The sequence below is a fragment of the Spirosoma profusum genome (assembly GCF_014699005.1).
In the GTDB taxonomy this organism is placed as follows: domain Bacteria; phylum Bacteroidota; class Bacteroidia; order Cytophagales; family Spirosomataceae; genus Spirosoma; species Spirosoma profusum.
Genome location: NZ_JACWZY010000015.1, coordinates 115,343 through 173,013, shown reverse-complemented (window position 1 = coordinate 173,013; position 57,671 = coordinate 115,343). Strand labels below are relative to the sequence as shown.

52 protein-coding genes (2 of these 52 running past the window's edge) are annotated in these 57,671 nt (G+C 47.4%); 29 read left to right on the top strand and 23 right to left on the bottom strand.

Annotated elements, in window-relative coordinates; translation table 11 throughout:
* From IC229_RS18190 to IC229_RS18155, 8 genes are all read left to right on the top strand, one after another.
* Window positions 1-933, top strand: partial view of a hypothetical protein gene (locus tag IC229_RS18190; RefSeq protein WP_190888431.1) — the final stretch only. The gene continues 4,107 nt to the left of window position 1, outside the view; 933 of the gene's 5,040 nt are visible here — the last part of the coding sequence; its start codon lies off the left edge, out of view; the stop codon is at window positions 931-933.
* Between the two features lie 63 nt (window positions 934-996).
* Window positions 997-1,923, top strand: a complete 927-nt coding sequence (locus IC229_RS18185; RefSeq protein WP_190888430.1) for a CPBP family intramembrane glutamic endopeptidase — start codon at window positions 997-999, stop codon at window positions 1,921-1,923.
* A gap of 84 nt (window positions 1,924-2,007) precedes the next feature.
* The gene (locus tag IC229_RS18180; protein WP_190888429.1) at window positions 2,008-3,738 is read left to right on the top strand and encodes a GMC oxidoreductase; all 1,731 of its coding nucleotides are present in this window, start codon (window positions 2,008-2,010) and stop codon (window positions 3,736-3,738) included.
* Window positions 3,739-3,798: 60 nt separating this feature from the next.
* A complete protein-coding gene (locus tag IC229_RS18175) occupies window positions 3,799-4,983 on the top strand; it encodes an alpha/beta hydrolase (protein ID WP_190888428.1) in 1,185 nt (394 codons plus the stop codon).
* A gap of 36 nt (window positions 4,984-5,019) precedes the next feature.
* The gene (locus IC229_RS18170) at window positions 5,020-6,399 is read left to right on the top strand and encodes a Gfo/Idh/MocA family protein (protein WP_190888427.1); all 1,380 of its coding nucleotides are present in this window, start codon (window positions 5,020-5,022) and stop codon (window positions 6,397-6,399) included.
* Window positions 6,400-6,702: 303 nt separating this feature from the next.
* A complete protein-coding gene (locus IC229_RS18165) occupies window positions 6,703-7,686 on the top strand; it encodes a hypothetical protein (protein ID WP_190888426.1) in 984 nt (327 codons plus the stop codon).
* Window positions 7,687-7,833: 147 nt separating this feature from the next.
* Window positions 7,834-8,295, top strand: a complete 462-nt coding sequence (locus IC229_RS18160) for a hypothetical protein (protein WP_190888425.1) — start codon at window positions 7,834-7,836, stop codon at window positions 8,293-8,295.
* Between the two features lie 203 nt (window positions 8,296-8,498).
* A complete protein-coding gene (locus IC229_RS18155) occupies window positions 8,499-9,305 on the top strand; it encodes an SMP-30/gluconolactonase/LRE family protein (protein ID WP_190888424.1) in 807 nt (268 codons plus the stop codon).
* Between the two features lie 130 nt (window positions 9,306-9,435).
* Here the strand turns inward: IC229_RS18155 and IC229_RS18150 are convergent, their stop codons facing one another.
* Window positions 9,436-10,104, bottom strand: a complete 669-nt coding sequence (locus IC229_RS18150; protein ID WP_190888423.1) for a phosphatidylserine decarboxylase family protein — start codon at window positions 10,102-10,104, stop codon at window positions 9,436-9,438.
* Between the two features lie 93 nt (window positions 10,105-10,197).
* The gene (locus IC229_RS18145; protein ID WP_190888422.1) at window positions 10,198-11,472 is read right to left on the bottom strand and encodes a Glu/Leu/Phe/Val family dehydrogenase; all 1,275 of its coding nucleotides are present in this window, start codon (window positions 11,470-11,472) and stop codon (window positions 10,198-10,200) included.
* A gap of 333 nt (window positions 11,473-11,805) precedes the next feature.
* On the opposite strand from IC229_RS18145, the gene IC229_RS18140 reads away from it, so the two are divergent.
* From IC229_RS18140 to IC229_RS18120, 5 genes are all read left to right on the top strand, one after another.
* Entirely contained in the window at window positions 11,806-12,192 is a 387-nt protein-coding gene (locus tag IC229_RS18140) for a TraR/DksA family transcriptional regulator (protein ID WP_190888421.1), read from the top strand.
* Between the two features lie 282 nt (window positions 12,193-12,474).
* Entirely contained in the window at window positions 12,475-12,900 is a 426-nt protein-coding gene (locus tag IC229_RS18135) for a phage holin family protein (RefSeq protein WP_190888420.1), read from the top strand.
* Between the two features lie 76 nt (window positions 12,901-12,976).
* A complete protein-coding gene (locus tag IC229_RS18130; RefSeq protein ID WP_190888419.1) occupies window positions 12,977-13,495 on the top strand; it encodes a hypothetical protein in 519 nt (172 codons plus the stop codon).
* Complete coding sequence (locus IC229_RS18125; RefSeq protein WP_190888418.1) at window positions 13,419-14,228, top strand: geranylgeranylglyceryl/heptaprenylglyceryl phosphate synthase; 810 nt, start codon at window positions 13,419-13,421, stop codon at window positions 14,226-14,228. The genes IC229_RS18130 and IC229_RS18125 overlap by 77 nt, the downstream gene beginning before the upstream one ends.
* 3 nt (window positions 14,229-14,231) lie before the next feature.
* Entirely contained in the window at window positions 14,232-14,669 is a 438-nt protein-coding gene (locus IC229_RS18120) for an energy transducer TonB (protein WP_190888417.1), read from the top strand.
* Window positions 14,670-14,767: 98 nt separating this feature from the next.
* Here the strand turns inward: IC229_RS18120 and IC229_RS18115 are convergent, their stop codons facing one another.
* Together IC229_RS18115 and IC229_RS18110 are read right to left on the bottom strand one after the other, a co-directional pair.
* On the bottom strand, window positions 14,768-15,694 hold the full coding sequence (locus IC229_RS18115; protein ID WP_190888416.1) for an AraC family transcriptional regulator: 927 nt from the start codon (window positions 15,692-15,694) through the stop codon (window positions 14,768-14,770).
* A gap of 173 nt (window positions 15,695-15,867) precedes the next feature.
* Window positions 15,868-17,037 (bottom strand): acyl-CoA dehydrogenase, encoded by a 1,170-nt coding sequence (locus IC229_RS18110; protein WP_317171595.1) that lies wholly within the window; start codon window positions 17,035-17,037, stop codon window positions 15,868-15,870.
* A 120-nt stretch (window positions 17,038-17,157) separates the two neighbouring features.
* On the opposite strand from IC229_RS18110, the gene IC229_RS18105 reads away from it, so the two are divergent.
* Window positions 17,158-17,955, top strand: a complete 798-nt coding sequence (locus tag IC229_RS18105) for an alpha/beta fold hydrolase (RefSeq protein ID WP_190888415.1) — start codon at window positions 17,158-17,160, stop codon at window positions 17,953-17,955.
* A 6-nt stretch (window positions 17,956-17,961) separates the two neighbouring features.
* Here the strand turns inward: IC229_RS18105 and IC229_RS18100 are convergent, their stop codons facing one another.
* Window positions 17,962-18,633 (bottom strand): TVP38/TMEM64 family protein, encoded by a 672-nt coding sequence (locus IC229_RS18100; protein WP_190888414.1) that lies wholly within the window; start codon window positions 18,631-18,633, stop codon window positions 17,962-17,964.
* 74 nt (window positions 18,634-18,707) lie between these two features.
* Between IC229_RS18100 and IC229_RS18095 the strand changes: the two genes are divergently transcribed.
* The 3 genes from IC229_RS18095 (at window position 18,708) to IC229_RS18085 (ending at window position 23,066) form a co-directional block, all read left to right on the top strand.
* On the top strand, window positions 18,708-19,847 hold the full coding sequence (locus IC229_RS18095) for a cystathionine gamma-synthase (protein WP_190888413.1): 1,140 nt from the start codon (window positions 18,708-18,710) through the stop codon (window positions 19,845-19,847).
* Window positions 19,848-19,951: 104 nt separating this feature from the next.
* Window positions 19,952-22,618: a PQQ-dependent sugar dehydrogenase gene (locus IC229_RS18090; RefSeq protein WP_190888412.1), complete on the top strand. Its 2,667-nt coding sequence runs from the start codon at window positions 19,952-19,954 to the stop codon at window positions 22,616-22,618.
* Window positions 22,619-22,682: 64 nt separating this feature from the next.
* On the top strand, window positions 22,683-23,066 hold the full coding sequence (locus IC229_RS18085; RefSeq protein WP_190888443.1) for a hypothetical protein: 384 nt from the start codon (window positions 22,683-22,685) through the stop codon (window positions 23,064-23,066).
* Between the two features lie 104 nt (window positions 23,067-23,170).
* Here the strand turns inward: IC229_RS18085 and ettA are convergent, their stop codons facing one another.
* Window positions 23,171-24,838: an energy-dependent translational throttle protein EttA gene (gene ettA / locus IC229_RS18080; RefSeq protein ID WP_190888411.1), complete on the bottom strand. Its 1,668-nt coding sequence runs from the start codon at window positions 24,836-24,838 to the stop codon at window positions 23,171-23,173.
* 74 nt (window positions 24,839-24,912) lie between these two features.
* Between ettA and IC229_RS18075 the strand changes: the two genes are divergently transcribed.
* Together IC229_RS18075 and IC229_RS18070 are read left to right on the top strand one after the other, a co-directional pair.
* Window positions 24,913-26,190 (top strand): DUF349 domain-containing protein, encoded by a 1,278-nt coding sequence (locus tag IC229_RS18075; protein ID WP_190888410.1) that lies wholly within the window; start codon window positions 24,913-24,915, stop codon window positions 26,188-26,190.
* A 78-nt stretch (window positions 26,191-26,268) separates the two neighbouring features.
* Window positions 26,269-26,544 (top strand): hypothetical protein, encoded by a 276-nt coding sequence (locus IC229_RS18070; protein WP_190888409.1) that lies wholly within the window; start codon window positions 26,269-26,271, stop codon window positions 26,542-26,544.
* Here IC229_RS18070 and serS read toward each other — a convergent pair.
* The 5 genes from serS to IC229_RS18045 form a co-directional block, all read right to left on the bottom strand.
* Complete coding sequence (serS, locus tag IC229_RS18065) at window positions 26,541-27,842, bottom strand: serine--tRNA ligase (RefSeq protein ID WP_190888408.1); 1,302 nt, start codon at window positions 27,840-27,842, stop codon at window positions 26,541-26,543. The two genes, IC229_RS18070 and serS, sit on opposite strands and share 4 nt — an antisense overlap.
* 66 nt (window positions 27,843-27,908) lie before the next feature.
* Entirely contained in the window at window positions 27,909-29,249 is a 1,341-nt protein-coding gene (locus tag IC229_RS18060) for an aspartate kinase (protein ID WP_190888407.1), read from the bottom strand.
* Window positions 29,250-29,337: 88 nt separating this feature from the next.
* On the bottom strand, window positions 29,338-29,838 hold the full coding sequence (ribH, locus tag IC229_RS18055) for a 6,7-dimethyl-8-ribityllumazine synthase (protein ID WP_190888406.1): 501 nt from the start codon (window positions 29,836-29,838) through the stop codon (window positions 29,338-29,340).
* Window positions 29,839-30,030: 192 nt separating this feature from the next.
* Window positions 30,031-30,726 (bottom strand): tetratricopeptide repeat protein, encoded by a 696-nt coding sequence (locus IC229_RS18050; protein ID WP_190888405.1) that lies wholly within the window; start codon window positions 30,724-30,726, stop codon window positions 30,031-30,033.
* A 76-nt stretch (window positions 30,727-30,802) separates the two neighbouring features.
* Entirely contained in the window at window positions 30,803-31,036 is a 234-nt protein-coding gene (locus IC229_RS18045) for a DUF4926 domain-containing protein (protein WP_190888404.1), read from the bottom strand.
* A 251-nt stretch (window positions 31,037-31,287) separates the two neighbouring features.
* Here IC229_RS18045 and IC229_RS18040 point away from each other — a divergent pair, with 251 nt between their 5' ends.
* A complete protein-coding gene (locus tag IC229_RS18040) occupies window positions 31,288-33,681 on the top strand; it encodes a TonB-dependent receptor (protein WP_394355959.1) in 2,394 nt (797 codons plus the stop codon).
* 122 nt (window positions 33,682-33,803) lie between these two features.
* Window positions 33,804-34,637 (top strand): aminotransferase class IV, encoded by an 834-nt coding sequence (locus tag IC229_RS18035; protein WP_190888402.1) that lies wholly within the window; start codon window positions 33,804-33,806, stop codon window positions 34,635-34,637.
* Window positions 34,638-34,717: 80 nt separating this feature from the next.
* On the opposite strand, the gene bioD is transcribed toward IC229_RS18035, so the two are convergent.
* From bioD to IC229_RS18020, 3 genes are all read right to left on the bottom strand, one after another.
* Window positions 34,718-35,374 carry a dethiobiotin synthase gene (bioD, locus tag IC229_RS18030; RefSeq protein ID WP_190888401.1) on the bottom strand — a complete coding sequence of 219 codons (657 nt, stop codon included), beginning with the start codon at window positions 35,372-35,374 and terminating at the stop codon, window positions 34,718-34,720.
* Window positions 35,361-36,545, bottom strand: coding sequence for an aminotransferase class I/II-fold pyridoxal phosphate-dependent enzyme (locus IC229_RS18025; protein ID WP_190888400.1), 1,185 nt, complete (start codon window positions 36,543-36,545; stop codon window positions 35,361-35,363). The genes bioD and IC229_RS18025 overlap by 14 nt, the downstream gene beginning before the upstream one ends.
* Before the next feature lie 184 nt (window positions 36,546-36,729).
* Window positions 36,730-37,758 (bottom strand): zinc-binding dehydrogenase, encoded by a 1,029-nt coding sequence (locus IC229_RS18020; RefSeq protein ID WP_190888399.1) that lies wholly within the window; start codon window positions 37,756-37,758, stop codon window positions 36,730-36,732.
* 77 nt (window positions 37,759-37,835) lie between these two features.
* Between IC229_RS18020 and IC229_RS18015 the strand changes: the two genes are divergently transcribed.
* From IC229_RS18015 to IC229_RS18005, 3 genes are read left to right on the top strand one after another with little or no spacing between them, the layout of a single operon-like run.
* Window positions 37,836-38,357 carry a GNAT family N-acetyltransferase gene (locus tag IC229_RS18015; RefSeq protein WP_190888398.1) on the top strand — a complete coding sequence of 174 codons (522 nt, stop codon included), beginning with the start codon at window positions 37,836-37,838 and terminating at the stop codon, window positions 38,355-38,357.
* Window positions 38,354-38,776, top strand: coding sequence for an rRNA maturation RNase YbeY (gene ybeY / locus IC229_RS18010; protein ID WP_190888397.1), 423 nt, complete (start codon window positions 38,354-38,356; stop codon window positions 38,774-38,776). The genes IC229_RS18015 and ybeY overlap by 4 nt, the downstream gene beginning before the upstream one ends.
* 2 nt (window positions 38,777-38,778) lie before the next feature.
* Window positions 38,779-39,723 (top strand): polysaccharide deacetylase family protein, encoded by a 945-nt coding sequence (locus IC229_RS18005; protein ID WP_190888396.1) that lies wholly within the window; start codon window positions 38,779-38,781, stop codon window positions 39,721-39,723.
* A 24-nt stretch (window positions 39,724-39,747) separates the two neighbouring features.
* Here the strand turns inward: IC229_RS18005 and IC229_RS18000 are convergent, their stop codons facing one another.
* Window positions 39,748-40,152, bottom strand: a complete 405-nt coding sequence (locus IC229_RS18000; protein WP_190888395.1) for a gamma-glutamylcyclotransferase family protein — start codon at window positions 40,150-40,152, stop codon at window positions 39,748-39,750.
* A 77-nt stretch (window positions 40,153-40,229) separates the two neighbouring features.
* On the opposite strand from IC229_RS18000, the gene IC229_RS17995 reads away from it, so the two are divergent.
* Window positions 40,230-40,436, top strand: a complete 207-nt coding sequence (locus IC229_RS17995; protein ID WP_190888394.1) for a hypothetical protein — start codon at window positions 40,230-40,232, stop codon at window positions 40,434-40,436.
* Between the two features lie 227 nt (window positions 40,437-40,663).
* A complete protein-coding gene (gene typA / locus IC229_RS17990; protein ID WP_190888393.1) occupies window positions 40,664-42,478 on the top strand; it encodes a translational GTPase TypA in 1,815 nt (604 codons plus the stop codon).
* A 664-nt stretch (window positions 42,479-43,142) separates the two neighbouring features.
* Here the strand turns inward: typA and IC229_RS17985 are convergent.
* The 8 genes from IC229_RS17985 to IC229_RS17950 form a co-directional block, all read right to left on the bottom strand.
* On the bottom strand, window positions 43,143-43,721 hold the full coding sequence (locus tag IC229_RS17985; protein ID WP_190888392.1) for a hypothetical protein: 579 nt from the start codon (window positions 43,719-43,721) through the stop codon (window positions 43,143-43,145).
* 13 nt (window positions 43,722-43,734) lie between these two features.
* Window positions 43,735-45,021, bottom strand: coding sequence for an LVIVD repeat-containing protein (locus IC229_RS17980; protein ID WP_190888391.1), 1,287 nt, complete (start codon window positions 45,019-45,021; stop codon window positions 43,735-43,737).
* A 131-nt stretch (window positions 45,022-45,152) separates the two neighbouring features.
* The gene (locus IC229_RS17975; RefSeq protein WP_190888390.1) at window positions 45,153-45,578 is read right to left on the bottom strand and encodes a hypothetical protein; all 426 of its coding nucleotides are present in this window, start codon (window positions 45,576-45,578) and stop codon (window positions 45,153-45,155) included.
* Window positions 45,579-45,580: 2 nt separating this feature from the next.
* A complete protein-coding gene (locus tag IC229_RS17970) occupies window positions 45,581-46,036 on the bottom strand; it encodes an META domain-containing protein (RefSeq protein ID WP_190888389.1) in 456 nt (151 codons plus the stop codon).
* A 167-nt stretch (window positions 46,037-46,203) separates the two neighbouring features.
* Window positions 46,204-47,445 carry a serpin family protein gene (locus tag IC229_RS17965; protein ID WP_190888388.1) on the bottom strand — a complete coding sequence of 414 codons (1,242 nt, stop codon included), beginning with the start codon at window positions 47,443-47,445 and terminating at the stop codon, window positions 46,204-46,206.
* 19 nt (window positions 47,446-47,464) lie between these two features.
* A complete protein-coding gene (locus IC229_RS17960) occupies window positions 47,465-47,944 on the bottom strand; it encodes a hypothetical protein (RefSeq protein ID WP_190888387.1) in 480 nt (159 codons plus the stop codon).
* A gap of 13 nt (window positions 47,945-47,957) precedes the next feature.
* Window positions 47,958-49,625 (bottom strand): anti-sigma factor, encoded by a 1,668-nt coding sequence (locus IC229_RS17955; protein WP_223834064.1) that lies wholly within the window; start codon window positions 49,623-49,625, stop codon window positions 47,958-47,960.
* Window positions 49,625-50,176: an RNA polymerase sigma factor gene (locus tag IC229_RS17950; protein WP_190888386.1), complete on the bottom strand. Its 552-nt coding sequence runs from the start codon at window positions 50,174-50,176 to the stop codon at window positions 49,625-49,627. The genes IC229_RS17955 and IC229_RS17950 overlap by 1 nt, the downstream gene beginning before the upstream one ends.
* A 152-nt stretch (window positions 50,177-50,328) precedes the next feature.
* On the opposite strand from IC229_RS17950, the gene IC229_RS17945 reads away from it, so the two are divergent.
* The 3 genes from IC229_RS17945 to IC229_RS17935 form a co-directional block, all read left to right on the top strand.
* Window positions 50,329-51,186 (top strand): sugar phosphate isomerase/epimerase family protein, encoded by an 858-nt coding sequence (locus tag IC229_RS17945; RefSeq protein ID WP_190888385.1) that lies wholly within the window; start codon window positions 50,329-50,331, stop codon window positions 51,184-51,186.
* Between the two features lie 99 nt (window positions 51,187-51,285).
* Window positions 51,286-54,348 (top strand): PVC-type heme-binding CxxCH protein, encoded by a 3,063-nt coding sequence (locus tag IC229_RS17940; RefSeq protein WP_190888384.1) that lies wholly within the window; start codon window positions 51,286-51,288, stop codon window positions 54,346-54,348.
* A gap of 228 nt (window positions 54,349-54,576) precedes the next feature.
* On the top strand, window positions 54,577-57,671 hold the 5' portion of the coding sequence (locus IC229_RS17935) for an alpha-2-macroglobulin family protein (RefSeq protein ID WP_190888383.1). It continues 2,965 nt past the right edge of the window; 3,095 of the gene's 6,060 nt are visible here — the first part of the coding sequence; the start codon lies at window positions 54,577-54,579; its stop codon lies off the right edge, out of view.

Sequence of the window (57,671 nt, the reverse complement as noted above, 5' to 3'; positions counted from 1 at the left end):
ACCGCTTCGACTGATAGCACAGCAAAAGTCGATAGCAGCGATGCCGACGCCGATGTTGAAAATGCCTTTACGTTCAACGATGCTCGTGGCCTGATGACGTTTAAAGGCAAAATGAATCTACTACACGCGGGTGCGAACGAATACCTGATGTCAGCGGGCTCAGCGCGGGTAAACATCGACAGTGCCCAATATCGATTCAATACATTGCTGGCTTTTGCCTTCCCCGTGCCTGACCAGATTTCTGGCCTCATCTCTGATAAAATCGTTAAAACGAATCTTGAGGAGAAAAATGATGAAGCCGCCGACGATGACTTGAATCGCCTTTCGGACAAACTGGTACCGCTGATTGGGCAACAGGCGGTAGATGCGTACCGAACGAAAGCGCAAAATTCGCACGTGGCACTTAATCTGGCTTCGCCGAAACTGAACGCGATGCTGGTGCTGGCAAATGCCAATCTGCGCTGGTCGCCCAAATACAACGCATTCTACAGCACAGGACAACTGGGCGTGTCGAACATGATGGCAACCGATATCAACGCACAGATGGACGGTTTTGTCGAAATTCGGAAAACTGTGAACGGCGATGAGGCTAGTATTTACCTCGAATCGTCACCTGATGTCTGGGTTTTCTACGATTACAAGCCAGGTAATACACCGACTGCTCTTGGTCAGTTAGCCATCATTACGTCGGAGCAGGAAATCAATGATAGATTGCTGGCCAGTTCAAAGAATTCTGGCAAAGCAACACTGGAAGTTTTTGCGGCTACCATCGACGAAAAAACGCTGTTTGTTGACCGCTATCTCGACCAGTATAAAACGAAGGCTAAACCAGTTCCCAAGCCCAAACCGCAGCCGGGTCAGAAGATTGTGAAGGAAGAGAAAAAGAAAGACGAGAAGAAAAAAGACAAGGAAGCCGAGAAAGAAGGGTTTTAATGACGTTTTTTGTTGTCCGGTGAATGTGTTGTTAGGATTCATCGGACAACAACGTAACACAGTATGAAAGCCTTCTGGCGTGAATTGCGCGACCACCTCCGCACTGATTTTCAACTCGACCTTTACGTAGCAACAGCGCTTTGGGCTGCCCTTCTGCTCGTTTTCAACTACACCGTCGATCTCGAAGATTCGTACATCGATATATACCAGGGAAAACCGCTTTGGGGCGTTCTATATTTCGGCTTGTATGCCACCGCCTACTACGTTAGCATTGCCATCTGGACTTACTTCAAGCGTCGTTCCGACATCTGGCGCAGCCGTGAATTCTGGCAACGTAGCGGTATCGCACTGATTTGCTACTCAACCTACGCCGGTTTCTACGCCGATAGTGACTGGGCTCGGCAGCTATTCGATGGGCAAATTTTTGTATTTGCTTATTACTGCCTGCACAATCTCCAATCCATCCTGACCATTGTATTGCCGTTGTATCTGTTTTATAGATTAATAGACCGGCAACGTAGTAACTTTTACGGGATGGCTCCTAAACGGAAAGGATTGACGCTTTACGTTACGTTACTGACTTTGATGATTCCGCTCATTACGTTAGCGTCGTTTCAGCCGGATTTTCTGCAATCGTATCCAACGTATCGCGCAACCAACGCTAACGAATTTTTTGGTGTGCCGGAATGGGTTACTGTGCTGATATATGAACTCTGTTATGGCTGGGATTTCGTTCCGACTGAGCTGCTTTTTCGGGGATTTCTAGTGATTGGTATGAGTCGCGTACTAGGGCCAGGTGCTGTGTTGCCAATGGTGGTCTGGTACTGTTCCATCCATTTTGGCCGACCGCTTGGCGAGGCAGTTTCATCTATTTTTGGCGGTTATCTACTGGGCGTACTAGCGCTGACGACACGTAGCATCTGGGGTGGATTGCTTATTCACATTGGTATCGCCTGGGGAATGGAAATAGCCGCCTTTCTGCAAAAATGATACGCTGCGAACGTAGTGCTACGTTCTAATTTTTTGTCCTGCTGACGAAGGAAGCAGGACAAAATCACTGCCTAATTTATCACTATGAACCATCACAAACACCCAGAACCACCTATTCCACCAGGAAAAAAATTCGATGCCATCGTCGTTGGTTCGGGTATTAGCGGAGGGTGGTCGGCCAAAGAACTGAGCGAGAAAGGATTGAACGTATTGCTTCTGGAACGGGGCCGCATGATTGAGCACGTAACGGATTATCATACAGCTACCAAAGCGCCCTGGGAGTTTCCGCATCATAACCAGCAAATGCCGCTCGAGCTGCTCAAAAAATACCCAGTTCAGAATCGCACGGGTTTTTCTATTACGGAGGCTACACATCATCATTTTGTGAATGATCTGGAGAACCCATACGTAGAAGAAAAGCCTTTCGACTGGATTCGCGGCTATCATGTGGGTGGAAAATCATTGATGTGGGGGCGTTACTCATTTCGTTTTTCTGACCTTGATTTTGAAGCAAATGCCAAAGAGGGTATCGGAACTGATTGGCCGATACGTTACAAAGACCTCGCTCCCTGGTATGATTACGTTGAAAGATTTGCGGGGATCGCTGGCGACCGCGATCGATTGCCGCATTTGCCTGATGGGCAGTTTCAGCCCGCTCTTCCAGACAATTGTGTAGAAAAGCATTTTCGTAAAAGCGTCAATACGTTGTTTCCTGATCGAAAAGTGATTTCGGCGCGGGCGGCTCATTTAACGGCTCCTACGCAGCAGCAAATAAATTTGGGACGAGCTAAGTGTCAGTTTCGAAACCTGTGCATGCGGGGTTGCCCTTACGGCGCGTATTTCAGTACGCAGTCTGCTACGTTGCCGGCCGCCCGACGTACCAAACGGCTGACGGTACGTCCGCATTCGATTGTCAATTCGATTATTTACGATGAGCAGAAAGGACGCGCTACAGGCGTTCGGGTTATTGACGAACAAACACACCAATGGCACGAGTTTCGGGCAAATATCATCTTTCTGAACGCGTCGGCGCTGGGTTCTACGTATATTCTGATGAACTCAAAATCAGGTCGTTTCCCGAATGGAATGGACGATAGTGGGCAACTGGGTCGCAACCTCATGGACCACCATTTTCACGTGGGTGCTACGGCTGAGTATGAGCATGATCTCGACAACTATTACTACGGTCGGCATCCGGCCGGGCTATACGTTCCACGCTTTCGGAACCTGCCGGGTCAGCCTAAACAGGATTTTAAACGCGGTTATGGTTTTGAAGTATACACCAATCGCGAGAATTGGGAGCATGCATTCGGAGAAGAAGGTTTCGGTGCGGATTTTAAGGAGAAAGCAACCCAATTCGGTAAGTGGAAAATTACACTGGACGCGTTTGGCGAGTGTATGCCTTATGAAGATAACCGGGTTTATCTGACCGACGAATTGACCGATAAATGGGGCCAACCGGTGCTAAAAATGGACGTTCATTATCGGGAAAACGAAGCCCTGATGCGGAAGGACGCCCACGACCAGGCCGTTCAGATGCTCGAAAAAGCGGGTTTCTCGGACATTGAGGGTTTCGATGCACAGGCACATCCGGGTCTGAGTATTCACGAAATGGGTACGGCGCGCATGGGCACAAGTCCGAAAAATTCGGTTTTCAACAAGTTCAATCAGCATCAGGTCGTAAAAAACGTGTTCTGCACAGATGGCGCCTGCATGACTTCATCGCCCTGCCAGAATCCATCGCTAACGTATATGGCTTTATCAGCGCGAGCAGCTGATTTTGCTATGAAGGCGCTCAAACGGGGCGATATTTAATTGATATAACAGTAAGAGTTTTAAGAAGCTATCTTTTGGATTTACGCTTAACGTAGTAGTATGAGAAAGTTGAATGTCAGTCGGGTTTTCTTAGTCATCAGTTTTGTAACGGGGGTTTCTGCTACGTTGCTGGGGCAGCCCAATCATTCGGCATCTGGTTTACGTCAGGGCGCTTATTTTACGGAAAAAAAAGGATACAAATCACTCAAAGCGTTTGCGAAGACGTATCAGGATAAAGCTTCCTGGGAAACTCGGGCTGCGCTAATTCGGCAGGGCATTCGCGACGGCATGACACTTCCTGAAAAACCGGATTTTGCCCCACTTGAACCAATCCGACACAGTGTTCGCGAATTAAACGGATATACAGTTGAGAACGTAGCGTTTGAGAGTTTACCTGGCATTTACGTAACAGGCAATCTGTATAAGCCGCTTAACGTAACCTCAAAATCTCCGGGAATTCTTTGTCCGCACGGCCATATGGCTTCTCTGGATGCTCGCTTGAAAGAGTACACTCAACAACGTTGTGCTACGTTGGCCCGTATGGGCGCAGTTGTATTTACATACGATATGCTCGATTACGGCGACTCGAAACAGTGCAGCCATAAACTGCCATCGGCGCTGAAACTGCAAACACTGAATAGCCTTCGCGCGCTGGATTTTCTGACTAGTTTGGCCGAAGTTGATACGTCCCGAATCGGTATGACGGGTGAATCGGGTGGCGGTACGCAGACGTTTCTCCTGACCGCTCTTGATCCACGGATTAAAGTTTCTGTTCCGGTTGTTATGGTTTCCTCCTACTTTTTTGGTGGATGCACCTGCGAAAGTGGAATGCCCATTCACCAACGAGCAACGCACCAGACCAGCAACGTTGAGATTGCCGCGTTAGCCGCTCCCCGCCCTATGCTGCTGGTTTCGGATGGGAAGGACTGGACAAAGCACACGCCCGATGTTGAGTTTCCTTACATACAGAATATTTACAACTACTACGGTGCTAAAGACCAGCTTGAAAACGTCCATCTACCCGACGAAGGCCACGATTATGGCCCAAGTAAACGGATAGCTGCTTATGCCTTTTTAGCTAATAAACTGAATCTGGACATAAACAAAGTGCTCAAAAATGATCAAATCGATGAAACACCGAATAAAATCCTTGAGCCAGCTATGTTACAGGTCTTCAGTGCTGAACACCCGCGTCCCGCAAAAGCTGTTATGGGCGACGGAGCCGTCATGCTACTGCTTAAATAGATAAAACGTTTAAACCTGAACTCTCAACTTTACCTTATGCACAATTTCAATATTAACCGACGACGTTTCTTACAAGGTACCACGGCTTCATTAGCGCTTTCTACGTTTGGGGCTAGAGGTATGGATCTTATCAATCCGCCGAAAGCCTATCGAGTAGCCCTGATTGGTACAGGCTGGTATGGCAAAAGCGATTTATTCCGCCTGATTCAGGTAGCTCCCGTTGAGGTTATAGCCCTTTGCGACGTAGATAAGCGTATGATGGAGGCCGCTGCTAAACTCGTGAGTCAACGCCAGAAGTCAGGAAAGACGCCCAAACTATACGGCGATTATCAGAAAATGCTCGCTGAAAATGAGCTGGATATTGTGCTCATCGGCACTCCCGACCACTGGCACGCGCTGCAAATGATTGATGCGGTAAAGGCTGGTGCAAACGTCTACGTCCAGAAACCGATCAGCGTCGACGTAATGGAAGGTGAAGCGATGGTAGCCGCTGCCCGGAAATACAACAAAGTCGTGCAGGTAGGAACGCAGCGTAAAAGCACTCCCCACCTAATTGATGTAAAAAAGAACGTAGTAGATGCAGGGCTTCTGGGTAAAGTCTCACACGTAGAGATGTGCTGTTATCTGCACATGCGAAACAACGGCAATCCACCCGTGCAAGCTGTTCCTGACTTCCTGGATTATAATATGTGGACTGGTCCCGCTCCGCTACGTCCCTATGACGGTTTGCCGCACGTTCGCTGGTGGCGTACATTCAAAGAGTATGGAAACGGCATTACAGGCGATATGTGCGTACACATGCTCGATACGGTTCGCTGGATGTTAAATCTCGGCTGGCCGAAGCGCATTACGTCGGAAGGTGGTATTTATGTCCAGAAGAACGGTAAATCGAACATTTCGGATACGCAATCGGCCGTATTTGAATTTGACGAACTAAATGCGGTCTGGACACACCGCACCTGGGGTACGCCTAACAACCCGGATTATCCCTGGTCATTCACGCTCTATGGCGAAAAAGGTACGTTGTGGGGTAGCACAATGCAGGCCGATTTCATCCCAGATGGCAAAGACGGCAAGAAAATGCACTTTGATGTTCTTTACGAAAAGGAAAAATATCCTGAGGACGTAACTGAGCCTACCGAGCCAAAAATTGAGCTGAATGCGGCCCCAGCAACCCGTCTGCACATGCTCAATTTCCTCGACGCCATCGAAAAAAGCGGACGTCCTATAGCCGACATTGAACAGGGACATATTTCGACGGCTAGTTGCATTCTGGCCAATATGTCGATGGAAACGGGCCGCCCAATGGTTTACGATCCGAAGAAACGGGAGATTGTTGGCGATAAAGAAGCCACAAAACTGCTCACCCGCGCCTACCGCGATCCCTGGAAACACCCGGACCCAAACAAAGTGTAGTAACGCGGCTGGAAAGCCGCAGTCTTAAGCTCAAAACTGCGGCTTTCCAGCCGCGTTACGTCGTGATGCCGCTCAATGGATTCCAGCAATGGTTTTCGTTGAGCGGCTTTATTTTGTATGGTATTTTCTATAAAGTGGTAAGATAGTTTTATACATAAATATAATAATCGTAAAAAAAACTGTTAAAAGAACGGTGCTTTTTATAACATCTACGTCAAAGGATGCAAAAGCCCCACGACAGTTTGACGACCAGACGCGGGGCTTTAAAAAGTCTAATGTTGCACCATTAAACAATTCAAAATTATGACAATTAATTTTAACAAGTTCAAATTAATTGTCGTTTCTATACTAACGCTTGTATCTATCTGCTGGTTTAGCAGTTGTCGCAAAGAAGAGAAGGTTATTACGGAAGAACAGACTGTAACAATAGGTGGAAAAAAAGTAGATAAAATTCTCATAGGCCCTGATACACCAAATCAGGAAATTACCCTTACTCAGGAGTTAACCTTGGACAATGGTCTAATACTTCCTATTGGGACTGTCATTAGCAGAATTGAGAATGACCCTTCTAGTTTAAGGTATAGACTACCTGAGAGTTACCTTGTTACCGGAGTCTCGGCAGGCGGAAGACAATTAGCCAGCTCAGCAGGAACAATTACCTGCTCATGTACGCAAGGAAATGGCTGTACTCCTTTTGTTGCTATGTCAGGGAAAAACTTGGTTGAAGGATGTGCATTAGGTAAGTACTGTTCGTCCTGTAAAACTACTCGTAGTGCAAGACAGGGTATTATCATTGAAGGTAAAGATGAAACTTGGGTTGAAGCATCCGGCTTAGATATCATCAATATAAAAGAAGGCATTCATTTCGTAATTGATAGAAAGGAACTCGACTCATTAAAATGTCCATTTTCTTTTATTATTGGAGCTGGGGAAATTCAGAAAGAAGTGTTTGATTTCATGGATGGATTTCAGAAAGACAAACTGGAGCAGGTAAGGAGCGCCAAAACGATTGCAGACATTCCTGTCGAGTATTCCCTAATTCACGTAAGTGTTTATGGTAGAGTGTTCCTGATGCCCGTACAGCGGTCTTTGGCTGAAAATTCTACAAATCCTCTTCTTAATGAACTTATATTAACCGGGCCTAATGCGAACCCGAGAATGGCCACTGCGAGTTGTAGATGTACCTCAGGCTCAAAAGGGTGCAAACTGGTGGAGAGAAATGCATTAATCGGGAAAGCAATATATTGTGAAGCTGGTGAGTGTGTTACTTGTCAGTTGAAATATTAAGTTTTGCTACTATGGTGGAAATTTCCCACCATAGTAGCAAAAATACTGTTTTCATTCGCCCTACATCCTGAAGCCGTTCAACGGAAACCAGCGCTGGTTTCCGTTGAACGGCTTCAGGATGTAGCCACTATATGAAACAATAACCAAGTGAAAAATTTTCAATTCATCGACGGAGTTATAAACTTCGTTAACAGCGCTAACGACCAGAGTAGCGAAGTGCAAGTAACCTCTATCGATAGTTGGGAGAATTGGATTTCGCGATTCAAAGCGACAAACGAAATTAAGGAACTTGACTTACGAGTCTATGATATTCCTCTTGAGAAATTTACTTTCTTTCGCTCACAGGATAATAATGTTATAGCCATACATCTTTTTATTAAGCCCACTGCCAATTTAGTTGCCCTTGTGGAAGCTGATCTAGGAAATTATGATATGACTGCTAACTGGGGAACGGAAGAAAGTAATGATTTTAAAATTATTAGCTGGAATTATAAACGTTTCATTGTTGACTTGCGCAAAAATGTTAATGAGCTTGATCATAATCTTATGTCTTTACCGACCCATGATGTTATTACGATTAGCAATGATGTTTATAGAAAGTTAAAATAATTGCTTTTCCAGCCGCGTTACGTCTTGATGCCGCTCAATGGAAGCCAGTGATGGTTTCCGTTGAGCGGCATTGTTTTGTGAGGCAATGGCCAACCGTTCCGTAAAAAAGCATGAACAAAATCTCAAGTTCGATTCTTTAAAAAGTAAGTGTGTCTGATAGGTCATATTTTTGACCTATTTCCCGCAACTCAACGGAAAACGTTATGGATACTATACATGTACTGGCAGAAGGATTGAAGTTCCCAGAGGGACCAACATTCGACGCATCAGGGAATCTATGGTGCGTAGAGCAGGAAGGAGAAGGATTATTTTGTCGGATGGCCGACGGAACAATCAAACGAATTCACACGGGCGGACGTCCAAACGGAGCAGTTTACTATCAGGAACACATCTGGTTTTGTGATTCAGGCAACAATAACATCCGGCGTCTAAATCCGACTACAGAAGAAATTGAAATCATCATTAGCCACGTTAGCGGCCAACCCCTCAATAAACCGAACGACCTACTTTTCGATGCGCAAAATAATCTAATCGTTACGTGTCCAGGCTCCCCGGACGATGGACTGCAGGGATACGTAGTAGTTTATTCCCCAGACGCTTCGATTAACATCATTGCAGATGGATTATCGTATCCAAACGGTCTCGCTTTGCTACGCGATAGTCAAACGCTTTTGATCGCTGAAACGCACGAGCAACGTATCTGGGGTGGTTTCTGGGATGCCGAAGGTCTGAGCTGGGAAACCATCAGAGTTTGGACAGACGTAATAGAAGCGCCCGATAAAGCCACAACCCCCGGCCCCGATGGTATGACTCTGGGAAACGACGGAAACCTGTACGTTGCTGTATATGGTGCAGGAATCATCCGGGTTTTTTCGAACGAAGGCAGTTTTATTCGCGATATAAAATTGCCCGGTCAAAACCCCTCAAACTGCACATTCGATCCTTCTGGTAAGCTTGGGCTGATCGTAACAGAGACGGAGCGCGGGGAGTTGCTGAGTGTTACTTTTTGAGTTCTTTTTTGTCATGCTGAGGCACGAAGCATCTTAAAGATTCATTACTCTCAAGTTTGGATACTTTAAGATGTTTCGTGCCTCAGCATGACAAAAATGCTGTTAAAGTAGCATTTGCTACGTTAGTTCATTACGCTTCTGGTAGTTCAGCAATGACCGTCACGCCACCTCGTGTTACGTCGCCAATATTCACGTTGATTTTGGCGTCCAGGGGAAGAAATACGTCGACGCGGGAGCCAAATTTGATGAAACCAAACTCTTCGCCCTGATTGACGGGCTGGCCTTCCTTAACGTACCAGATGATACGTCGGGCAACAGCACCGGCAATCTGACGTAGCAACACCTCTACCCCATTTTTGGTCTGAATAACAACCGTAGTACGTTCGTTTTCGGTACTTGACTTTGGATGCCAGGCAACCAGATATTTACCCGGAAAATACTTGAAATACCGAACAATGCCCGAAATCGGATTCCGGTTGACGTGTACGTTCAGGGGCGACATAAAAATAGAAACCTGCCGACGCCGATCTTTAAAATATTCGTGCTCGGTCGTTTCTTCAATAACCACAACCTTACCGTCGGCTGGCGCGATTACCTGTAGCTCTCCCTGCGTTAACTGGCGGGTCGGTACGCGGAAAAACTGTACAACCAGCCCAAAAAGAATCAGGCTTACGACAAGCAATAGGCCGATGGCAACTGGATTGTCGGAGAATAAATAAAAGTAAGCCAGCAAGTTAAGGGCCAGCAGAACTAGCCCCGTTGTCAGCATGATGGTATTCCCTTCGCGGTGAAAGCGCATAAGTTGATGTATGATATATGAAGTATGATGTATTCTAGATGCATCAAGGATGAACAAAATTATACCTCATACACCATACATCATACACACAGTCTAATATCCTCCCCGGAATTTATAGGTACTGGCAACTTTATCGATAGCTACGATGTAAGCCGCCAGACGCATTGGTACCTGATAACGCTGTGAGGTTTCGAACACACGGTCGAACGCGTCTTTCATCACACGGTCGGCCCGGCGGTTGATACGGTCAAGCGTCCATTTGTAGCCGATGCGGTTTTGGACCCACTCAAAATATGATACGGTTACACCACCTGCGTTAGCCAGAATATCGGGGACTACCAGAATTCCTTTGCTATTGATGATTTCGTCGGCGCTGGCAGAAGTTGGTCCGTTGGCACCTTCTACAATCATTTTGGCCTGGATAGAACCCGCGTTATCGTCGGTTATTACGTCTTCCTTGGCAGCGGGTACAAGTACGTCTACAGCCAACGAAAGCAGTTCTTCGTTCGAGATTTTTTCGGCTCCGTCAAAACCTTCCAAAGTACCTTTGTTGCCATTACGGTAATTAACCGCAGCGGTAATGTCGATACCTTTTTTGTTGTAGTACCCGCCTGAAATATCGCTGACGGCAACAACCGTAACACCCCGCTCGTGCAATAGTTCGGCTGCGAATGAGCCTACGTTTCCGAAGCCCTGAACAGCAGCCGTTGCACGATAGGGATTCATGCGAAGTTTGTCCATAGCTGCCAGCGCAGCTACCGTAACGCCCCGCCCAGTGGCTTCAGTACGCCCTAATGAACCACCCAGTACAAGCGGTTTTCCGGTTACTACGTTGTTCACGGTCATCCCTTTCGCCTTCGAGTATTCATCTACAATCCAAGCCATTTCACGTGGGCCGGTTCCCATGTCGGGGGCCGGAATATCACGATCTGGGCCAATTACGTCGAGCATGGCTACCGTGTATTGCCGGATGAGTCGTTCGATTTCACCAGCTGACATTTCGCGCGGGTTACAGGCAATTCCTCCTTTAGCACCACCGTATGGAATGTCGACAACAGCGCATTTCCAGGTCATCCAGGCCGCCAGAGCACGTACCTCGTCGAGGTGAACGGCCGGGTCGAGCCGGATACCACCTTTCGCTGGACCAAGAATATTGGAGTGAATAACCCGATACCCTTCAAACACCTTAATGGCACCGTTATCCATGGTAACGGGCAATCCGACAATGACCTGACGGGCAGGTACTTTGAGAATGTCGTACATCTCATCAGAGATGCCAACCAGTTTAGCAGCCGCGTCAAAACGCGACATCATTGATTCGAGCGGATTCTCTTTATCTTTTATCGGAGCAGGCTCAATATATCCCATGATTTTACCGTGTACTTCTTTATAAAAACAATTTTACTGACAAAGTGTGCTGCAAACTTAATAAATCATAGAAGATATTGCGAAAGGTATATTTTTTCTAAGATTAATATAATATTAATAATCCGTATAATCATCTATAATAATTACTACGTACCGAAGAGTTTTTGTTGATAAGAACCCATTACCAAAGATTCATTGGTAAAATGATAAAACGCCAGATAGTCAAAATTTCAGAAAATCACATTTATATTTTAATCAGGGGTTGAATTACCGCTTTTAAAGCATTAATTTTGTGCCCAAAATAAAGCACCCCATCTTAACATAGTACTAGCTATGGTTCAGGAAGAAAAAAAGCGCTATTCAGAAGAGGATTTGAAAGAGTTTGAGGAACTGATTAGTAAGAAACTCGACGACACACGTAGCGAGTTAAACTATATCAAAGAATCGCTGAGCAAGCGCAACGACAGTGGTACCGATAATACGTCGGGTAACTCCAAATTACTTGAGGATGGAGCCGACACCAGCGAACGCGAAAACCTAAGTCAATTAGCAGCCCGTTTGCAAAAATTCATTCAACAGTTGGATGCGGCTATGGTACGTATCAAAAACGGTACCTACGGCGTCTGCAAAGATACCGGCAAGCTGATCCCAAAAGAACGTCTGCGGGCTGTGCCTCACACCCAGCAGACCATTGAAGCAAAATTGCGGCAGTCGCGCTAAGTAAGGCTGTTGACGTAAAGTTAAATTCCGATACAAAGTTTACTGAATGGATAAACTCTTTACCGGATAGTTATTCGCGTGAGTACCAAATACTACGTTTGATAACACGCATCAAACAAACGTAACGCTGTGGCTTTGCTAAACCAGTAAAAACACTATGTTGCTTCGGCTTTACTTAAACAGCTCCGCTTCCTGACGGAGCTGTTTTATTTTAGCCTGTTTTTAAAACAAATCAGGCGTTTTTTGGTAGATAACGTAGCGTGAAAACTAAAGATTAAAACTATGCTGGAACGTTTGGAAGAAATTCGGGAAAATATATTCCGTTATCTGGAAGCCCGGATTGAATTATTTACGCTGGAAAGCCGGGGAAAAATTGAGGAAGGTGTTGTTATTGGAATCCACGGAATTGTGCTGGCTTTGCTGGCTACCATGACAACGTTATTTATATTTATCTTGCTTGCCGCTTATATTAACGAGGTTACCGAAAGCCGTTACCTAGGTTTTTTGATTATGACCGGTTTTTTTCTTTTGTTAACGATAATCTGGATAGCTGCAAAAGGCTTTTTTAAAGATAAGATTCGTGTAATGGCTTATAGTGCGATCAAGAAAAGTCAGGAGAAGAAAATTCATGAAAAGTCGGAAGCCGTTGAGGAATTGATGGCGCAAACCCGCTCGTCGATGAGTAATGCTGGTCGAGACGTTTCATAAATTTGCCAAACCGAGTTAAAACCTGTTAGTATCTTATATTGACGATTTATTTACCCACTTTTTAGCCTGATAAAAAATGGAAGATCCCAAAGTACCATTTGCTGATACAACCGCTCGGCGCGCCCAATTAATGGCTGCTACAGAGCGATTTAAGACAACAATTAGTGACAGTGTCGATAACTTGAAAGACGATGCCGTCGATGTCGGGAAAACAGCTGCATTTGTAGCGGGTGCTGCTTTAGCCGTATATTTGGTAGTTAATGCCATTCTGCCAAAGTCTGATGAGTATCGGTATGCCGAAAAATACGGCGAGCCAGACGACTGGAATGAGATATACGATGAAGAAACGTCTTCGTATCAAGAACCAGTCTCTTTGAAGGATCATTCAGAAAAGATACAGAAGGAAACAGCAAAAACGTCGGCAGCCGCGGGTTTAATTAGTGGTATCCTTACATCGGTTCTCACTAATATTGCCCGAGAGCAGCTAACTGGATTTTTAGCCCGCATCCGTACAAATAATGCCATCAATCCAACCGCTGAACCCACAGAATTCCACCAACAAGCTCCAGTCGAGCCTGTTAACTATACTCCGTGATTTCAGACGCACTGGCCGGAAAGCCTTTGCCGTTCTCATCGACCCCGATAAAACCGATGAGAACGGCCTTTTTAGTTTATTAGCACGTATAAATGTGCATCCTGTCGATCTCTTTCTGGTTGGCGGGAGCCTGGTTACCGATTACGTTCACAAAGAGGTAATCGCAACCATTCGGAAACATAGTCAGATACCCATCATTCTGTTTCCGGGTAATCCGCTTCACATTGTGTCGTCGGCCGATGCTATACTGCTCCTGTCGCTTATTTCAGGGCGAAATCCGGAATTTTTAATTGGTCAGCATGTTATTGCCGCCCCACTTCTGAAAAAAAGTGGTCTGGAGATCCTGTCTACAGGATATATGGTTGTGGACAGTGGTACGCAAACCACGGTTTCATACGTTAGTGGTACGATGCCCCTCCCCCACGATAAACCAGCGGTGGCTGCCTGTACAGCCATGGCGGGCGAAATGCTGGGGCTTCAGTTAATGTATCTGGACGCTGGCAGTGGTGCGCGCTGGCCCGTATCGCCGGAGATGATTGCTGCCGTTCGCGCCGTAGTCGACGTACCGTTGATCGTGGGTGGCGGTCTGAATTCTGGAGAACGTGCCTACGAAGCCCTCAAAGCAGGTGCTGATATGATTGTTGTGGGGAACGGTATTGAGCAAAATCCTGACTTACTGCCGCAATTGTCGGCTGTGGTGCAGGAATTTAACCAATCGGTCGTGCAGGCCTGATCTATGAAAAATTGTCTTTCTTCCGGGCTTGTCCTGGTTCTTATTACAGTTGCTACGTCGATTTATGGGCAAGCTGCTTACACTCAAACTGAGAAGCGCCTGGTGTATACGGTTGTGGAGCGACAGCCGGAATTTCCGGGCGGAAGTGTCGCTTTAAGCCGGTATCTGGCAGCTACAATCAAGGTGCCGAATGCACTGGTACGAAAAAACTACAATACAGGACCGGTAGCGGCTAAATTTATAATCGACGAGCTCGGCTATGTCCGTGATGTTCGGGTGACAACAAAGCCGCTCGACAAAAAAGCGAAGAAAGGAATGCAAGCCTTCATGGCAAATATTATTGCCGCCGTCGAACAAATGCCCCGCTGGGAACCCGGCGAAGTTGATGGAAAGCACGTAGCAGTATTTTATACGCTACCGATCGAAGTAAATATGCAGTAACGTAACACGGTCGACCATCCGTATTACGTTAAAAAAGCAGAAACGGGGAAAGAATTTTGATACGTCAAATCCTTTCCCCGTTTCTGCTTTTAGAGATTCTATACGTTCATGAGCGATTCACGACGGCGCATTTTACCGGCCGGAATTCCGAACATCATTTTAAAGCGACGGCAGAAATAGGCCGTATCCTTATAACCCACTTCGGAGCCAATGGCACGAATGCTCTTCTTGCTGGTACGTAGCAAACCAACAGCAGCTTCCATACGCTGATACTCAATGTAATCCTGCGGATTAATACCCGTCAGCATTTTGAAGTACTGTCCTACGTAATCTTCCGATACGTTTGCTACGTTAGCCAGAACCTTATTCGACAGATCTCCGCCCAGATTTTCTTTGATATAAGCGAAAATATCGATTAAGCGCGGGTCTTTAAAATACGTACTGTTGGTGACTAACTGCTCAACAAACAGGTGATTCTTAAGAATGTACCGAACAACCTCGATAACGATCTCTTCGGTTTTGATCTTAATAATCCGGCCTTTGCCTGCCAGATCGGTCATGTCTTCGGCCAGAATCTGGTCGATGGTAGTAGCCAGATGCTCTTCGCGTTTGATGATGAACGGTGGTACGTCGAGCGAATTAAAAAAGTTGACTGAATCGAAAACTTTTGCTTCGAACGATACGTAGCCGAATGAATTAGGCAGGTGCCCAATCAATTTGGGGTCGTGATTCCCCTCCCAATACGATTCACGGTGCGTCATGAACTCTTCGTTCGAGACCGTTTTGGCATTCGAGGGGTCGCCGTAGGTAACTGTTACATGTTTTCCACCCGGAATGAACAACATGTCACCAACGTCAACTTTTATCTTTTCATCACCAATAGATACTTCACCATTAAATAAAATCAGTAACGTATTTTCTACGTCATAGAAGTTCTTTATCGTAATAGGTTGTAGAATCCGAATGTTGCGGGCTTTGATAAATTTCACGCCCAGCGATTCGATTATTTTATTGTAATCTTCCATAGCTGAAAGGTTGTATCGCTAAAATATACGATTTGCACAAAGTTGCACAAAACTAATAATTTGTACAAAACTAATACAAGTATAAAAATTTCCAAAAAATAAAAAAAATAGTGCGTATTCAAGCTGAACGCGCACTATTTATATTGAAAAATTCTATTTTACTAAGAATTGCCTTATCGAATGAGCTCACGGGCGATCACTAATTTTTGGATTTCAGACGTACCCTCATAAATCTGAGTAATTTTTGCATCGCGCATCAAGCGCTCCACGTGGAATTCTTTTACATACCCATAACCACCATGAATTTGCACAGCTTCGGTGGTGGCCCACATCGCTACGTCAGAAGCGAACAATTTAGCCATAGCAGCGGCCCGTACGTAGTCTTTATGCTCGTCTTTAAGGCGAGCGGCTTTGTAAACAAGTAAACGGGCCGCTTCGATTTTAGTAGCCATTTCGGCCAATTTGAACTGAATAGCCTGGTGGTCAAAGATCTGTTTGCCAAACGCTTTCCGTTCCTGACTATATTTTAGGGACAGTTCATAAGCACCGGCTGCAATCCCTAAGGCCTGGGCTGCAATACCAATCCGCCCCCCATTCAGCGTCGACATGGCAAATTTGAACCCGAATCCATCCTCGCCAATACGATTCTCTTTAGGTACTTTTACGTCTGTAAACAGCAGCGAATGCGTATCGGACGCTCGAATGCCCATCTTATCTTCTTTCTTGCCAACAACAAAACCGGGAGTTCCTTTCTCGATAATCAGGCAATTGATACCCCGGTGTTTTTTTTCGCGATCGGTTTGTGCAATTACCAGGCAAATACCCGACGAGTTTCCGTTGGTAATCCAGTTTTTAGTACCGTTCACTAAATAATAGTCGCCTTTATCTTCAGCCGTGGTTGCCTGTGACGTAGCATCTGAACCCGCTTCTGGCTCCGACAGGCAAAAGGCACCAATGGTTTCGCCAGCTGCCAGCCGGGTTAAGTACTTCTGTTTCTGCGCTTCTGTACCAAAAGCCTCCAGCCCGTAGCATACGAGCGAATTATTAACCGACATAATCACCGAGGCCGACGCGTCGATTTTAGAGAGTTCCTCCATCGCCAGTACGTAGGAAACGGTATCCATACCTCCTCCACCGTATTCGGGCGGCACCATCATCCCTAAAAAGCCTAATTCGGCCATGCGTTTAACCTGCTCGGCTGGAAATCGGGCTTCATTATCGCGTTCAATGATACCCGGCAGTAGCTCGTTTCGGGCAAAATCGCGGGCGGCCTCCTGAACGGCGAGGTGTTCTTCCGATAAATTAAAATTCAATCCCTGTAATTCAATTGTTGCCGATGCCATATCAATTGTCTTGTTTGGGTACTTTACGTTACGTTTGTGATGTGTGGTAAATATAAAAAATGCTACGTTAATAGTATGCACGCATACTGTATGCTATGTTGGTTTAGGCAATTTTATCGAATGAATTCTATCCCAATTTCCTATTTTCAGGCTGAGGGCAACCAGATTGCTTACCGCAAATTTGGTTGTGGTCGATCAATCTTGCTGGCTTTTCATGGATTTGGGCAAACAAGTCAGGTTTACTTACCTGTACAGAAGCAACTTAGTCGAGAGTTCACCGTTTTTGCGATTGATTTGTTTTTTCATGGTGATAGCCGATACGCGGATGATCAATTGCTTACCAATCAAAACTGGAATGATCTGCTACGTTCTTTTTTAAAAGAACAGCGAATCGAGCGGTTTTCGTTGATGGGATTTAGTTTGGGTGGCCGGTTTGCGTTGACGATGGTCGAGGTATTTGCTGATTGCTTAGACCAACTTATGCTAATAGCCCCCGACGGTATTACACGTAGCATCTGGTATCGGCTTGCTACTGGCTCTGCCCTGGGACGTAGTACGTTTCACTACGTATTGGCACACTTGCCTTTACTCACTACGTTTGGCCATACCTTAACGCGGTTGGGATTACTAAATCGTACCGCGATGCGTTTCGCCGAAATTTCACTGGCTACGTCGGCCCGGCGTGAACTGGTCTACAAAAGCTGGACACAATTCAGGCTCATCCAACCCGACCTGAAGTTGATTAGCAAGAATTTAAACGACAGGGCGATACGTGTCCGATTCTTTACGGGGGCTTATGATCGGATTGTGCCAGGTTCGTATATACTTCCTTTGACCAAAAGGCTTCAGCATTATGAATTAGCGGTTTTAGAGACGGGCCACAATCATCTGATTGAACTGGCGGGTGAGCGGCTATAAGTAAAACTATTTCAGCGACTTATTTACAGCGTGCCAAAGCCCAGCGATGGAAACGACAACCAACACAATAACAATAATCTGCGTAGACGAACCCTGATTCGGATTTTCCAACAACGTACGAATTTCCCGCGCTTCATGCCCCGACCAGACGGCCAGAATGGTCCGAGGAGTCATTCCTAAAAAACCACCAAGCAAAATATTCTTCAGTTTCGCTCCCGATAAGGCAAATAACAAATTGGTCAGTCCGAATGGGAGAATGGGTGATAGTTTGGCGAAAAAAATGACTTCCAGTTCGTTGTTCAAAATACGATCCAGCACCGACTGCGCTTTGGGATTTCGCTGAATGAACGCCAGTACCGATTCATGGTCGAGCCAGCGAACCAGGCCATTAATGAACAGAATCCCCCCGAAATTGATCACGAACATTGGTAAAATGGCATTCCATCCCAGAAAATAACCGAAAATAAGGGCAAGCATGGTTGGTGGTGTTAATCCAGCCGACGTAATAGCGCATAACAGCGTGATACCCATCCACTGCCAGATCGTAAATTGTGCAATGACGTGTTCGTAGACTATAGCGTAATAGGTCAATACGGACGTAAAGACAATTGGCGTTACAGAAAGTACGATGCCCGCAACGGCAGGGCCGGTAAAGGTTTTAGTAACAGGACTTTTCACACTCTATCAAACTTCGAGACAGCGGTTGTGGTTTTCAGAAGTAACGTCGATGCCTATTTTCGCTACTTTTGACTATGAAATTTGCAACCAAAGCCATCCATGCCGGCATCGAACCGGACCCCACCACCGGCGCCATTATGACGCCAATTTACCAAACGTCGACCTACGTACAGGAATCGCCGGGTAAACATAAAGGATACGAGTATGCCCGTACGCAGAACCCCACCCGAACCGTCCTGCAAAATAATTTGGCTGCCCTCGAAAACGGAAAACATGGCATTTGTTATTCATCCGGTTTGGGTGCTACGGATGCTATTTTAAAGCTCTTTAAACCTGGTGATGAAATCATTGCCAGCAACGATTTGTACGGTGGTACGTATCGAATTATGGTACGTGTGTTCCAGGAGTTTGGCTTAAAATTCAAATTCGTTGATTTATCAAATCCAGCTAATCTGGATACAGCCATTACCTCGGCTACAAAAATGGTCTGGATTGAAACGCCTACCAATCCACTACTACGTCTGGTAGACATTTCAGCGCTGGCTGCTATTACGAAACAACGTAATATTCAACTCGTTGTCGATAATACGTTCGCGTCGCCTTATCTACAAAATCCGCTTGATTTAGGAGCCGATATGGTTATGCATTCTGTCACTAAATACCTGGGTGGACATTCCGATACGGTGATGGGAGCAATCATCCTGAATGATGACGACGTAGCACAACGGCTTGCATTCATTCAAAATGCCTGTGGTGCCGTTCCTGGCCCGCAAGACTGTTTTCTGGTGTTACGTGGTATCAAAACGTTACACATTCGTATGCAGCGCCATTGCGAGAATGCACTCAACGTAGCAAACTTCCTGCAACAACATCCAAAGATTAGTCAGGTGTATTATCCTGGTCTTGAGTCGCATATGGGTCATGAGTTGGCGAAACGGCAAATGCGGGGTTTCGGTGGCATGCTTTCGTTTGAACTCAAAGGTGATTTGATGACGGATGCCGTGCGCGTTATGGAAAGTTTCGAAGTGTTTTCGTTAGGCGAATCATTAGGTGGGGTCGAATCATTGTGTACGCACCCGGCCAGCATGACGCACGCCAGCATTCCGAAAGAAGAACGGCAACGTAACGGTCTAAAAGATACCTTGATTCGCCTGAGTGTGGGTATCGAAGACGTTGAGGATTTGATTCAGGATTTGGAGCAGGCGATTGGGTGATCAATTTTTGTCAAGCTTCGTCAGCATGACAAAAAGCAAACAAATTGACCAGTAGTGCATAGACGGGTCTAAAGTGTTAACTTACAGGCTCGTTCTAACTGTTAATGCGCTTTTTCTACTCGCTACTGCTTCTTTTCTGCTTCCATTCGGTGCTGGCACAGCTGCCGACGGGTTTTGTGCAGCGACAGGTAACTGGTAAGCTGAATCCTACTACACTGACGTTTTCGCCCAACGGTCGCCTGTTTGTGGTAGAGAAAGACGGGAGAATTCGGGAAATCATTAACGACGTATTGGCTCCCGATCCCTTTCTGACCCTTTCAACTATTGATACCAACAACGAACGAGGCTTGTCGGGCCTCTGTTTTCATCCCGATTTTCCACAAACGCCCTACGGCTACGTCTATTACACCGTAAAAAATCAGAATCGTAATCGGCTGAGCCGTTTTCGTGTTTCCAATGGAGTCGCTGATCCGCAAAGTGAAACGATCCTGATGGAGTTTGACCCGCTGCCGGGCACCATTCACAATGCGGGTGGACTAAAATTTGGCCCTGATCGAAAACTATACGTAGCGACCGGCGATGGAACCAATGCCCCAGCCGCTCAGCAATTGACAAGTTTATTAGGGAAAATACTACGTTTGAATGAAGACGGCAGCATTCCGACCGATAATCCCTTTGTAAATCAGTTAGCGCCCCCCTACAGCGCCATTTATGCGCTGGGCTTGCGTAATCCCTTTGCAATGGACATTGATCCAGTAACAGGCCGTATCCTGGTAGGTGACGTAGGAGGCAGTAATTTTGAAGAAATTAATGAGATAAAAGCCGGCCAAAATTACGGCTGGCCACTTATTGAAGGACCTCAGACGAATCAGGTAGCACCTGAACGTTACGCCGACCCAATTTATTCCTACCGCCACGACCCCGGTTGTGCTGTAACGGGTGTCGCTTTTTATAACCCAGCTACAATCCGATTTCCGGATGAATACAAGGGTAGTATCTTCTTCTCCGATTATTGCAGTGGTACGATTTCAATTCTGAACCCTACAACCGGTAAACTAACCAGTACATTCCTGACGAAGATTGACCGGGCACTATCCATTGCCACTAGTCCTGACGGATATTTGTACTACATCGCCCGAGGAGGATTGGGCAGTGGCAGTCAACAGGATAATACGTCAACCTGGAACGGTTCTCTACATAAAGTGTCGTTTTTTGATTCAGGACGGCCTTATATCAGTAGCCAGTCGTCTGGAAAATTAGTGCCCGTAAGTGAATCTGTTACGTTCGATGTAGAGGCCATAGGGCAAAAGCCGCTAACGTATCAATGGTGTCGGAATGGTACCCCGATCAATGGAGCCAATCAGCGAAATTATACGCTTAGCATTCCAACTTTAAGCGATAACGGTGCTACGTTTTCGTGCGTCGTGAGTAACGGATTGGGCACTACTACGTCGACGAACATACCGTTACAGGTGGTACAGGCTCAACGACCCGTAGCTCGAGTTCGCCAGCCAGCCACCAACACTACGTATCGAGGGGGCGATTTGATACTATTTGTTGGTGACGCGCTCACCGTTAATCAGCAGCCTCTTACCAATGCGAAAATGACCTGGTGGATCGATTTTCATCACGATGGGCACATACACCCGGCGCTTGACCCTGTAACAGGAGTGAATGCGGGGAGTTATCGTGTACCACGTGTAGGCGAAACTGCTACGTCGGTCTGGTATCGGGTGCATTTGCTGGTTACGGATGTATCGGGGCTGACGAGCGAAACGTATGTGGACGTAAAACCGGAGTTGGCCAGCGTTACGATCGGCAGCAGTTTAACCGGTGTGCGTGTCTATCTGGATGGCGAACCCAAAGATGCTAACGTAACATTCAACGCAGTGGTTGGCATGCTACGTCGACTCGAAACCAAGCCATATCTGGCTTCTTCCGACGGTTTTCGTAAGTTTCTGGGATGGGGAAATGGACAGAACGCCCCACTCATTACGTACGAAGTTCCGGCAGGTGGCGGCAAACTGGAGATGCAATATGAGCCGCAGCCCTCCTCTTCTGGCAATGGCCTATGGGGTGAGTATTATAAAAATACCGACGAATTAAGTGGGATCCCTACGCTCAGCCGTGCTGACGAAACCATTGATTTCGACTGGGCGCAAAGCGAACCGGCTCCTGAGATCGGATCGGATAAATTCACTGTGCGATGGACGGGCAAAGTAGTGGCCCCTATTACGGATACGTACAGCTTTTTTACCGAAACCGATGATGGAGCGCGACTTTGGGTAAACAATAAATTATTAATCGACCATTGGACGTATCAACCCTCCAGAGAATGGCTTGGGCAGATTGATTTAGTAGAAGGCCAATTGTACGATATTCGGATGGAATACTTCGAAAATGAAGGGTATGCCAATGCCCATCTGTTATGGAGTTCGCCCCAGTTTGAGCGGGCTATTATTAGTAAAACTCAATTACTGAACGACAAAGTCATTACGTCCACTCAACCCGAAACAGAACGTAGTTTGGCGGTATTCCCAATTCCTGCTCATGACCAGCTAGCGGTTCGCTACGTTGCAATAGCTACCGGAAACGCCCAACTCGAGATCACCGATTTGCTGGGCCGACTGATTTACGAACGTCCGGTCCGGTTTACAATCGGCCAAAACGAATACAAAATTGAAAGCAGTAACTGGCCAGCGGGTTTGTATCAAATAAACCTGAAATCCGCCGACCAGCCAGCTTTGTATCGGCGGGTGTTGATACGTTGAAGTTTACATTAGACTATAATTTTAAGGTGAATTTATTGATAGTGTTAAAGAACGTAATATTATCATGCACATACCTTATCAAGAGTTATTTGGCCGCCAACCTGACTTTGAAGTGACATATCATATTTATTCTCCTGAAGAAGGAGGACGAACATTGCCTGGTTTTCAAGGTACTCTTTGGGATTTTATGGATGATGTGGATCGGAATGGAATGTACATGATATATCCAGAAATACTGAATTTGACGACGAGAGAGCCATTCGAGCGGGGTATGCCAATCCCAGAGAATGGAATAGCTACCATGTGGATATTGAGTTCTAAGCTTCGCTCGCTTCATCAGCAACGTATCAAAGTCGGAACAAGAGGCTATTTTATGGAAGGGTCAAAAAAGGTTGCTGTTTGTGAAGTAACAAACATTATCAGTTTATTCAGTAATCCCGTAGAATAGAAAAGGCCGAACTCAGTGTTCGGCCTTTCGATGAAGTTAGTTATGAACACCCGAACCCATCGAAACAAAATCCAGTAAATCCTTTTAATCCTAAAAATCCCGGTTCAGACAAGCTTCTTATACTTAATCCGCGTTGGCGTCGCGTCGGTGCCCAGGCGTTTGCGTCGATTTTCTTCGTATTCTGAGAAATTGCCTTCGAACCAGTACACTTGCGAATCGCCCTCAAAGGCTAAAATATGGGTCGCAATCCGGTCGAGGAACCATCGATCGTGGCTGATGACAACGGCGCATCCGGCAAAGTTTTCCAAACCTTCTTCCAAGGCACGTAACGTATTGACGTCAAGGTCATTGGTAGGCTCATCGAGTAAAAGCAGATTGGCACCTTCCTTGAGTATCATGGCCAGGTGAACCCTGTTACGTTCTCCACCCGATAACGTACCGATTTTCTTTTCCTGGTCGGCGCCGGCAAAGTTGAATCGGCTCACGTATGCACGCGCATTCGATTGTTTTCCACCCAGCATAATCCATTCGTTGCCGCCCGAAATTGTCTCGAAAACGGTCTTGTTGGCATCTAGTCCGTCGTGTTCCTGATCTACGTAGGCCACTTTCACAGTTTCGCCCACATCGAACGTACCAGTATTTGGTTTGTCACGACCCGTGATCAATTTGAAAAGCGTCGTTTTACCGGCTCCGTTGGGGCCAATAATGCCAACAATACCACCCTGTGGTAACCGGAAACCCAGATGCTCAAATAATAGTCGGTCTCCGAATGCTTTTGATACGTCCTCAGCTTCTATCACCTTCGCGCCCAGCCGTGGACCTGACGGAATAAAAATTTCCAGCCGTTCATCTTTCTGGCGATTGTCTTCGTCGAGCAGTCGTTCGTAGGCACCCAAACGGGCTTTCGACTTCGCCTGACGCGCTTTAGGAGCCATACGTACCCACTCTAGTTCGCGCTGTAACGTTTTTTGACGCTTCGATTCGCTCTTTTCTTCTTTGGCTAATCGTTGCTGTTTTTGGTCGAGCCACGATGAGTAATTTCCTTTCCAGGGAATACCTTCTCCCCGGTCGAGTTCGAGAATCCAGCCTGCTACGTTATCCAGAAAATACCGGTCGTGCGTAACAGCGATAACCGTGCCGGGATATTGCCGCAAATGTTCTTCCAGCCAGAGTACTGATTCAGCATCGAGGTGGTTGGTCGGCTCATCGAGTAGTAGTACGTCGGGTTGTTGAAGTAATAATCGGCAAAGAGCCACTCGCCGTTTTTCTCCTCCGGATAGGTTGTCGATAATAGCTTCCTGAGGTGGGCAACGTAGCGCGTCCATCGCCCGTTCGAGTTTCTGGTCGAGTTCCCAGGCGTTGTAGTGATCGAGTTTTTCCTGTACTTCACCCTGACGCTCAATCAATTTGTCAAAGTCAGCATCGGGATCGCCGAAGGCTTCGTTAATCTCGTCGAACTCTTTCAGCAAGTTAACAACTTCCTGAACACCCTCCTCAACAACCTCCCGAACTGTCTTACCTAATTCAAATTTTGGCTCCTGTTCAAGCATACCAACAGAATATCCTGGAGAGAAAACAACTTCTCCGGTATAATTTTTGTCTATACCTGCAATGATGCGGAGCAATGTTGATTTTCCCGAGCCATTTAATCCTAATACGCCGATTTTGGCACCATAAAAAAAGGAAAGGTATATATTCTTTAGGATTTGTCGGTTTGGCGGAATATTTTTACTCACGCCTGCCATCGAGAAAATTATGGTTTCCTGACTCATTAATTTCTAATAGATTTGTGGTTGGTAACAATCCTCAAAATTAACCGACAGCGCAGCCTTAACCAAGTACATTAATGGAAAACGCTTCACTGGTAGATGAATACGGTTACGTCAAAGACGGAAAGGTATTTTTAAAAGGCTACCTGGAATATGAAGACCGCCAGATTGGCGAAGTAAAACGCACGGAGCAGGAAGCGCTCGACTATTTTAAGAATCGCTTCATTATTGCCGAGAACAAAGTTGGTCAGCTCGAAAAAGACATCGAAGAAGCCCAGAACAAAGGCTCTTACCTGACAAAACTGGTTCAACTCCGCAAGAAACTCATTGGCTTCGATGCACTCGGTGACTTTTTGCCCTTGCTCGATCGATTAGATGAGCAAGAGAAGTTGTTAGCTGATTTAATAACAGTTAATCAACGCAAGAATCTTGAGATTAAGCAGGCGCTGATTGCCGAAGCTGAAGCCATTGTCGATAGTAATGACTGGCGCCCCACGGCCGATGCCCTGCAGGAAATCAAGACGAAATGGATCAAGACGGGCCCCGTTGAAAAAGCGTCGGATGCCGAAATCGAAGGGCGTTTTCAGCAACTGCTGGATAGCTTTTTCCAGCGTCGGCGTGAGTTTTTCAACGAGCAGAACAAAATTATTCAGGAAAGACTGGATAAGTATGATGAACTGATTCGGCTGGCGTTTCGGGCGAATCGCCTGGGCGATCTGGATGCTGCTTTTCAGGAAGTGCGCCGGTTGAACAACGCGTGGAAAGCGGTGGGCGAAGTACCGATCAAGAAAAGTGGCAAGCTGTATAAGCAGTTCAAGAAAGCCACGACGATGTTCTACGCCAAGTACAACGACGCGAAGGGCATTGTTATCGAGAAAAAGGTCGATCCACGTATTGAAGCCCAGATGAAAATGGCCGACGAAGCTGAAAAGCTATCGAAACAGTCCGATATTTTTGCGGCTGCCGAACGGGCCAAAGTGCTGCTCAATAGCTGGAAAGAGATTCGGGTGCCCTTCAAAATGCAGGATAAAGTAATAAACGAGCGATTCAGGGCGGCCTGCGATAAGATTTTTGAGCTTAGTTATCTGGGACGGGTTATCACCCGGAAATACCCGGCTTTTGAACTGAAAAGCCAGAGCGAGCAGATTCGCACCAAAATTCGCGAGATGGAATACCTCGTCAGACGGGAGAAAAGCGATTTGCAGTTTGCCCTTCAGGATGCCGATGGACTTGATCCGAACAACGACGCTGACAAGCAGGTATTAAACAAGATCAACACGCAGAAACGTAAAATCGCGATGAAAGAAACCATTCTTCGCGAATTACAGAAACAGCTGGATTCGGCTGGTTATTAGGATAACGTACCAATAAAAACGAAACGTGCCACGTAGTACTACGTGGCACGTTTCGTTTTATGAACTTGTTATTGGGGTATGGAAACTAACCTGAATATCACCGCTACGTTGCCCTCAGACGCCGACTTTCGGTCGGCCATTATTCCCGGTAAATTTGTTCGACTCGAATACCTGACCGACTTAAACGAGTACATTAAAACTGACGTACTGATCAAACAACTTACTTGGGCCGACGGTGCTGAATGGCTCGAACTGGCAACGGGTGAAACCATTCCACTCGACCGGGTAGTTTATGTGTCGGGTAAATTATCGCCCCGCTACCCAGGCTACGAAAGCTACTCCTGCGATTGTTAGTTGATAACGTCGAATCCGCAATAAGGCACCAGCACCTTCGGAATACGAATGCCGTCTGGCGTTTGATTGTTTTCCAGAATCGACGCCAGAATCCGTGGCAGGGCCAGTGCTGATCCATTCAGCGTGTGCAGAAGCTGCATTTTCCCCGGTCCGTCGCCACGGTCTATTTTGGAACGTAGTTTGAGCCGGTTAGCCTGATACGTTTCAAAGTTAGAGACAGAGCTTACTTCCAGCCACCGTTGCTGCGCGGCCGACCAAACTTCCATATCATACGTTAGCGCCGACGTAAAGCCCATGTCGCCCCCGCAGAGACGTAGTACGCGATAGGGCAATTCCAGTTTTTGGAGCAGTCCCTGAACGTATTGACTCATTTCTTCCAGCGCAGCATACGAGTTTTCAGGCTTCTCGATCCGGACAATTTCCACTTTATCGAACTGATGCAGCCGGTTCAGTCCACGTACGTGCGCACCCCACGAACCCGCTTCGCGCCGGAAACAAGGCGTATAACCCACGTTTTTGACCGGCAACTGCCCTTCTGGTAAAATGACGTCACGATACAGATTGGTAATCGGAACCTCAGCCGTGGGAATCATATACAATTTGTCTTCAGTAACGTAGTACATCTGCCCTTCCTTGTCTGGTAATTGTCCCGTACCAAAACCAGAATCTTCGTTGACAACAATAGGCGGCTGAACTTCGGCGTAACCAGCTTTCAACGCTTCGTCCAGAAAAAAGTTAATCATGGCTCGCTGCAAACGCGCCCCTTTCCCCCGATATACCGGAAAACCCGCTCCCGAAATTTTGACACCTAGTTCAAAATCAATCAGCGGTCCACCATCGGGACCATATTTTTTGATGAGTTCCCAGTGGGGTTGAGCGCCATCATATAACGTCGGTTTCGCACCGTTTTCAAGCACAACCTCGTTGTCATCAGCGCTACGTCCCGGTGGTACGCTACTGTGCGGAATATTCGGAACCGTAACTAATACGTTCTGTAGCTCAACTTCTATCTGACGTAGTGATTCAGCCAGATCTTTCGAACGTACTTTCAATTCCGCTGTTTCGGCTTTTGCGGCTTCGGCAGCCGTCTTATCGCCACTTTTCATCAACGCCCCAATCTGGCTCGCTTTCGCGTTCGACTGAGATAATACGTCGTCAAGTTCACGTTGAGTATCGCGTCGTTGCTGGTCGAGCGTTAGTAGCTGCTCAACGACATCGGGCGCATTGGCAAAGTTTCGTTTCTGGAGGCCGGCCAGTACGGTTTCTTTATTCTCGCGAATGAAAGCAAGTTGAAGCATCAGGTTGTAATGATAAGGCGTTTTACTTCTATGTTTTGGTACGTTCTGAGGGCTTATACTTACGTATTACACCGAAAACAGCCCTTTATTCAAAGCATTCAGTGCATCGGCTTTGTATGTACCGTGTATCAGTAACGACAGATTGCTTTCAGTGCCGCCATAGGAAATCATCCGGATCGGAATATTTTCCATCGCGTTAAAAACTCGCACGGCAACACCTTTATTATCAGCGCTAAAATTGCCAACAATGCAGATAATTGTCTGGTCGAAATCGGGCTCTTCGAGTGTACAGAATTTCTTGAGTTCATTCGTTATCTCCTGGATCCGTTCGGTGTTGTCAATCGTTACCGATACCGACACTTCCGACGTAGTGATCATATCGACGGGCGTTTTATACTTCTCGAAAATCTCGAAAATCCGACGTAGAAAACCATACGCATTCAGCATACGAGTCGAGTGAATGTACAGAGCCGTGATGCCATCTTTGGCGGCAATTGCTTTAAATACTGCGCTTGATGTGGCCGACGCTTCGGGGCGGTCAGCAATCAACGTACCGTATGCACTTGGTTGCATCGTATTTTTTAGACGTACCGGTACGCCGAACATCCGCGCGGGCGTAATCGTAGACGGATGCAGAATTTTTGCGCCGAAGTAAGCCAATTCAGCCGCTTCATCGAAGGTCAACTCACGAACCGGGAACGTGTTTTTTACGATACGTGGGTCGTTGTTGTGCATGCCGTCGATGTCGGTCCAAATCTGGATTTCTTCGGCTTTGATGGCACCCCCAATCAGCGAAGCCGTATAGTCTGAACCACCTCGTTTCAAGTTATCAACTTCGCCACGCGGATTCCGGCAAATGAAGCCCTGCGTAACAATAATTTGTTTATCAGCATGCTGCGGTAACAATTCAGTCAGTTTGTTCTTCGTATACTGAATTTCTGGTTCATTATCAGCGTCGATACGTATGAATTCCAAAGCGGGCAGTAGCGCCGACGAAACCCCTTCTTCGACTAGATACGCCTGGAAAATCTGCGTACTCAGCAGTTCACCTTCGGCCACAAGTTCTTTCTCCTGCTTCAGCGCAAATGGTTTGATCGTTGCCAGCGAGCGAATGAAGGAAAATTCATTCTCAATAATTTTCTGCCCGGAAGTCTTACCGACTTCAGTCTTATATAACTCACCGACAAAGCTATCGTAGTGGGCTTTCAACGTATCGATTTTAGCCAGAGCGTCGGCATCATTGTTCGCTTTCAACGATTCGCCAATGGCTAGCAACGCATTCGTTGAACCTGACAGTGCCGACAAAACGACAATCTTAGGTGTGCTGTCTTCTGTAATCAATTTACGTATCGACTGCATACGTTCGGGTTTTCCGACCGACGTACCACCAAATTTCCAGACTTGCATTTTTAAAAAGTGAAAGAGTGAATGAGTGAAAGAGCGAATAAGCGAGCGTTGTTGTATTCACACGTTCACTCATCCGCTAATTCACTCTTTAAAACTTACTATAAACCTGTTGTTGTAATCCAATCATTTTGATGGCCGTGATAGCTGCTTCATCGCCTTTGTTACCATGTATACCACCCGCCCGGTCAAGAGCCTGCTGCTGGTCGTTTGGCGTTAAAACGCCGAAAATGACCGGCTTACCTGTTTTCATCCCAACATTGGTAAGCCCTTGTGCCACAGCGTGATTAATGTAATCATTGTGCTTAGTTTCGCCCTGAATCACGCAGCCAATGGCAATGACGGCATCAATGTCATCGCGTTGAGCAAACCATTGAGAACCAAGGCTTAACTCATAACTGCCCGGTACGTTGCCGCGTATTACGTTCTCAGGTTTGGCTCCATGTTGAAGCAAAGTCTGATACGCTCCGTCGAACAATGCTTCGGTAACTTCACTATTCCATTCCGAAACCAGTATCGCAAACCGGCGCTCACTGATATCCGGCAATTCGTCCGTTGAAAAGACACTCAGGTTTTTTTGGGCAGAGGCCATTGGAATTGTGTTTTTGGTTCTGAACCGGGATTTAACAGATTTAGGGATTTACAGGATTGCTTACGTTGCAGAAAGTAGAGTAGAAACAAAATCGTGTAAATCCTTAAATCTGTTAAATCCCGGTTCAGAAATGAAAAAGGACAAAACCGGGGTCGGCTTTGTCCTTTGGCTGTATTGAAAAATCAAGTACGCTTACGACTCGCCGACCGTTGCTTCGAGCATGGATTTATACTTCTTGGCATTGGATACTTCGGACGACTGGCCGTACTTTTCAATAATTTCGTCATAAGCCTCAATAGCTTTATCGTTTTGCTTGGCTTGCTCATACGCAACAGCCAACTTCAGCAGATAGCCGGGCGTAAAATATTTATTAGGCTTATAATCAGCCGCTTTGCGATAGTAGCTGGCAGCTTCTTCATAGCTCTTCTTCTCCATGTTGGCATCGCCAATGAGGGCATACGCACGCGCCTGCACCAGCAGATCCGACGAACTGAAGTCATTCAGATGCGTAATAGCTTCATCGTATTTACCTTGTTTAAGCAAGGCAAGGCCAGCATAAAACTCGGCCAGATTACCGCCGGGGGTAGAACCATAATTTTCGGCTACCGAAAGCAATCCTGCCGTTTTACCATCACCATTCAACGCTTTTTTGAGCGAATCGGCTTCGAGTTGATAAACCGCTGAGAACATCTCTGTCTGCGCAGTTTCGTCCTGCGTGCTGACATAGTAGCGATAGCCAAAGAAGCCAGCAACCAACAACACAATCCCACCCAATACGCCTAAAACGATATTTCGGTTCTGGTCAAAAAAATCTTCGGCCCGCTCAAACTGGCCGGCTAACGCGTCCGGATCTTCCAAAAACTCCAATCCGCTGTTCTTTTTGCTCATGCTTTTGCAATTTGGACTGCAAAATTAGGAATATTTACTCTTGTGAAAAAGCCTAAGTCTGAAAAGTTTACGAATATTAATCGGTACATACCGCCATATCACGTACTGCCAACACTTCCGACGGACGTACTGGCCTGATTTGACCAGCCAGTAATGTTTCAATAGCAATAGCTTCGCCGGTTAACGTCACGAACTCAACCTCAAATGCCTGACCATTATTATAGACGGTCAGAATAGTGCCTACATCGCCGACCTTCAGTCGACCGTTGGCGATATCTTCCTGTAAGACAACCAAATCAAATTCGCTCATACGTAGTGATATGGGTTTAATAAAGTAACGGCCGATGTCTGGACTTGTTTTGTTAAAAATGATTTACCTTTGCCGCAGCTAATCTTCTTAGGGGTGCCCTAATACAACGGGCTGAGATTATACCCATTGAACCTGCGCGGGTAATGCTGCGAAGGGAAATGTGCTCACAGGTAATACTTGTGAGTTTTTGCAAAAACTATACCAACTAAAGGTAGGTTTGGCCCCTTGCCTATCGTAACTCTTTTTCAATGATGAAAAAAAGTACGATTGCGCGATTTTTCGCTTATTTATTGCTGACAGAGCTATTCAGCCTGTCGACGCTGCCCGCCTGGGCTCAACTGACTATTTCGGGTACGGTGAACGATGCCGACGGCGGTACGTTGCCCGGTGCTGCTATTGTGCTCGAAGGGACGTACAAAGGCACATTCACGGATGCTAGCGGCACGTTCCAACTCACCAATATGAAGCCGGGGAACGTATCACTACGTATATCTCTCTTGGGGTATGAACCGCAGGTGCAGGTCGTAGACTTAACTCAAAACGCTACGTTGTCTATTAAACTGGCCAAAACCGCCGTGGCCGTAGACGAAGTGGTAGTAAGTGCCACGCGTGCCAATCAGAAGTCGGCAATTGCGTATACCGACGTAACGCGGCAGGAGTTGAACAAACTGAATTTGGGTCAGGATATTCCGCAACTGCTCAATTTTACGCCGTCCATTGTCACTACGTCCGATGCGGGTGCGGGCGTGGGATATACAGGTATCCGAATACGTGGGTCCGATGCGACGCGGGTGAACGTAACGCTCAACGGGATTCCGTATAATGATGCCGAGTCACAAGGGACGTTTTTCGTGAATATGCCCGATTTTGCATCGTCGGTCAGTACGGTGCAGATTCAGCGGGGCGTCGGTACGTCGACGAACGGGGCAGGGGCGTTTGGCGCTTCGGTGAATATTCAGACCAGCAAGCTAGAGGAAAAACCATACGCCGAAACCAACGTATCAGTTGGCTCGTTCGGTACGCGAAAAGTGAACGTATTGGCAGGAACGGGGCTACTGAACAACCATTTCGTGCTGGATGCCCGCCTGTCGAAAATTAACTCCGATGGTTACGTTGACCGTGCCTTCTCTGATCTTCGTTCATTCTATATCTCAGGTGGTTACTATACGAAAAAAAGCTTTTTTCGGCTGAACGTATTTTCGGGTCAGGAACAAACGTATCAGTCGTGGGGCGGGGTGCCGGAAAGCCTGCTGAAAACGAATCGGACATATAATGGCTACACCTACGACAATGAGACGGACAACTATCAACAGGATAACTATCAACTCATTACGTCGCACGAACTGAGCCGGAAATGGCGGTTGAACGTATCGCTTTTTTATACCAAAGGTCGTGGCTACTACGAGCAATTCAAGCCTAACGATAGCTACAGCAAATACGGATTGCCGAACGTAGTGATTGGCGATTCAACCATCACCAGAACCGACATCATCCGCCGTCGCTGGCTCGAAAATGATTATTACGGAACTGTTTTTTCGCTCGATTACAACAGTTTTGGTAAACTAACAGCCAACATCGGCGGTGGATGGAATCAGTATAGCGGAAAACATTTTGGCGAAATTATCTGGGCGCGGGTGGCCGGAAATACGAACATTCGTCAGCATTATTACGACGACGATGCGCTCAAAACGGATTTTAACCTCTATGCGAAAGCCTTCTACCAGTTCAGTAATCGGCTCAATAGTTTTCTGGATGTTCAGGTACGTACCGTCGGGTATTCGTTTCTGGGATTTAATAGCCAGTTGCAGAATGTGCAGCAGGAAGCTAACCTGACGTTTTTCAACCCCAAAGCGGGTATTACGTATACGCTAAACGACAGGGCAACAATTTATGCGTCCGTTGGCGTAGGCCATCGCGAACCCAATCGCGACGATTACACTCAATCGACACCCCAGAGCCGACCAAAAGCGGAGCAACTCATTGATTACGAAGCTGGTTATAAACTTCAGACGGAAAAATTGGCGTTCACGGCTAATCTGTATTACATGGGTTATATGAATCAACTGGTATTATCCGGTCAGTTGAACGACGTGGGCGCGTATAACCGAATCAATATTCCGGTGAGCTACCGGGCCGGACTGGAACTGGAAGCGGGTATTCGGCTGGCTAAACAACTCCGCTGGAATGTGAATGCTACGTTCAGTCGCAACCGGGTTCAGAATTTCACCGAATATCTCGACGATTATGACAATGGAAATCAGGTAGCGCGACAGTACAGCCAGACAGATATTTCGTTTTCGCCCAATCTGATTGTCGGGTCGCAACTACTGTATTCGCCTGTCAATCGATTAGAGCTGAGTTTATTATCGAAATACGTTGGGAAACAATATCTGGATAATACGTCGAATGAGGGCCGGATATTGAATCCGTATTTTACAAATGATATTCGCGCGATTTTTACATTGAAACCAGCCTTCGCGCAGGAAATCGCTGTTACGTTCCTTTGTAACAACGTATTCAATACATTATATGAGTCCAATGGCTTTTCGGTGCCTTACATTTCTGAAGGGAAAATAGTCAACGATAATTATTACTATCCTCAGGCCGGACGTAACGTTCTGGTGGGTTTGCGTTTACGATTTTAGATCTTACTAATGAATATATGGGGCATCGCCCTATATATTCGTTAATAAGATTCCTCCACCAGCGGAATAACAAAAAGAGCCATTTGGCGTACCTTTGCCGCCAGTATAAATAGAGACGTATTATGCATTACGGCTATTTCAACGGTACCATTGCCCCAACTGACCAGCTCGCGGTGGGCATCACAGACCTTGGCCTGCTTCGGGGGTATGGTCTGTTCGATTACTTCCTGACGTACAACGGCAAACCATTTCAGTGGGACTGGTACTGGGAGCGTTTTCAGAATTCGGCCATGCGTATGCATTTGCCGCTGCCCGTTACCAAAAACGAAACCTTCGGAATTATCACGGACCTTATCGAACGTAGCGTCGATGCGGGTACTTCGGCCGATATGGCGTTTCGGTTTGTGATGACGGGCGGTTATTCTGCCGATAGCATAAGCATTGAACAACCGAACCTGCTGATTCTGACTGAATCGATTCACCCGGTTCCTGCTATTCAATACGAACAGGGAATTAAGGTGATTCTGGACGAATACGTTCGCGAAATGGCGGAGGTGAAAAGTACAGATTACAAACGGGTTATTCTGATGGCAGAAGCCATTCGGGCTGCCAGAGCTTCCGATTTATTGTATCAGAAAGGGGGCGAAATCAGCGAATTGAGTCGTAGTAATTTCTTTATCGTCAAAGGAAATCAGATCATTACGCCCGACCGACATATTCTCCACGGTATAACCCGTCGCACAGTAATGCAACTGGCCCAGACCGATTTTGAGGTAATAGAACGGTCAGTTCTGCTCTCCGAACTCTATGACGCCGACGAAGCTTTCACAACCAGCTCCACTAAAAAAGTACTGCCAATCGTGCAAATCGGCGACCTGACTATTGCTGACGGTCACGTAGGGCCAACCTCAAAATTCCTGTTGCAGCAGTTTGATGAACTGACGAGAAACTGGTAATTCCACCCTACAATCAGCCGTTTTTGTCATGCTGAGGAACGAAGCATCTTAAGGTTTCCTTATTTGTGTGCTAGGATGCATTAAGATGCTTCGTTCCTCAGCATGACAAAAATAGGCTGAATGTCAGCCGCATATCGTTTAATGACCTCAGCCGTAATTTCCGCTTCCTCTTTAATACGTGCCAGGCAGGGCAGTTTCGTATAGGAAAGAATAAACTCTTCCGTAGCTGGGTTAGTAGTTCCATTAAAAACGATTCCCAAAAGTGGAATCTGGCGGTTCCGGCAGGCTTCCACCGAAAGCAGCGTGTGATTGATACTTCCCAGATAATTTCTCGACACCAATACAACTGGCAAATCAAATTTCTGTACAAGGTCGATATTTAGATACGTATCATTGAGTGGCACCATCAATCCCCCAGCCAGCTCAATAACCAGCGCGTTATCAGTTTGGGGTAACGTAATGGAATTCGGTTCAATCGTTATACCATCCAATTCGGCAGCCGCGTGGGGCGATAAGGGTTGGGCCAACCGATACGTTTCAGGATGAACTTGCGAAATAGAATTACTTATTAATCGACGTACCGTAGTTGTATCCGAATCCGTCAACGCGCCCGATTGAACTGGTTTCCAGTAATCGGCCTGAAGGGCTTCTACCAGAATCGCCGACACGACTGTTTTCCCAATCTCGGTGCCAATACCCGCAACGATCAATTTAAGGGGTTCACTAGTAAGATTCATGGGACTGATAACGTAGCGCAGTTTGTAAGACCGTCAATAACTGATCTATCTCCTCATTTGTATTGAACGCGTGAATACAGATACGTAGCCGCTCCTGGCCAGCCGCAACCGTCGGACTGAGAATGGCTCGTACATCCAGTCCTTTTTTCTGCGCTTCACTGGAAACGTAACGCGCCGACTCATTACCTGGAATAATCATACATTGAATGGGTGACTGGCTCACTGTCCAGATACTGTCGGGTAGTAGCACCTGCGCACTTTTCTGGAAATAAGCGAGTCGGTCTTGCAATTGCTGCCGTGTGTTAACACTAGTTGCTACGTATTGGTGAGCGCAACGTATCGCCAGCAGGCTATGCGGGGGAAGGGCCGTTGTGTAGATGAACGAACGGGCGAAATTGATCAGGTAATTACGTAGCGCAACCGGGCCGACCACTGCCGCGCCATGTACGCCTAACCCTTTCCCAAACGTATGCACGCGGGCCAGCACACGTTCCTGCAAACCAAGTGCAACCACTAACCCTTCGCCTGTGGGGCCATAAACGCCCGTCGCATGGGCTTCGTCGACAACCAAATTGGCCCCATATTGCTCGCAGAGGTCGGCTAGCTGACGTAACGGTGCTACGTCCCCATCCATCGAATAAACCGATTCTACTCCAACGAATAGTTGCCCATCCGGTCGATTTTGGGTTGCTTCCTGAAGCCTGGTTTCTAAATCCTCAAGGTCGTTGTGGCGAAAACGGTGACGGGTAGCATAATTCAACCGTGCTCCATCGATCATGCTGGCGTGTACCAGCGAATCAGTCAGTAACGTATCGCCAGCTTTGGGCAGACACGCCAGTAAACCAAGATTGGCGTCATATCCCGAATTGAAAATAAGGGCAGATTCGGTCTGGTAAAATAGGGCTAGTTCCTGCTCAACTTCATCGGCCAAAACTGTCTGACCGGCCAGTAATCGACTTCCGGTGGCACCCGTCCGATTGTTTGTTGCTGTTACGTCGGCTCGTTGAATGGCGGCTTTGAGTTCGGCAGAACGGGCAAATCCCAGGTAATCATTTGAACAGAAATCTACCAACCCATCCGATGTGCGGAGCCGACGTAGCAAACCTGCCTGCTCATAGCTCGCTAGTCGGTCTGACAGTACGTTACTAATTGAATCTGTAGAAAGAGCCATGTCGCAAAGGTAAGATGGCCAGTTCGAATGACTGGAAAATTGACCCATGAAATGGAAAAATGTGCGTAACTCTAGAGTTATCCACATTTTGACTGTGGATAACTATGGTCAATTGTGGATTACGCAATAAAAAATTAGGCAACGGTTTAAAATATTCGTAAACAAATACTTATCTAATGCGTTACTAAGCGGTTTTTAGAACGATTTTCCCAAGCTGACTTCCCGAATCCATTTTCTGCATGGCCAGTTCTGTTTCGGCCAGAGGTAGTATAGTATCAACTACAGGAACAATTTTTTTGGCCGAAAGTAAAGCCAGCATATCTACAAATTCGGATTGGGTGCCCATGGTTGTGCCGAAGATAGAAAGTTGCTTGAAAAACACTTTGGGCGGCACTACGTCGGTAATGTTTCCGGTAGTGCCCCCGAAAAAAGCGATACGTCCGCCCGGCGCTGCTACGTCGATCAGTTTAGCAAAACTCGGCCCACCTGCGCTGTCGATAATAACGTTGAAGTAACCACTACGTCCACCACCGGTTTGCGCCAGTAACGTTTTGTGCCAGTCTGGTTCGCGGTAGTTAATACCGCCAACAGCGCCCAACGTTTTGGCTTTCGCCAGCTTTTCATCCGAGCCAGACGTTACCCACACTTCGGCGCCTGACGCTACGGCAAACTGTAACGCAAACAACGCAGCGCCCCCACCAACGCCCGTAATTAACACCTTCTCCGGCGACGTAGCAGTATCGGTTTTCAAACCGGCCCGCGTCATGAGGGCGCGCCAGGCGGTCAATCCTGCCAGTGGAAATGCGGCTGCCTGCTCGAAAGAAAGATGCTCGGGTTTCGGATGAACGTAGCGGGCATCGACGGCAACATATTCAGCAAACGTACCATTTTCAGGCATTCCAAGAATCCGAAAATCAGCCCCGTAAAATGCTGGATTATTGCCCCAATGCAGTGCCGGATTGATAACCACTTCTTTACCCTGCCACGACGTATCGACATCTTCGCCAACGGCCTCCACGACACCTGAACCATCAGATCCTAGAATTACAGGCAATTTGATAGCCGGATAAAGCCCTTTTTGGATATAAACGTCCCGGTGATTCAGAGAGGCAGCCTGGAGCTTAATCAGTACGTTGCCAGAGCCGACCGTGGGCATAGGCCGGTCAGTGTATTGAATGGGTTGGTGGTTGCCTTCGAGATAAATTGCTTTCATAGTGAGTAATGTAAGCGGTAGTTTAAATTGGTTACGCCATCGCCGACCTGTAGATTTGTCGCAAATTAGCCAACATAATGATAACGTATCGAGAAGCAACATCGGCGGACGCTGAATCGATTGCTCAGTTACATAGCCTTAGCTGGCAACAAAACTACCGAGGTATCTGGAGTGACGGATTTCTGGATAACTACGTAGTAGAAAATCGTCGGACTGTCTGGCAGGAACGTTTGATTCAACCAGGAGAAAATCAATACGTTATTGTGGCGTTGTCGGGCGAAACAATTTGCGGTTTTGCCTGCGCTTATTCTCATGACGATGCCATTGGGGGAACGTTGCTCGACAACCTGCATGTTCACAAACAGCACAAAGGCCAGGGTATTGGTACCGAACTAATTCGACAGACTGCCACCTGGGCGTATCGTGAACAAGCAGAATCAAGCTTTTATTTGTGGGTGTTGGTGAAAAACATCAGCGCCCGAACATTCTACGAAGGTCTGGGTGCGATCAATCAGGAAGAGGTTTCTGTTGAAAATCCGGACGGAAGTTTTTCGGACTGCTGCCGCTACGTATGGCCAGACATTACAACATTATTATGATTCGTTTTTTCAACGAGGATGTACCGTACAAGCTCCCTCAGAAACAGGCTATTCGCCAATGGCTGAAAGAGCAGGCCAGTCGGGAAGGTTATACGGTTGGCGAACTAAATTACATTTTCTGCTCCGACGAATACGTCCTTCAGGTAAATCGGGATTACCTCCAGCATGATTATTATACTGACATCATTACGTTCGATCAGAGCGATGAGGAAGGTAAAATTGAGGGCGATATTTTTGTCAGCGTGGAACGGGTGGCCGATAATGCGGCTCAATTAGGAAACTTACCCGTACAGGAAATGCATCGCGTATTGGCACACGGACTTCTCCATCTCTGCGGCTATGGCGACAAAACTGATGAAGAGGAAGCGCAGATGCGAGTCAAGGAAAACGAGTGGATGAGCCATTTAGCCGTTCAATAGCTATGTTACGAAATTTGCGAATTTTTCTAGTTGTGTGGCTCGGAATGGTCACGATGGGTTACAGCCAGAAACAAATTGCGATCACTATCGACGATTTACCAACTGTATCGAGGTACTACGTTACCGCCGATGCACAGAAACAACTGACGCAGAAATTACTGGTGCATTGTACTACGTTTCAGGTTCCTGCCATTGGCTTCGTCATTGCCGGGAAATTACAACGTAATGCGAAGCCAGATTCTGATGCAATCAAGCTGTTATCCATGTGGTTAAGTGCCAGTTTAGAGTTGGGCAATCATACGTTCGCGCACAAAGATTATAACCTCGTTACGTTCGAAGAAATGAAAAACGATGTGCTGGCGGGTGAGCAGATTGTAAAGAATCTTGTGCAACGTCAGCGTAAACCGTTTCGCTTTTTCAGGCACCCTTTTTTGCGGAAAGGGGATACGCAGGCTAAAAAAGATTCACTCGAAGCATTTTTGAAAAAGCGTGGCTATCAGGAAGCGCCCGTTACGGTCGACAATTCCGACTGGTTATTTTCGCGGGCCTATGACAACGCGTTACTGCTTGGTGATACGTTACTGGCGTCGCAAGTTGGTAAACGCTACGTCGATTACATGCATGATTGTGTAGCTTACTACGAAGCGCAGAGTGATTCCCTTTTCGGTCGGCCGATTAAGCATACGTTGCTAATTCACGCCAATACCATCAATTCCGATTACCTTGGCACTTTGTTCGCACGATTAAAACAGCGAGGTTATTCGTTTGTATCATTGAGTGAAGCCTTGACCGACCCGGCTTATCGTTCTGAAGATCGTTTTTACGGGAAAGGCGGTATTTCGTGGCTGCACCGTTGGGCTTTGACAAAAGGCAAAAAAGGAGCTTTTTTCAAGGGTGAGCCCGAGGTTCCGGCTATGATTGATGAATTGGCAAATCGAAAGATTTAGTTGTTACGCAGAGATGCGCAGAGATCAACGACTCTCATAATCACCGGACCCGATCAAGCGCTTTCCGTCGACAGGAAAATTATATAGGTAAATCCAGCAACGTAGCGTTTCGCCTACACAATCAGCGGTTATGATTTCCCGAACGTACTCCTGAGGTTGCGCGAACGTAGCACCAATACCTTCATATTCATCCAGACGTAGCAACAGTTCGGACTTATGCTGGCTAATGTCATAAACATCGCCCCGAACAAAACTGCTGCTATCAGGTTGATAAATAGCCCCCGGATACGTACCGATATCGAAAAGTTGTCCTGAAAAAATTCCTTCACCAACGTATCGGCTGTATTGCCGAAGATATTGGGCGAACGGATTTTGGAACGAGGCACGTAACGTACCGTAGACAAACAGATAATCAGCGTCCTGCATCATCAGAAACTCAAAAAATTGCGTCTGGCGTATGGACTAATATCACTAATTTAGCGTTACGTTTGAAACGGGTTGATGACATGAAAAAGACAAAAGTAATTCTGATGCTAGCTGCGTCGCTGGTGCTGGTTGAGATTCCGTTGGAAACGATGGCATCTTCCTCGGCTGCGCCCACTGAAACAACCATCTTTAAACGCAAGCGTAAGGGTTACAAACCTAAGCGCGGAGGCCTATTCAACACCGGTCTTTTTCGGAAGAAAAACCCTTGCGGCTGCCCAAATCATTAAGCAACTGTTAAGAAATTGTATTTATATCAGAGTAAGGCCCTCATACGGGCCTTTTTTCGTTTTATTAGTTGTAAAAATCTGTGTTTCAGTGTAAAATTTCGTACCTTTGCGACCTGGATTTAAGGGATTAGGGGATAAAGCTGATTTTATTTGAATCTGTGCGCTATAAAAAGCAAAAAACAAAATCCAGAAAATCCAAAATCAGCTAAATCCCGGTTCAGATTTATATGCAATCAATTCGCAATATAGCAATCATCGCCCACGTCGACCACGGCAAAACTACCCTGGTCGACAAGATTATTCATGCCTCTAAAATTTTCCGGGAAAATCAGGAATTCGGCGACCTGATTCTGGATAACAACGATCTGGAGCGGGAACGGGGTATCACCATCGTGTCGAAGAACGTATCGGTACGATACAAGGATGTTAAAATCAATATCATCGATACGCCGGGCCACAGCGATTTCGGGGGAGAAGTAGAGCGTGTACTGAAAATGGCCGACGGCGTTTGTCTGCTGGTCGATGCCTTTGAAGGTGCCATGCCGCAAACCCGCTTCGTGCTCACGAAAGCCCTGCAACTGGGCCTGAAACCGATTGTGATCATCAACAAAGTCGACAAAGAAAACTGCCGCCCCGACGAGGTTCACGAGCAAGTGTTCGACCTGATGTTTAACATTGGCGCTACCGAAGACCAACTCGATTTCCCAACGGTTTACGGTTCGTCGAAACAAGGCTGGATGGGTCCCGACTGGCAGCATCCGACCGACAACATTACGTATCTGCTCGATACGATTGTGAAAACTATTCCGGCAGCACCGGTGAACGAAGGTTTGCCGCAAATGCAGATTACCTCGCTCGATTATTCGTCGTTCGTGGGACGTATCGCCATTGGGCGCGTGCATCGCGGAACCCTGAAAGAAGGTGCCAGCATGGGCCTGATGAAAGCAGACGGTACGCTGAAGCGGGTACGTATCAAGGAATTGCAAACTTTTGAAGGTCTAGGCAAACAGAAAGTGACCGAAGTAGGTAGCGGAGACATCTGTGCTGTAACGGGTCTGGAAGATTTTGAAATCGGTGATACATTGACCGATTACGACAATCCCGAAGCGTTGACACGTATCTCGGTCGATGAACCGACAATGAATATGCTTTTTACCATTAACAACTCGCCGTTTTTTGGTAAAGAAGGCAAATTCGTTACGTCGCGTCACCTACGCGACCGGTTGTACAAGGAGATCGAGAAAAACCTGGCACTACGTGTCGAAAATACCGACAGCGAAGACCGCTTCCTGGTGTATGGCCGCGGTATTCTTCATCTTTCTGTACTGATTGAAACCATGCGTCGTGAAGGTTACGAATTGCAGGTAGGTCAGCCGCAGGTTTTGTATAAAGAAGACGAAGACGGTCAGAAACTCGAACCTATCGAAACGCTGGTTGTCGACGTACCGGAAGAAACAGCTGGTAAAGTCATTGAACTGGCTACCCAGCGCAAAGGCGAACTGCTGATTATGGAGCCGAAAGGCGATTTGCAGCACCTTGAGTTCGAAATTCCGTCGCGTGGTTTGATTGGTTTACGTTCGAACGTACTGACTGCTACGTATGGCGAAGCCGTAATGAGCCACCGCTTCAAAGAATATCAGCCGTTCAAGGGAGTTATTCCAGAACGTATCAACGGTTCGATGATTTCGATGACGACGGGTCAGGCAACAGCTTATTCGATCGACAAATTGCAGGATCGGGGACGGTTCTTTGTAGAACCGGGCGAAGAAATTTATACCGGTATGGTTATCGGCGAACACAATCGTCAGAACGATATCGTGGTGAATGTTCAGACAGCCAAAAAACTGACGAACATGCGTGCGTCAGGTTCGGATGACAACGTGAAGATTGCGCCGAAAATCAGTTTCTCACTCGAAGAATCGATGGAGTATATTCAGAAAGATGAATATCTGGAAGTAACGCCCAAGTCGATCCGGATGCGGAAGATTTTCCTCGATGAGAACGAGCGGAAACGTAATGAAAATAAATTTGCTATGGCTTAAAAATTCGCCATGCTATTCATAAAAAAATCCCCGGCCATGGCTGGGGATTTTTTGTTCTAGTCAATCAGATTAGGAAACCTAGCTTCAACAGATTCAGTAACTACTTCCTCCAGCCAGTACTACCTATACTAAATGCAAATGTTGGACGCGAATTAACGGGAACGCTCAGGGGAGACACAACGGAAACAGTACTTACCTCGGCATTTCGGGCGGCCATATACTCGGCCTGCCTGCATTTGTGGTAATAGCATGCCACAAAAAGTGAAATACCAATAAGGGCCATCATAATCTTTTTCATAACGGTTGTTTTACTTACTAAAAAGTGTAGATATGCATGTGCTGAATCAGAATTCTGATTAAATCTGCACCAAGTTATAGTGACGTTCTGCATATGCTACTGTCCACTTATTGAACGGTTGAATTGACTAAACCAGATCAGCCACGTTGAGACTGTACTGCACTAGAAAAGGTGACATGTTACGCGTAAATTTTTTATGAAGCTTCTGTTATAAAAATGCTTTCAAGGGATAATCTGGCTAGTTCAGATGAAGGGTCAATGATCCATTTCGATGGCATTTTCAGCGTGTAATCGATAAGATAACCCGACGCCATATGAATTGTTAGGAGTTTTAGAACATGACCGATCTATTTAGAAAGTTTTTAATCAAAAACTAACCCCTAATCGAATAGCTATACGATTGTAAACACGTGTTTCGTGTTTGGCTAATTCGTTTGAAAACAAGGGTTTATCAGCTTCGGCTTCCTGTCGCTTATAACTTAGCGCCATGACGAAATTAGAATTCGATACGTTTCCAATCCGGAAGCCAATTCCCGGCGAAATAACCCAGCCCCCCGACGTTTTATAACCCGCTGCATCTTCGTTGAGCCAACTGAATCCCCAGCCCGTATCCAAACTGGCAAAAATACGAAGATTTTTATCATTGGGTCGTGCCAGATCGTAGCGGGCACCGGCGCAAATAGGCGTCAGTAGGGCGGCATTGTACCAGTCGACACCAACCGTAGCCCCAACGGCCAATCGTGGATTCAGCAGGACCCCGTTGAACGTCTGTGCGGTGAGATTAACCCGTTTCGATACTGTTTCCATGCCCTGCGTGCCAAACTTCACTTGTCCGAACAAAGCGCCTATTTCGGTCATGTTGGTGAATACAGGCTTAAATGGAGCCGTTTGCCCTAGTGCCAGCGCAGGAACCAGCCAGCTAAAAATGAGTAGTATAGTTCTCATTACGTAGGGCGGTTTAATAGGCATATGGCCGACTGACCATAATTTTACTAAGCTGGCGTAATCGGGCAGGGTTCGTGTAGTCGAACTGGTAAAGACCATCTTTGCCGATCATCAACAGGGTCTTATTCAGCGGGATTACATCGTAGGCGTCCTGTCCGGCCAAATGTTCCATCTGCTTAATATCGATGGCCGACGTAGCATCAAACGTTTTCAAACCATGCTTTCCTTCGCAGATGAACAATGTTGGGAAATCGACGCCCAAACCGTGTGGATTCGCCATCGGATAGCTTTTTATCAGCCGGGGAGCCGTTAAACTGCTGATATCCACTACGTCGAGCTGGTTGGTATAGCCGCCACACTGCGTACCATTACGTAGCGTTACGTAGGCAATATCGCCGTTCACCGCCACCGGATCGCAGACGCGGGCGTGCTGGAACGTAGCAAGGCGGGTTGGATTGGCCGGATTTGAATTGTCGTAAATATGCATCCCGGTTTGAGAGCCGATGAACAACTTGTCTTTGTAGGGGAAAATAGTTTCAATACCCGAACCCAAATTCACACGGCTGCTTTGCTTCGGATTGGCTGCATTCTGAATATTGAACAACTGCATATCCGACTGACTGACCGTGTACAGAAAGTTGTTATAAAGCGCAAATCGAGCCATCGAACCGGCTGTGCCATTGCTGCTCGGTGCTGTTTTGGAATCAAAGGCTGCTGAAGCAAACCCTATGTCGACCATGCAGGTCGGGCAACTTGCCCAGTTCGACGAACCCGCTGCGTCGCAGTCAGTTTTTCGGGTCTCCGTTACGTAGTCGACACGCTGGTCGCTGAGGGTCAGTGTTTGGGCGTTTACATTCCACCAGCCACCGTCAAACTGACCATTTGTAAAGACCGACTGAACTCGGTTCACCTCGCGGGGTTGAGCTGGATTAGTGATGTCGAAGGCCACCAGATCCATGTAGCTGTCGGCATACAAAATGTTATCACGGACAGCCATATCGCCATTGCCCGGAATCCGCAAAAAAGCAATCTGTTTGGGGGCCGATGGGTCGCGGTTATCAATGAGGTGAATGCCCTCTTTCAGTTCATTGATGAACAGGTAGCCACTTTTGGTGTAAATTTTTCCGGGCTGTTTCAACTCGCGCGGCTCTTCAACCCGAACGCCTTCACGAACTTGAGTCAGGGTTAACGTAACGGGCGTGTACCGCCGAAATGTGCGTGTTTCTTCGCAACGGTCAGTGCAACCAGTTTGCCAGAAAAGGGGAGCAAGCAGCAGAAAAAGTAAACGATTTGCTTTCATAGCGTCAAAAGGTGAGGTTATAAAAGCAAGACTCTGGACGTAGCAAAAGCGTTGGAAATGACCCAAAAAAAATTACCCGGCTGTCTTGACTACGGCCGGGTAATGTTAATCTTACACAAAAAGTTAAGCAATTATGGTCGTTGATATTGATACGTTGCTCCATCGGCAATCGTGGCTCCTTTAGGGGTACGTTCCGATAAATACAACAACGTATTATACACAATTCGGAAGGGCTGCTCCGTCAAATCGTTTGAGTAATGAAAAATACCTTCGGTACCGCTAGTGCCTGTTGGCGTTACTGTATAAGGCGTACCTGGTTTAGCAACGCCGTTACGTACCTGAAGAAACGTACCAGAACCCGTAAATGTGAGTTTTTCAGTGTAACCGGCCTCGGCTGCTGTAACGGTTTTATTCGTCATGGGGTACGTAATACTAACTAGCTTCCACTCACCTTCAAATGGAAGAGGGGGATTTACGCAGCCGCACATAGGTCGCTCACAACCGAAAACCAGCAGGATTAACAAAAGACTGCAGGAAGCCAGACGGTACGCTTTCATGGTTATTTCACTCGTTTATAAACTAGTGTGCCCGGTTTGTCGCCACCATACGATAGCTTGAGCTGGTCGGAAGTCAGTTCGTAACGGACAACCGCTCTCAGGTTCGTGTAATACGTCTGCTCAAACTGCATGGCCGCCGGTTCGCCCGCTACTTTGGTAGAGCCAATAGGGTCGACGACCATCATACCATCGACCGTAGCGAAAAAACGCGCATTGTATTCATTGACAGACGAACGGCCACCGCCAAACAGGGGTGTTACGTCGTTCGGCGGATTTTTCTCGTCCAGCGTAAAATTCAGATTTACTTCATAGGACGAATTCGGTTCCGCCAGTTGCCAGTTACCAATCAGGCTGGCAATTTTCGGGGATAATTCATTGTCCTTTTTGCTGCACTGCGTAAACACGAGCAGGCTAAACAATGAAAGAGCTGTTAACAATACGTTTCTTAAAGATTTCATGACTTTTATAGTTTATGGCAAATAGTTGGAGTTGTAAAAGTACAACTACTCTGAAGGTTGAATGGTTGAAGGTTGATTTTATAGCAAACAACCTTCTTGCCAAATTTCTATTGCCCTAATTATCAAGCCATTTTTGTCATGCTTCCTTCGTCACCATGACAAAATAATTACTTCTTCACCACCGTCGGATCTGCAATTTTTCCGACAAACAAAACGGTACCTGATGTTTTCTCGTGAATGACAAACACAAACGGGCGGTTACATAACGTAGGCATAGGCAGCGACGTAACAGAAACACCCACGCTCGTAACAGCCGCAGCTTCGGTTCCTTTTTCGTCGACAGCAACGAATGTATTCTGCTTCACGAAGCTAAGTTTCAGACCGGTAGCCGTGCTTATTTTACTGAAATCAGCACCGTCGGTGAAAGCAGTCGGCATGCCCATTGCCTGTAATACGTCGTTCAGAACGATTTCATATTCCATCGTGAACTTTGGTAAGCCAAAATCGACGGAGGCTTCAGTCATATCTTTTTGCAGTTGCGTCCAATCGGCTTCGGTGAAGCTGGTCAGCAGAGCGTCGGCCGATGAATTTTCACCGGGCAGTAACACGGTCATGGCATACTTATCAGAGCCATAAGGCAGTTCGAAAGCGCCATACGTAGGGCGGAAGGCCCGGCGCATGGTCATGTTCTGACGCATCATTTTCACCGTTGTCTGACCACCCGAAGCCAGTTTAAACGGCGAATCGACGGTAGCTGCCGGATCGAACTGCGATTTCCAATCGCCCTTGAAATACAGGGCGTTTAGGAGAAACAGTACGTTATCCGGATCGATTCTGTCGATCACTTTCGGGATTTTGCCGTTCGTTTTCTGGCTCGCCCAAGAGTTGATGTCACCAACTGTGGACGTATTATTGAAATCCTTGGCCGCTACCTCAGCTTTAAACGACTGCTTCAGTAAATCCTGATACGTAGTAGATACCGGATACGTATTGCGATACCAGACGGAATTAGCCAGATTCAGAGTCACTTTTGGGTCGACGCCGGGCAGGTTTTCCATCAGATTCTGATACGTCTGATTGGCCTCGGCCAGCGTCTGCGCGTCCAGTTTGAGCGTTTTCTGGATTTCCTGCGCCGTTTGACCATTGGCTCCGTTCAGTACCATACCCAGTGCGATGTGAAGGCTGAGTGGTGAAATAAATACGTTTTTGGCATTCCCTTCTTTAGCGCTTACACGCTTGGCGAGATCGAACGCGAATTGCGTAGTTTGATTGGCGAATGGCGCTGAAACACGCAAATTATCTGCCGTACTAGTGCCTCCGGGCGTTACCTCGGCGTTTTTACAGCTTACAGCCAGCAGCAACAGACTGCCTGTGAGTACGGTTACCGTCGAAAAAAGATTCGTTTTCATTGGTCATTATGATTTGTTGTTATTGACACTCTTTCTTCGTCTCGCGAAGTTTCCGTAGGTTTTCGACTAGTCCTTCGAAACCAGGTATGGTTCCGCCATGCGGGAACGTAACACGATGTTTTTGTCCACTGAGTTCCAGCTCGATGTATTCGGCACCACCGTCGGCGCAATCCGGGCAACCGATAGTCTCGGGCTGCTTACTGAATGCGTCCAGATTAGCCGATGCTTTTACGGCATTCCAGTCGGCTTCGCTGATGGTAAATGAGCAGTTTCTGGGGTCAAGCTGCGTTGGTTGCCGCCCGTTCGCAATTTCGTTGAGTGTTACGTTGGTCTTATCGAAAACATAATTTTTCTGGCAATAGCCCAAACAGAAGCCAAACGATGTGCCACTGCGGACGATTAACTCACTGTTGAGATTTTCTGGGTTCTGTGGGTCAACGCTACTACTACATTGTACGAAGAGTAACGCTATAGCAACAAAATTTCCAAGACGTTTCATAATCGTTGTTTGTTTAAAAATGATAATCTACTCCAAAACTCATCCCCATCACGGTCGGATGACTTTGTATCTGTGATTGGGCCGACGTACTGGTTCCGATTGAAGGCTGATAGACACCGGCAAGCGAAGCTGACCACTGGCGTGATGGCCGATACCGGAAACGGGCGCCCATGGTGGCCGCCAGCGAAACAGGTCGATAAACACCATCTTTTGCGGTTACAACTACATCATTTCCAACCGTATTTCTGACAAAAATGTTGGTCAGGAAACCACCTACTAAGGCCAGTCCCAAACGTTTGCGCGGACGTAGCTGATAGCCTACCTGCACCGGAACCTGCACGTATTGATAGTTATTGGTCAGCACCTGCTGGTTGCGTTCGTTATAGACGGCCTGATTGGCATAGTTGATGCTGGCGCCGGTCATCTTATCGGCAGTTACAGACGCATAACCAGTGCTGGAACTGCTTGTGCTACGTAGGGCATCCAGAAACAGGTTACTGCTTATGTTACCCGGCGCATTGCTGGAATTGACCAGTCCTGAAACGCTCCCCGCCGATTGGATAGGCGTCTCAACCGTTGAACGGCCCGCCAAATAACCAACCCCTGATTCGAACGACCAGTGTTCGGTTACCTGAACACCCGCTCCAGCCTGATACGCCACCGAAAAGTTAGCCCGGCTATTGACCGACGGCTGAACGGCCTGCAATGTGGTGGTTGGGGTATTCTGAAAGGAATTATTGGCCAAAGCCAGTACAGGTGCTGAATGAACCGAAACCATTGGATTATAGGTACCCGACATCATTCCTACCGAAGCCCACATTTCCTTCCGTTCGCGTTTACGCGACGCTACGTCTGCCTCAAGCGGGGCTTCTGCCGGGCGGAACCAGACAATCCGCTGAATCGGACGCGCACCGCCTATACGAAGCGGTTTGTTCCGTAACTGGCTGTATGAGGCAACCGAATAGTTATTCTGATCCGACGTTACGTTGGTAATTGCCTCTGCACCAGGGCTGGCAGACGTAGCGGGCACTTTATAATCCGTGGCCACACTTGGGAACGTAGCATCCGGAAATGAAACGAAGGTTGGGTCGTTTTGTATCTGGCCGGGCCTGGTAAAGGTGGCAGCGAGTTTTTTTCGAGATACTACAGACGTAGCAGGTGCAGAAACAACCGCGTTACGTTGCGGTTTTGCGTTGGACGCAATCAGGTCCGAAGTGTTCTGCTCAGACGTACTTCCATGCTTTGCTTTATAGCTACGTAGTATTTTGGTTGCTGGCTTGTTTGCTTCCGTGAATGCTACGTTGCCTGAATCGGCTACCCTGTCGGAATTTGCTACGTTACCTGGGTTCGCTACGTCATCTGCTACGTTCGTTTTTGATTGTTTATGTGCCTGACTGATACGTTGCTCCGGTTTATCGACCGACAACGTAGTGAAAGCCCACCAGCCAACGAGCAGTAACGTAACGGCAGCCGCCACGCGCATTCCCCACTGCAGCGACCGCGACGAAGCCAGTCCACTACCCCACAAAGGCAGTATTTTCGGGCCACTGGATTCATCTAGCCGGCGCTCGATAGCGTCCCACACGCGAGGAGGGGGCGTTTCGCTGGCTTCATTAAATACCTTTCGCCATAGGTCGTCGGGTATGTTTTTGTCTAATTCATCCATTTCTTTCCATGTCATTAAGAGCGGCCCTGGGCCGGATGTCCATCAGAAAATAGTTTTTGTTGCAACAGCCCTCTTGCGCGGGCATACTGCGATTTTGAAGTTCCTTCGGCAATGTCAAGTAATTCAGCGATTTCCGGGTGCGTATACCCTTCGATCGCATAGAGATTAAATATGGTTCGGCAACCCGCCGGTAGCTCCTGAATCAGTTGCAGCAGATATTGATAATTGAGTGTGGGTAGGCTTTCGTCGGCCTGCGGCAGCACGGGGGCCATTTCCTGTACGTCGGCTGCGTTCTCCCAGGGTTTATTTTTTCGTAATTCCTTCAGTGCCGTATTAATCACAATCCGTTTCAGCCACGCTTCCAGCGGACACTCAAACCGAAATGAGTCGATATGCCGGTAAATCTTTACAAACGCATCCTGCAACACATCTTCGGCCTCGTCGGGGTCTTTGATGTACCGTTTGCAAAGGACAAAGAGCTTACCGGCAAACCGCTCGTAGAGCAGTCGCTGCGAAACCCGGTTCTGTTGTCGGCATCCTTCGACTAGTGCGTAATCATCCTGCATAGCAACGTTGACCTAATAATGACCCCGGCTGAAACGGGAGGGTTGGAAAGAGTGGTCAGAAAAAATAATTTCCTCCTACAGTTATATACGCTATAAGATAATTAATGTTGAATGCTTTATAGAATAGTCTGTCATTCGAAAACAAAATTACTATGAATCGTCGTGAAGCACTGCGTTACACATTGGGAGCCGGATTGGCTGCGCTGACCCAACCTGCCTGGTCGAAGTGGGAGAGTGCCGAAAATCGCTTCAAAATTGGTGCCTGCGATTGGTCAATTGCCCCCGCTGGCGACATCAATAGCTTTGCGATAGCCAAACAAATTGGCCTCGACGGCGTGCAGGTAAGTTTAAACACAAAAAATGACCACGAACATCTACGTAAACCCGAAATGCAGCAACAGGTTAAAGCGGCAGCCGCTCAGTCGGGCGTGGCTATCGGCGGACTGGCGATTGGGCTGCTCAACGATATTCCTTATAAATCTGATCCGCGTACCGAACAATGGGTTCAGGATAGCGTCGACGTAGCACAGGGGTTGGGCGTGAAGGCGATTTTGCTGGCCTTTTTCAACAACAACGACTTACGAAAAGATAAAAAAGGTACACAGGTGGTTATCGACCGTCTGAAAGCAGTTGCGCCCAAAGCCGAAAAAGCGGGTGTTACGTTGGGTATCGAATCGTGGCTATCGGCTCCCGAACTCGTGGCCATTTTGGACGCGGTTGGGTCGCCCGCTGTGAAGGTTTATTACGATGTCTGCAACTCAACGGTACGTAGGTACAATATTTTTGATGAAATTCGTAGTCTTGGCAAGGGGCGTATCTGTGAAATTCACCTGAAAGAAAACGGCCATTTACTCGGTCAGGGTGAAGTTGATTTGAAGAAAGTGCGTCAGGTGCTGGACGAAATAGATTATTCCGGCTGGTTGCAGATTGAAGGAGCCGTTCCCAAAGGCAAGCCGATGCTGGAAAGCTATATCGAGAATAATAAAACGGTACGTGCAATATTTAGTTGATTTTGTTTTTGTTATGCTGAGATACGAAGCATAACAAAAACGTCTTTTGAGAAAAAAGTTTGGATACGTAGTGAAACCCAGATTAACCCTTGAATTCTGATGAAAAAAATCTTATCCCTGAACCCTTTCTCACTGGCGCTGACAACGGCGGGTTTGTTATACCTGATTGGGCCGGGTATTCAATCGGATAAATTCACTACGTCCCATCAGAATGCAGTACGTCAACGTAGCGTCATTGCTGATCCGGATTCGAGCCGTTTGTATTTGCCGGATGACCTGGAAGTTACGCTTTGGGCCGAATCGCCGATGTTTTTTAACCCGACTAACATCGATATTGATGCCAGAGGTCGTGTTTGGGTGACTGAAGCCGTGAACTACCGCAAGTTTAACAACAAAGCTCAGAACCGACTCAGCCATCCGGAGGGCGAGCGCGTCATGATTTTGGAAGATACCGATGGCGATGGAAAGGCTGATAACAGTAAAGCTTTTGTTACCGATACGTCGCTGGTGTCGCCACTGGGCATTGCGGTGGTAGGGAACAAAGTCATTGTGTCGGCAGCCCCCAATCTGGTGATGTATACCGACAATAACGGTGACGACGTGCCAGACCAAAAAGAAATTATACTGACAGGTTTTGGTGGCTTAGACCACGACCATTCGCTGCACTCCGTCGTGGCCGGACCCGACGGAAAATATTATTTCAACACAGGAAATGCCGGCCCACACGTAGTAACCGACAAAAATGGCTGGACGCTACGTTCCGGAAGTTTATACACCGGCGGAACCCCGTACAACAAAATTAATCATGGCAATCAGGTGAGCGACGATGGTCGTATCTGGACAGGAGGTATGGCGCTACGTATCGACCGAGACGCTTCTAACTTGAAAGTAATGGGCCATAATTTTCGCAATAACTACGAAACGGCGGTCGATTCGTACGGAAATATGTGGCAAAACGATAATGATGATCAGGTAGTTGCGTGCCGGACGAGCTGGCTGATGGAAGGAGCTAACGCTGGCTATTTCAGTACAGATGGCACGCGCTACTGGCAGGGCGATCAACGGCCTGGCCAAACAGTGCCGACCGCCCACTGGCATCAGGAAGACCCGAACGTAATGCCCGTCGGCGACATTACGGGCGCAGGATCGCCAACGGGTATGGTTTATTATGAAGGCGATGAACTGGGGCCGCAATACCGGGGCATGCTCCTCAGCGCCGAAGCCGGACGTAACGTAATTTTTGGCTACAAACCGGAAGTGTCGGGGGCTGGCTACCGTTTGCAACGTACCAATTTCATCAGTAGCGTAGCCGAAGACAACCCAAACTACAAATGGAACGACATAGATAACGACTCACGTAAGTGGTTCCGTCCCAGCGACGTAGCGGTTGGTCCCGATGGTGCTTTGTACATTGCTGACTGGTATGATCCGGTCGTGGGTGGTCACCAGATGAAGGACAGTAAAGGTTACGGCCGGATTTACCGGATTACACCCAAAGGCAAAAAGCTCACCGTACCGAAAATCGATTTAAGCAACACGAAAGGCCAAATTGCCGCCCTTCTGAACCCGGCCATAAACGTCAGAATGCTGGGTTTCGAAGCGCTGAGGGAACAGGGCGAGAAAGTGGTTGAGCCTGTGATGGCGTTATTGACCGCACCGAATCCGTTTCATCGGGCGCGGGCTATTTATCTGTTGGCGCAACTGGGTGCTGAAGGCCAGTTTGAGGTAGAACGACTACTGAAGGCCGTCGATGCGCCGGTACGTGCTACGGCCCTGCGTGCGTTACGTAGCATTACGCCCGAAAACTCGAAAGCCAATCCCGCCCTGACAGCTTCGCAAAAAGCCCTGATGCCTTTACTTGGAAATCTGTCGACTGACCGTAGCCCGGCGGTACGTCGCGAAGTGGCAGTTGCTATCCGGGATGTACCGTATTACGATTGCCGACTGCTGCTGCTTAATCTGGTGAAAGGGTATGACGGACAGGACCCTTATTACCTGAATGCACTCGGGGAAGCCGCCGATGGAAAAGCGGAGCCACTTTTCGCCGATTTACTGACCACACTTCCTGAAGATCCCACGAAATGGGACAAGCGCACGGCCAATCTGGTCTGGGAACTTCATCCGGCGACTGCCGTGACTCAGTTGAAGAAACGTATTGAATCGCCAGAAATTAGTGCCGATGACAAACGTCAGGCAATTGTTACGTTAGGTTTCATCCGAACGGCGGCTGCGGCCAAAATTATGGTCGATTTAACCAAATCGGATGATAAGGACGTAGCACAGCAGGCGGCTTACTGGACTAATTTCCGGAAGGGGAACGACTGGGCTAAACTCCTCAAGTGGGAGGACGTAATGCCCACGAAGTTGTCAGCCGAAGAACAGAAAATGCTGGCAAGTCGACAGGTGCTCCTGGACGAATATAAATCGGAGTCTGAAAAGCGGAGAATGGCTCTGGAGATGGCGAGTAATCCCGAAGGCGGCAAAATTCTGGTCGGACTGGCGGCTGATAAAAGACTGCCTGACAACCTGATGACAGCCATCGCTCCGGTCATTTTGAAAAACCCGGACCAAACCGTTCGGACGATGGCCAAAGAATATTTCTCCGTAAAACAGGAAACGCCTGTGGTTATCGAATCCACAACGCCAACTGAAACCAAACCGCAAACCGCAGCTACAGAATCGGTACCAGCTCGGGTAACCGAATCGAGTGCATCGGTCAGTAGCGACCCGGCCATTGCCGAGATTGCGATGTTGACAGGGAGTCCGCAGACGGGCCGGTCAATTTTCAATAAGAGTTGCTCTACCTGCCATCGTCATGGCAAACAGGGGAATGACATTGGCCCCGAATTGACCGAGATTCACCAGAAATTCGATAAAAATGGTTTACTGGATGCCATTTTACACCCCAGCGCTGGTCTTGCGTTTGGCTACGAACCCTGGCTGGTTACAACGAAAAAAGGCCAGGCGTTTTACGGTTTTCTGGTGAGCGATGGCGAACAGACCGTAGTTGTGAAAGGCGTGACAGGGGTAAAACACACTGTTCCCACCGACCAGGTTGTTTCGCGGAAACAATTCAAAAACAGCCTCATGCCCGACCCAAATTCGTTAGGTCTGAACCACCAGCAATTAGCCGATTTGACAGCATTTTTGCTGAAGCAATAGTCGAAAAGGACAGTATAATTTTTGTCATGCCGACGAAGGAAGCATCTTAACGTATCCTCACTTAGGAATATGGATACGTTAAGATACTTCCTTCGTCAGCATGACAAATCCCTTGTGAGAAAAAGGAACAATTAAACCCTTCTCCTTAAACCAGAGTCATAGTAGCGAACGTTGTGGAAAAACAGTTCTTTTCATATCTATCCCAACAGGCATTCATCGCTACAAACTATGCAACCGCATTTAACAATTTTCTTCATACTGCTTGCCATGGCAGCATCAGGGCAAAACCGCACCCCGCCTGATTACAACCGCGACTGGAAACGAGCTGATTCGTTGGCTGGAAAGGGCCTTCCAAAATCGGCGCTGGAAATCGCCGAGCGGATTTATAAGGAAGCGAAAGCTCAGAAAAATTATCCGCAGGCCACGAAAGCGGCCATGCGCCGACTAACGTATCGCCAGTATTCGGATGAGAATGGCTTCAAGGAATTGGTACGTTCGCTGCAGACTGATATTGCCGAAATTCCCGAACCGGCCAAGTCGATTCTACAGTCGGTTTTAGGCGATACGTATTGGCAGTATTTTCAGCAGAATCGGTACAAGTTCTACAACCGAACAACAGTCAATACCTCGGATAAATCATCCGATGACTTTACAACCTGGGACCCGCAGCAAATGGTTGGGGCCATTACTAAGGCGTATCTGGGCTCAATACGTTCGAAGGAGTTATTGCAGAAAACGCCCATTTCGACTTACGAAGCCCTGATCGAAAAAGGCGATGCGGATGTCCGGCCACTACGTCCCACACTTTATGATTTGCTGGCGCATCGGGCTATCGACTTTTTCCAGAATACTGAACCGGATTTGCTGAAACCCGTTTTCCGCTTCGAGCTGGACCAGGCCGATTATTTCGCAGCACCCGCTACGTTCGTTAAACTGCCGATTCAAAGTCGCGACTCATTATCAGGTCGTTATCAGGCATTAGAGCTGTATCAGGAATTATTGACGCTACATCTCTCCGACGCAAATCCTGACGCTCTTGCTGACGTCGACGCGCTGCGGCTGGCTTTTGTGCATCAGTACAGTGTGTTACCGGAGCGGGATTCACTCTATCAGAAAATCCTTGAACAACAGATAGTTCAGCATAAAAATAAGCCAACCGAAGCGGTTTACGCCTATCAACTGGCCGAGTTTCTGAGCAATTACGGCGGGCCAGTACGTCCGCTGGACGCGGATGAAGGGCAAGTCTCAGAAACGGCTAATTCGAAACGCTGGAATCATAAAAAGGCGGCTGATTTATGCCGGGATTTGATTAGCCGTTTTCCGAAAACGCTGGCCGGGAAGCACGCTGGGCAGTTGTTGAATCGACTGCTACGTCCGAATTATTCCGTTCAGGTAGAGCGCGTAAACGTACCACAGCAGCCGTTTCGTGCTCTATTCAATTATCAGAATATCAATAAGATAACGTATCGGATTATTCAGACTTCGATAAAGGATATCCAATCCAATACTGATTTTCTGGATGATAACCGTCGAAAAAAAGTATTCAGTACGTGGCTGAAACGCCCAAACGTAGCGGAAAAAACCGTTACGTTGCCCGACGACGGCGATCTGAATCTACATTCTGTCGAGATTCCATTGGCGGGATTACCAATAGGGCACTATCTTCTCCTGATTACGAGCGAAGCTACGTTTAGTGAGAAAAGCGAATCTGTTCAATTCGCGGACTTTACCGTTTCATCGCTGGGCTATATAAGTCAGACAAATCGGTACCAAAATGAAGGCTTACAGGTATTTGTAACGAATCGACAGACGGGCGAACCGGTTAAAAATGTACAGATAAGCATTGAGGGCGAAACGACGCTGGCCTTTTTGAAAGGGCGTCAGGTTTTCTCGACAGATGTAGATGGTCGGGCGAAAATTCCACCGGCGGATGTAAAGCAATACAATGGCGGGTCTTTTTTGCTGATGACCTCCGGTAGTGATACGTTAGCCTCTGAACGTCAGTATAATTACGGCTATTCCAGGGATCAGCAGGAGCCAGAAAATAAATTGCACGCACGACTATTTACGGACCGAGCCATTTACCGACCGGGTCAGCCGATTTATGTAAAAGGTCTGGTTTACAGCGGAAAAGCCAATCAGTTTGCGGTAACGCCCAATCAGGACGTAACGGTTGAACTGCTTGATCAGAACGGCGAATCGGTAGCGAAACAAGACCTGAAAACCAACGAGTTCGGTACGTTCAGTGGAAACTTCACCGCGCCAGTTGGCCGGGTTACAGGTACCATGACGCTGCAAACGCCCTATGGCAGTGCATCGATTAACGTAGAAGAATACAAACGACCAACGTTTGAGGTTAAAACCAAGCCAATAAAACAGGCTTTTAAATTGGGTCAGACCGTTACGTTATCGGCCGAAGCCAAAACCTTCTCCGGGGCCGTTGTCGATAAGGCTGAGGTACGTTATCGGGTGGTGCGGAAGCTTCGCCCGCGCTGGTCCTGGTGGTATACGCCACGTAATTCGAATCAAACCGAAATTACAAACGGAACTGCCCAAACTGATGAAAAAGGGAACGTAAAGCTGACCTTCGTCGCCACACCCGATCGTGAGCAATCCCGCGAATCAAATCCCGTTTTTGAGTTTGACGTAACGATTGACGTAACGGATCAGGCCGGAGAGACACGTAGTACCACCCAAACACTACGTATCGGTTACACAGCGCTACAAGCTGATTTAACCATTCCCGATCAGGTCGAAATTGGTGACGCTAAACCATTTTCGCTACGTGTCACGAATCAATCGGGAGAGAAGGTTTCGGCGAAAGGCCAATTGATGATTTCCCAATTGCAGCCACCTGCGCGCGTGTTACGCGCCCGTCTGTGGAACCGCCCCGACCGCCAATTGTTGAGCCGTGAGGAGTTTGAAAAGCAATTCCCGAACGATTTGTTTGCCAATGAAAATGACCCGCGCTCCTGGCCAAAAGGCAACGTAGTGCAGCAGCAGGCTATAAATGCGGCAGATTCGCTGATCAAGCCAGATATGAGCCGTTACGTTCCCGGCGAATACGTAGCAGAATTGACGCTTACCGATTCGACGGGCGAGACGACCAAAGATAAAACCTACTTCTCTGTTGTTGACGACAAGCAACCAACGGCTTCGGTACGTCCCGATGGCTGGCTACAGGTTCGCAAAGCCACGGCTGAACCGGGTGAAGAAGCGGTTTTCTGGGTTGGTAATAATCAACCGGCCTGGGTATTGATGACTGTGGAAGAAGATCGGAAACTGGTTCGGGAGGAGTGGCTTAAAACCGATGGGAAACCCCG

Excerpts from the sequence above, each read along its gene's own strand:
- IC229_RS18185 (WP_190888430.1), top strand. The coding sequence starts at position 997 with ATGAAAGCCTTCTGGCGTGAATTGCGCGACCACCTCCGCACTGATTTT.
- IC229_RS18180 (WP_190888429.1), top strand. The coding sequence starts at position 2,008 with ATGAACCATCACAAACACCCAGAACCACCTATTCCACCAGGAAAAAAA.
- IC229_RS18175 (WP_190888428.1), top strand. The coding sequence starts at position 3,799 with ATGAGAAAGTTGAATGTCAGTCGGGTTTTCTTAGTCATCAGTTTTGTA.
- IC229_RS18170 (WP_190888427.1), top strand. The coding sequence starts at position 5,020 with ATGCACAATTTCAATATTAACCGACGACGTTTCTTACAAGGTACCACG.
- IC229_RS18165 (WP_190888426.1), top strand. The coding sequence starts at position 6,703 with ATGACAATTAATTTTAACAAGTTCAAATTAATTGTCGTTTCTATACTA.
- IC229_RS18155 (WP_190888424.1), top strand. The coding sequence starts at position 8,499 with ATGGATACTATACATGTACTGGCAGAAGGATTGAAGTTCCCAGAGGGA.
- IC229_RS18150 (WP_190888423.1), bottom strand. The coding sequence starts at position 10,104 with ATGCGCTTTCACCGCGAAGGGAATACCATCATGCTGACAACGGGGCTA.
- IC229_RS18145 (WP_190888422.1), bottom strand. The coding sequence starts at position 11,472 with ATGGGATATATTGAGCCTGCTCCGATAAAAGATAAAGAGAATCCGCTC.
- IC229_RS18140 (WP_190888421.1), top strand. The coding sequence starts at position 11,806 with ATGGTTCAGGAAGAAAAAAAGCGCTATTCAGAAGAGGATTTGAAAGAG.
- IC229_RS18135 (WP_190888420.1), top strand. The coding sequence starts at position 12,475 with ATGCTGGAACGTTTGGAAGAAATTCGGGAAAATATATTCCGTTATCTG.
- IC229_RS18130 (WP_190888419.1), top strand. The coding sequence starts at position 12,977 with ATGGAAGATCCCAAAGTACCATTTGCTGATACAACCGCTCGGCGCGCC.
- IC229_RS18125 (WP_190888418.1), top strand. The coding sequence starts at position 13,419 with ATGCCATCAATCCAACCGCTGAACCCACAGAATTCCACCAACAAGCTC.
- IC229_RS18120 (WP_190888417.1), top strand. The coding sequence starts at position 14,232 with ATGAAAAATTGTCTTTCTTCCGGGCTTGTCCTGGTTCTTATTACAGTT.
- IC229_RS18115 (WP_190888416.1), bottom strand. The coding sequence starts at position 15,694 with ATGGAAGATTACAATAAAATAATCGAATCGCTGGGCGTGAAATTTATC.
- IC229_RS18110 (WP_317171595.1), bottom strand. The coding sequence starts at position 17,037 with ATGGCATCGGCAACAATTGAATTACAGGGATTGAATTTTAATTTATCG.
- IC229_RS18105 (WP_190888415.1), top strand. The coding sequence starts at position 17,158 with ATGAATTCTATCCCAATTTCCTATTTTCAGGCTGAGGGCAACCAGATT.
- IC229_RS18095 (WP_190888413.1), top strand. The coding sequence starts at position 18,708 with ATGAAATTTGCAACCAAAGCCATCCATGCCGGCATCGAACCGGACCCC.
- IC229_RS18090 (WP_190888412.1), top strand. The coding sequence starts at position 19,952 with ATGCGCTTTTTCTACTCGCTACTGCTTCTTTTCTGCTTCCATTCGGTG.
- IC229_RS18085 (WP_190888443.1), top strand. The coding sequence starts at position 22,683 with ATGCACATACCTTATCAAGAGTTATTTGGCCGCCAACCTGACTTTGAA.
- ettA (WP_190888411.1), bottom strand. The coding sequence starts at position 24,838 with ATGAGTCAGGAAACCATAATTTTCTCGATGGCAGGCGTGAGTAAAAAT.
- IC229_RS18075 (WP_190888410.1), top strand. The coding sequence starts at position 24,913 with ATGGAAAACGCTTCACTGGTAGATGAATACGGTTACGTCAAAGACGGA.
- IC229_RS18070 (WP_190888409.1), top strand. The coding sequence starts at position 26,269 with ATGGAAACTAACCTGAATATCACCGCTACGTTGCCCTCAGACGCCGAC.
- serS (WP_190888408.1), bottom strand. The coding sequence starts at position 27,842 with ATGCTTCAACTTGCTTTCATTCGCGAGAATAAAGAAACCGTACTGGCC.
- IC229_RS18060 (WP_190888407.1), bottom strand. The coding sequence starts at position 29,249 with ATGCAAGTCTGGAAATTTGGTGGTACGTCGGTCGGAAAACCCGAACGT.
- ribH (WP_190888406.1), bottom strand. The coding sequence starts at position 29,838 with ATGGCCTCTGCCCAAAAAAACCTGAGTGTCTTTTCAACGGACGAATTG.
- IC229_RS18050 (WP_190888405.1), bottom strand. The coding sequence starts at position 30,726 with ATGAGCAAAAAGAACAGCGGATTGGAGTTTTTGGAAGATCCGGACGCG.
- IC229_RS18045 (WP_190888404.1), bottom strand. The coding sequence starts at position 31,036 with ATGAGCGAATTTGATTTGGTTGTCTTACAGGAAGATATCGCCAACGGT.
- IC229_RS18040 (WP_394355959.1), top strand. The coding sequence starts at position 31,288 with ATGAAAAAAAGTACGATTGCGCGATTTTTCGCTTATTTATTGCTGACA.
- IC229_RS18035 (WP_190888402.1), top strand. The coding sequence starts at position 33,804 with ATGCATTACGGCTATTTCAACGGTACCATTGCCCCAACTGACCAGCTC.
- bioD (WP_190888401.1), bottom strand. The coding sequence starts at position 35,374 with ATGAATCTTACTAGTGAACCCCTTAAATTGATCGTTGCGGGTATTGGC.
- IC229_RS18025 (WP_190888400.1), bottom strand. The coding sequence starts at position 36,545 with ATGGCTCTTTCTACAGATTCAATTAGTAACGTACTGTCAGACCGACTA.
- IC229_RS18020 (WP_190888399.1), bottom strand. The coding sequence starts at position 37,758 with ATGAAAGCAATTTATCTCGAAGGCAACCACCAACCCATTCAATACACT.
- IC229_RS18015 (WP_190888398.1), top strand. The coding sequence starts at position 37,836 with ATGATAACGTATCGAGAAGCAACATCGGCGGACGCTGAATCGATTGCT.
- ybeY (WP_190888397.1), top strand. The coding sequence starts at position 38,354 with ATGATTCGTTTTTTCAACGAGGATGTACCGTACAAGCTCCCTCAGAAA.
- IC229_RS18005 (WP_190888396.1), top strand. The coding sequence starts at position 38,779 with ATGTTACGAAATTTGCGAATTTTTCTAGTTGTGTGGCTCGGAATGGTC.
- IC229_RS18000 (WP_190888395.1), bottom strand. The coding sequence starts at position 40,152 with ATGATGCAGGACGCTGATTATCTGTTTGTCTACGGTACGTTACGTGCC.
- IC229_RS17995 (WP_190888394.1), top strand. The coding sequence starts at position 40,230 with ATGAAAAAGACAAAAGTAATTCTGATGCTAGCTGCGTCGCTGGTGCTG.
- typA (WP_190888393.1), top strand. The coding sequence starts at position 40,664 with ATGCAATCAATTCGCAATATAGCAATCATCGCCCACGTCGACCACGGC.
- IC229_RS17985 (WP_190888392.1), bottom strand. The coding sequence starts at position 43,721 with ATGAGAACTATACTACTCATTTTTAGCTGGCTGGTTCCTGCGCTGGCA.
- IC229_RS17980 (WP_190888391.1), bottom strand. The coding sequence starts at position 45,021 with ATGAAAGCAAATCGTTTACTTTTTCTGCTGCTTGCTCCCCTTTTCTGG.
- IC229_RS17975 (WP_190888390.1), bottom strand. The coding sequence starts at position 45,578 with ATGAAAGCGTACCGTCTGGCTTCCTGCAGTCTTTTGTTAATCCTGCTG.
- IC229_RS17970 (WP_190888389.1), bottom strand. The coding sequence starts at position 46,036 with ATGAAATCTTTAAGAAACGTATTGTTAACAGCTCTTTCATTGTTTAGC.
- IC229_RS17965 (WP_190888388.1), bottom strand. The coding sequence starts at position 47,445 with ATGAAAACGAATCTTTTTTCGACGGTAACCGTACTCACAGGCAGTCTG.
- IC229_RS17960 (WP_190888387.1), bottom strand. The coding sequence starts at position 47,944 with ATGAAACGTCTTGGAAATTTTGTTGCTATAGCGTTACTCTTCGTACAA.
- IC229_RS17955 (WP_223834064.1), bottom strand. The coding sequence starts at position 49,625 with ATGACATGGAAAGAAATGGATGAATTAGACAAAAACATACCCGACGAC.
- IC229_RS17950 (WP_190888386.1), bottom strand. The coding sequence starts at position 50,176 with ATGCAGGATGATTACGCACTAGTCGAAGGATGCCGACAACAGAACCGG.
- IC229_RS17945 (WP_190888385.1), top strand. The coding sequence starts at position 50,329 with ATGAATCGTCGTGAAGCACTGCGTTACACATTGGGAGCCGGATTGGCT.
- IC229_RS17940 (WP_190888384.1), top strand. The coding sequence starts at position 51,286 with ATGAAAAAAATCTTATCCCTGAACCCTTTCTCACTGGCGCTGACAACG.